General features: G+C 37.3%; 37 protein-coding genes and 1 pseudogene (1 of these 38 running past the window's edge). 16 read left to right on the top strand and 22 right to left on the bottom strand.

Annotated features, from left to right (window positions below; translation table 11 throughout):
• Positions 1–3,900 carry the 5' portion of a type I polyketide synthase gene (locus A0J48_RS04555; protein WP_200320777.1) on the bottom strand. It extends 1,524 nt beyond the left edge of the window, so the window shows 3,900 of its 5,424 coding nt (coding positions 1–3,900); its start codon is at positions 3,898–3,900; its stop codon lies beyond the left edge, outside the window.
• A gap of 2,153 nt (positions 3,901–6,053) precedes the next feature.
• Between A0J48_RS04555 and A0J48_RS04550 the strand changes: the two genes are divergently transcribed.
• The 12 genes from A0J48_RS04550 (at position 6,054) to A0J48_RS04495 (ending at position 26,478) form a co-directional block, all read left to right on the top strand.
• Positions 6,054–7,262 carry an ABC exporter membrane fusion protein gene (locus A0J48_RS04550; RefSeq protein ID WP_200320750.1) on the top strand — a complete coding sequence of 403 codons (1,209 nt, stop codon included), beginning with the start codon at positions 6,054–6,056 and terminating at the stop codon, positions 7,260–7,262.
• Between the two features lie 78 nt (positions 7,263–7,340).
• Positions 7,341–8,519, top strand: a complete 1,179-nt coding sequence (devC, locus tag A0J48_RS04545; protein ID WP_200320749.1) for an ABC transporter permease DevC — start codon at positions 7,341–7,343, stop codon at positions 8,517–8,519.
• 58 nt (positions 8,520–8,577) lie between these two features.
• Positions 8,578–9,582, top strand: coding sequence for an NAD-dependent epimerase/dehydratase family protein (locus A0J48_RS04540; RefSeq protein ID WP_200320747.1), 1,005 nt, complete (start codon positions 8,578–8,580; stop codon positions 9,580–9,582).
• 120 nt (positions 9,583–9,702) lie between these two features.
• Entirely contained in the window at positions 9,703–10,695 is a 993-nt protein-coding gene (locus tag A0J48_RS04535; protein WP_200320745.1) for a glycosyltransferase family 2 protein, read from the top strand.
• 17 nt (positions 10,696–10,712) lie between these two features.
• Positions 10,713–11,180, top strand: a complete 468-nt coding sequence (locus A0J48_RS04530; protein ID WP_200320743.1) for a DUF2141 domain-containing protein — start codon at positions 10,713–10,715, stop codon at positions 11,178–11,180.
• A 71-nt stretch (positions 11,181–11,251) separates the two neighbouring features.
• Entirely contained in the window at positions 11,252–12,511 is a 1,260-nt protein-coding gene (locus A0J48_RS04525) for a glycosyltransferase family 2 protein (protein ID WP_200320741.1), read from the top strand.
• A 235-nt stretch (positions 12,512–12,746) separates the two neighbouring features.
• Positions 12,747–14,009: a glycosyltransferase gene (locus A0J48_RS04520; protein ID WP_200320740.1), complete on the top strand. Its 1,263-nt coding sequence runs from the start codon at positions 12,747–12,749 to the stop codon at positions 14,007–14,009.
• A gap of 1,428 nt (positions 14,010–15,437) precedes the next feature.
• Positions 15,438–16,649: a response regulator gene (locus A0J48_RS04515; protein WP_200320738.1), complete on the top strand. Its 1,212-nt coding sequence runs from the start codon at positions 15,438–15,440 to the stop codon at positions 16,647–16,649.
• Between the two features lie 296 nt (positions 16,650–16,945).
• Complete coding sequence (locus A0J48_RS04510) at positions 16,946–17,311, top strand: response regulator transcription factor (protein WP_200320736.1); 366 nt, start codon at positions 16,946–16,948, stop codon at positions 17,309–17,311.
• A 103-nt stretch (positions 17,312–17,414) separates the two neighbouring features.
• Positions 17,415–17,888: a chemotaxis protein CheW gene (locus tag A0J48_RS04505; protein WP_200320734.1), complete on the top strand. Its 474-nt coding sequence runs from the start codon at positions 17,415–17,417 to the stop codon at positions 17,886–17,888.
• A gap of 208 nt (positions 17,889–18,096) precedes the next feature.
• Positions 18,097–22,500, top strand: a complete 4,404-nt coding sequence (locus A0J48_RS04500; RefSeq protein WP_200320732.1) for a GAF domain-containing protein — start codon at positions 18,097–18,099, stop codon at positions 22,498–22,500.
• A 240-nt stretch (positions 22,501–22,740) separates the two neighbouring features.
• On the top strand, positions 22,741–26,478 hold the full coding sequence (locus A0J48_RS04495) for a hybrid sensor histidine kinase/response regulator (RefSeq protein ID WP_200320730.1): 3,738 nt from the start codon (positions 22,741–22,743) through the stop codon (positions 26,476–26,478).
• A 60-nt stretch (positions 26,479–26,538) separates the two neighbouring features.
• Here the strand turns inward: A0J48_RS04495 and cax are convergent, their stop codons facing one another.
• Positions 26,539–27,633: a calcium/proton exchanger gene (gene cax, locus A0J48_RS04490; RefSeq protein WP_200320728.1), complete on the bottom strand. Its 1,095-nt coding sequence runs from the start codon at positions 27,631–27,633 to the stop codon at positions 26,539–26,541.
• Between the two features lie 558 nt (positions 27,634–28,191).
• Here cax and A0J48_RS04485 point away from each other — a divergent pair.
• A complete protein-coding gene (locus A0J48_RS04485) occupies positions 28,192–30,891 on the top strand; it encodes a DUF3536 domain-containing protein (protein ID WP_200320726.1) in 2,700 nt (899 codons plus the stop codon).
• Positions 30,892–31,219: 328 nt separating this feature from the next.
• On the opposite strand, the gene A0J48_RS04480 is transcribed toward A0J48_RS04485, so the two are convergent.
• The 7 genes and pseudogenes from A0J48_RS04480 to A0J48_RS04450 all read right to left on the bottom strand — a co-directional run bounded on the left by A0J48_RS04480 (position 31,220) and on the right by A0J48_RS04450 (position 34,671).
• Positions 31,220–31,831: a class I SAM-dependent methyltransferase gene (locus tag A0J48_RS04480; protein WP_200320724.1), complete on the bottom strand. Its 612-nt coding sequence runs from the start codon at positions 31,829–31,831 to the stop codon at positions 31,220–31,222.
• 294 nt (positions 31,832–32,125) lie between these two features.
• Positions 32,126–32,497 (bottom strand): hypothetical protein, encoded by a 372-nt coding sequence (locus tag A0J48_RS04475; RefSeq protein WP_200320722.1) that lies wholly within the window; start codon positions 32,495–32,497, stop codon positions 32,126–32,128.
• Positions 32,490–32,925 (bottom strand): annotated as a pseudogene (locus tag A0J48_RS04470) (LLM class flavin-dependent oxidoreductase); the annotation flags it as partial. The gene A0J48_RS04475 and the pseudogene A0J48_RS04470, both read right to left, overlap by 8 nt.
• A gap of 79 nt (positions 32,926–33,004) precedes the next feature.
• Positions 33,005–33,346, bottom strand: a complete 342-nt coding sequence (locus A0J48_RS04465; RefSeq protein WP_200320720.1) for a hypothetical protein — start codon at positions 33,344–33,346, stop codon at positions 33,005–33,007.
• 282 nt (positions 33,347–33,628) lie between these two features.
• Entirely contained in the window at positions 33,629–33,940 is a 312-nt protein-coding gene (locus A0J48_RS04460; RefSeq protein ID WP_200320718.1) for a hypothetical protein, read from the bottom strand.
• 2 nt (positions 33,941–33,942) lie between these two features.
• The gene (locus A0J48_RS04455) at positions 33,943–34,206 is read right to left on the bottom strand and encodes a hypothetical protein (protein WP_200320716.1); all 264 of its coding nucleotides are present in this window, start codon (positions 34,204–34,206) and stop codon (positions 33,943–33,945) included.
• A gap of 36 nt (positions 34,207–34,242) precedes the next feature.
• A complete protein-coding gene (locus A0J48_RS04450) occupies positions 34,243–34,671 on the bottom strand; it encodes a hypothetical protein (protein WP_200320714.1) in 429 nt (142 codons plus the stop codon).
• Positions 34,672–35,527: 856 nt separating this feature from the next.
• Between A0J48_RS04450 and cysK the strand changes: the two genes are divergently transcribed.
• Complete coding sequence (gene cysK / locus A0J48_RS04445; protein ID WP_200320712.1) at positions 35,528–36,469, top strand: cysteine synthase A; 942 nt, start codon at positions 35,528–35,530, stop codon at positions 36,467–36,469.
• Positions 36,470–36,839: 370 nt separating this feature from the next.
• On the opposite strand, the gene chrA is transcribed toward cysK, so the two are convergent.
• The 12 genes from chrA to A0J48_RS04385 all read right to left on the bottom strand — a co-directional run bounded on the left by chrA (position 36,840) and on the right by A0J48_RS04385 (position 49,357).
• The gene (gene chrA / locus A0J48_RS04440) at positions 36,840–38,021 is read right to left on the bottom strand and encodes a chromate efflux transporter (protein WP_200320710.1); all 1,182 of its coding nucleotides are present in this window, start codon (positions 38,019–38,021) and stop codon (positions 36,840–36,842) included.
• 213 nt (positions 38,022–38,234) lie between these two features.
• Positions 38,235–39,221 (bottom strand): glycerophosphodiester phosphodiesterase, encoded by a 987-nt coding sequence (locus A0J48_RS04435; RefSeq protein ID WP_200320708.1) that lies wholly within the window; start codon positions 39,219–39,221, stop codon positions 38,235–38,237.
• Positions 39,222–39,433: 212 nt separating this feature from the next.
• Positions 39,434–40,486, bottom strand: a complete 1,053-nt coding sequence (locus tag A0J48_RS04430; RefSeq protein WP_200320706.1) for a HesA/MoeB/ThiF family protein — start codon at positions 40,484–40,486, stop codon at positions 39,434–39,436.
• A gap of 15 nt (positions 40,487–40,501) precedes the next feature.
• Complete coding sequence (locus tag A0J48_RS04425; protein WP_200320704.1) at positions 40,502–41,140, bottom strand: putative zinc-binding metallopeptidase; 639 nt, start codon at positions 41,138–41,140, stop codon at positions 40,502–40,504.
• 11 nt (positions 41,141–41,151) lie between these two features.
• Complete coding sequence (locus A0J48_RS04420) at positions 41,152–41,469, bottom strand: hypothetical protein (protein WP_200320703.1); 318 nt, start codon at positions 41,467–41,469, stop codon at positions 41,152–41,154.
• Positions 41,470–41,488: 19 nt separating this feature from the next.
• Positions 41,489–42,082, bottom strand: coding sequence for a hypothetical protein (locus A0J48_RS04415; protein WP_200320701.1), 594 nt, complete (start codon positions 42,080–42,082; stop codon positions 41,489–41,491).
• Positions 42,083–42,164: 82 nt separating this feature from the next.
• A complete protein-coding gene (locus tag A0J48_RS04410; protein WP_200320699.1) occupies positions 42,165–42,533 on the bottom strand; it encodes a hypothetical protein in 369 nt (122 codons plus the stop codon).
• Positions 42,534–42,614: 81 nt separating this feature from the next.
• Entirely contained in the window at positions 42,615–45,341 is a 2,727-nt protein-coding gene (locus A0J48_RS04405; RefSeq protein ID WP_200320697.1) for an ATP-binding protein, read from the bottom strand.
• Between the two features lie 35 nt (positions 45,342–45,376).
• Positions 45,377–47,122 (bottom strand): Hsp70 family protein, encoded by a 1,746-nt coding sequence (locus A0J48_RS04400; protein WP_200320695.1) that lies wholly within the window; start codon positions 47,120–47,122, stop codon positions 45,377–45,379.
• Between the two features lie 370 nt (positions 47,123–47,492).
• The gene (locus A0J48_RS04395; RefSeq protein ID WP_200320693.1) at positions 47,493–48,050 is read right to left on the bottom strand and encodes a hypothetical protein; all 558 of its coding nucleotides are present in this window, start codon (positions 48,048–48,050) and stop codon (positions 47,493–47,495) included.
• Positions 48,051–48,091: 41 nt separating this feature from the next.
• A complete protein-coding gene (locus A0J48_RS04390; protein ID WP_200320691.1) occupies positions 48,092–48,997 on the bottom strand; it encodes a glycine zipper family protein in 906 nt (301 codons plus the stop codon).
• A gap of 66 nt (positions 48,998–49,063) precedes the next feature.
• Positions 49,064–49,357, bottom strand: coding sequence for a hypothetical protein (locus A0J48_RS04385; protein WP_200320689.1), 294 nt, complete (start codon positions 49,355–49,357; stop codon positions 49,064–49,066).
• A gap of 1,452 nt (positions 49,358–50,809) precedes the next feature.
• On the opposite strand from A0J48_RS04385, the gene ligA reads away from it, so the two are divergent.
• The gene (ligA, locus tag A0J48_RS04380) at positions 50,810–52,855 is read left to right on the top strand and encodes an NAD-dependent DNA ligase LigA (protein WP_200320688.1); all 2,046 of its coding nucleotides are present in this window, start codon (positions 50,810–50,812) and stop codon (positions 52,853–52,855) included.
• A 91-nt stretch (positions 52,856–52,946) separates the two neighbouring features.
• Here ligA and priA read toward each other — a convergent pair whose 3' ends face one another.
• Entirely contained in the window at positions 52,947–55,649 is a 2,703-nt protein-coding gene (gene priA, locus A0J48_RS04375) for a primosomal protein N' (RefSeq protein WP_200320686.1), read from the bottom strand.
• Positions 55,650–56,390: 741 nt separating this feature from the next.
• On the opposite strand from priA, the gene A0J48_RS04370 reads away from it, so the two are divergent.
• On the top strand, positions 56,391–57,560 hold the full coding sequence (locus tag A0J48_RS04370; RefSeq protein ID WP_200320684.1) for an RpoD/SigA family RNA polymerase sigma factor: 1,170 nt from the start codon (positions 56,391–56,393) through the stop codon (positions 57,558–57,560).
• Positions 57,561–57,671 lie beyond the last annotated feature (111 nt).

Genomic DNA, 57,671 nt, shown 5'->3' with positions numbered 1-57,671 from the left:
AGGTTCTGCAATTTTAGGCAGGGTAACTGCTTCTATTACAGGTGCAGTTTGGATAATTACAGGTTCTTGAGTTTCTACTATTTTGGCAGTAGGAGGAACAACTGTTTCTGTAATGGTTGGTTCTGGGCTTGGGGACATCAATTCCCGCAAACTGTTGGTGTGTGTCTCGGTAAATTGAGGCGGAATTACGGGTTGAATTGTTTCTGTACCGTCAATTAGTAGAGAATATTCTTGTTGAATCAGTTGGAAAAAGTTTTTGGTGTATTCTACTTGTTCCCGCAGATATTGTTCATGTATGCGGAGGGTTTCAGCTTGTTGGCTGTGAAACTGCATCATGCTGCGCTCGAAGCTTTCCATCACTACTTGTTTGATTTGGGCAGCTTCTGAAGATTTACTATTAATAAACAGGGCGTTTTGCTGTTGCATCAGTTGGAAAAATGTTCTGGCATATTCCATTTGATGGTTCAGGTATGTCCCGTGTATTTCTAAGTTATCGCTTTGGTTGTTTTGAAACTGGTTCAGGAGGTTTTCTAAACTTTCTAGAACCTGTTGGAAGTTGATATTTTTATGGTGTGTTTCCATTTTCCCTCCGAGACGCTCTGCAAGCGCATAGGGTACTGTAGGTAATAACTCTTTGGTGGCTTGATTTGAAGGGTTAACAGGATTCATCTGGGACTGTTGCAAAGAAGTAATTACTGGGGTTTTCTTGTGTCCGTTACCGTTACCGTTACCATTTCCGTTGGTGGAAGAAGTTACAGGAGTTGCAGAATTCTTAACTTCTAATTTCTTAGGGTCTTGAATTTCTAATTGCTTAGAATTTTGAACTTCTGTTAGTGAAGTTTCTATTCCTGAACTACTGAACTCCTGAACTCCTTGAACTCCTTTGATTTTGAATCCATCGTTTAATGCTTCAGCAAAGGCATTTTTGGTTTTTTCGGAAACGTAGTTAATACCTCTTAATTTGACGTTTAAGACTTTTTTGGTTTCGGCTGGGGGTAATGTTGGAGGTAGTTGGTAGGGGTCGAGATTATTCAAAGCCATACCAATGACGCGCAGTTGTATTGCTGCTTCTCTGAGGGTGCGATCGCTGTTTTTCTGGGTGCTAGGATTGAGTGAAACTGTAATATGTGGACGCTCACCCAAAATATCTTTTACCAAGTTGGTCAGAATGCGTTTTGGTCCAAATTCTACGAAGCAATAACCACCAGCAGCATAGATATTTTCTATCTCTTGCTTGAACATAACCGAGCTAGAAAGATGACTTTCTAATACTCTTTGAATGCTGGCAGGTTCTTGAGGATATTGTTTACCAGTGACGTTGCTGAAAATGGTAACTTTGGGATTTTGGAAAGCTACAGATTTTGTTGCAATTGCAAAGGACTTTTGAGCAAATGCAATTAAAGGTGTGTGGAAAGCAGCGGAAACTGGTAACAATACCGCCCCATATCCTAACTCTTGGAACTTCTGCTGAATTTTCTTAATTTCACCAGTTGGCCCAGCTAAAACAACTTGAGTGGGAGAATTAAAGTTAGCGATCGCAATTTGGGGATAATTCCGCAATACTGCTTCTACTTTGGTGATATCTTCCTTCACCGCTAACATACTACCTGCATCATGGTCAGGATCTTTTGGTGCAGCCATCGCTTGACCTCTAGACTTAACCAAGTACAAATAATCTTCTTCACTCAGCACTCCCGCAGCCCACAATGCGGTTAATTCACCAAAACTATGTCCGGCAGCAAAATCTGATTTAAACCCAGCTTGTTGGAAAATAGAATACAAACCAGCACTAAAAACACCAATTGCAGGTTGAGCATATTCGGTTCTTTGCAAAGCTGCAATTTGAGCGTTTTTCTCAGCTTCATTAAAAGTTGGATGGGGGAAAACAATTTCTGAAATAGGCTGCAAATTATCTTTAATTAACAACCCATCCATCAACCCATACAACCGTCGTAAAGCTGGGAAATTCATTACTGCTTCTCTACCCATTTCTAGGTATTGAGAACCTTGACCAGAGAATAAAGCAACTACTTTACCAGCCAATTCTATGCCAGAAGAACGGTAATAAATACCTTGTGGATGTTCCCAAGAAACTGCTGATTGTTTATTTTTTAGTAAATCAATACTAACTTTTAGTAACTTGCAAGCCTCTTGTAGATTCTCAGCTACAAAACCAATTCTGGCAGCAGTTTTGGGAATAGTTAAAGACTTGGATTCTTGGACTAATTGGGAGTAATGTCTTTCTCCTTCGTTAGATTGCAAATTATTGAAAGTTGCTTCTAACTTAGTAATTAATTCTGCCGGAGTAGAACCAAATAATAACACTTCACTGGGTGCATTATGTAAACGGTAAGCTTGTTGTTGTTCGGCTTCGTATTCTTCCAAAACAACGTGATAATTAGTGCCACCAAAACCAAAGGAACTTACACCTGCGCGTCTTGGTGCTTCACCTTCTGCGCGTATCCAAGGTCTAGTTTCAGTGTTCAAATAAAAGGATGAATTTTCAATATCCAGCTTAGGATTTGGCTCAGTAATATTGATAGTTGGTGGTAAAATCTTATGATGTAATGCCAAAGCAGTTTTAACTAAACTAGCTGCACCTGCGGCGGCTTTGGTATGTCCAATTTGTGATTTTACACTACCTAAAGCAATGTGCTGTTTTTTGTTGTCATATTGACTAAAGAAATCGCGCAAAGAACCAAATTCTGTGGGATCTCCAGCCATTGTTCCTGTACCGTGCGCTTCCATCAAACCTACAGTTGCCGGAGAAAAACCAGCATCATTGTAAGCACGTTCTAAAGCTTTAACTTGTCCTTCTTTTCGTGGTGCATAAATACTCTTGTAGCGGCCATCGCTAGAAGTGCCAATTCCTTTAATAACTGCATAGATTTTATCCCCGTCTCTGACCGCATCTTCTAAGCGTTTGAGAACGAGCATAGCGATACCTTCACCTAACATCATTCCATCTGATTTAGCATCAAAAGGCTTAACGTTGTCGCTAGGAGAAACAGCGGGAGTTTTACTAAAAGAAATGTAAGCCATGATGGTGTTATCGGTATCCACACCACCAGTCAGCATCATATCGCTGCGATGTTCCACCAGTTCACTAATGGCCATTTTTAAAGCACCAAAGGAACTAGCACAAGCCGCATCTACTACACAGTTCATACCGCCAAAATTGAGGCGGTTAGCAATACGTCCAGCGACAACGTTTGCTAACATTCCAGGGAATGCGTTTTCATCCCATTTGATGTATGCACTTTTGATTTTTTCGACGATTTTCTGAGTATCTTCGTCAGATAAACCGCTACTTTTGAGAACTTTTTCCCACACAGGATATTCTAATCTGGCAGATAATGGCATACCCAATTGTTTAGCCATTGCCACACCTAAAATTACCCCCACATTCTCGCGGCTAAATTCACGAGATTCACCATAACCAGCATCTTCCATTGCTTCTTTGGCAACTACTAAACTTAAGAGTTGCGATACATCAGTAACTTCTAAAATGCTGGGAGGAATCCCAAATTCCATTGGGTTAAAATCAACTTCCGGAATAAAACCACCGCGTTTACAATAGGTTTTATCTTCTGGTGTTCTAGGATTAGGATCGTAGTAATCTTTGACGCTCCAATGGCTTTCAGGAACATCAGTGATACAATCAGTTTTATTAACAATATTTGCCCAGTATTGCCGTAAGTTTCTTGCTTGTGGTAGTAAAGAAGCCATGCCGACAATAGCAATAGGATTTTGTTGCAGTTGTCTGTTAATTTTGTTAGTTGAGATTTGGTTATCCGATTTCATCTTTTTTTCCTCTATAAACCTCATCAAATCTTTTTCACAACTGTTAACAAGCTTCTCTAACTCTGCCAAGGCAGTATTAATTGAATCAGCAGACATCATGGCATAGAGTAATCTTGAGGACTGTGGATGATATAGCTACAGAAATTTCTGTTGCTTACAAGTAGTGAAACTATCTCTGATTAAAAGCATTAGTTCACTTATCTGCATAAGGACTAAGGCTGTTTCCACATCAACACCACACGGTAAATACTGCCTTGCTTAAGTATCTAAATAATTGACATTTTTGGTGTTTTCGGAAAATTTGGTAACACTGAAATGGTGAAAAAATACTATACGATGTACGACCATTGAGATTTTGGTAACTGATCGCTCAAATTACAAAAACTGGTAAGATATTTTGGGAGTTTCTTCGTCACTAGATTGGTGAATAGTAGTAAGTATTCAGTTATTAGTATCAGACTACACCAAGCTACACAAATCGCTTTCGAGTACAACATAGTCGCAGCCTCAATTAGAAGAGTTGAATAGGAAAATTTACACTTTTGTAGTTTATTTTCAAACCTCTTACCCTGGGCTGACGCTTGATACCTAACTGATTACAGACTTTCAAGAATTGCATCCCAATTAAAGAATAAAAACTGAAGCTTAGACATGAAATCAGAAATGTTTTTTTCTTGCACCTTTTGCATTATCACTGGTGTTAATTACAACGTTTTGTATTTTGAACGATACCATGTCCAATTTCACCACCCAGGATAATATATTTTATGAGATTCAACCAATAAAAGCTGCCAAGCTCGTTACAGAAGGAACATCACCTTGAACCTAAGTTCATGCAATATGAAAAAATACTTAACCTGTTCTAATTTGATCATCATCTGCCTAGTTTTTCGTATTTTTTCCTTTTTACTCTCAAATGGTTTGACTGTTTGCCTTGCTGCTTTTAAATATTGAATTAATACAAAGACTAGCACAGCTTAGAGAAATTGAATAGTTCATTGCAAGTAAGTTTAGAAAAAAGATATTTGGTTAATGAACTTACTTTTACAGACATCATCAATATCATCGTATAATCTTTGACTAGAATTGAGGAATCAAGGGTTTTAGTGCGGAAGTATGACTGAGTAGATTTTCCCTAATTTATTCAGCTTTGTAGATATTTTGTGGCAACAGTTACAAATCATTAAATACACATTAGATGGTTTTGAACATAAATATCTTTTTTTCAGAGAAACATCATAATTCAGGCTTTGTTTTTGATGAATTTATAAGATAACTCACCTTATTCATCAAAGTAGTTATTTATAAAGCAAATATTAATTTCTAGGATGTAATTACTTCAACACTTGTGGCATAAATTGTGAGGAAATATATATATTTTGAGTTGCCAAAGCCTGATTTGATAAGAGAATTACAGATTTAATCGTTAATTTATGAGCTTCTAATGTAATACCCCAGAGCAAGTAGAGGAGTTGAGTTAGGTTGATGATTACAAATTTGATTTTTATGAACGTCAGCATTAGTACAATTTAATCGCTTGACAAAATCAAATATTTTTGGCAAGATTGAACTTAAGTTTATCCGGTTTTTTTCAGTTAATTACATCAGCAATTTCTAAGATCGAGAAATTGATATTGTGGATTAGCACTATGGTATTTACCACTACTTAATGAAATTTCCCTTCACGAAAAAACTGAGGATAATTGCCAGTAATATTCAGTGTTGATTGTGCCGTCCATCTGATTATCAATAGCGACTACAAAGTCTCAGAACAATTCATACAAAACTAAATAGGCTTATCCACTGCCTCAAAGTAACACCATAGAGGATAAGTTCTCGGAGGTAATATGCGGATAAGTCTAGGAATTTGAACTGATATAGCTTTGACGACTCTCCCTAAGCAGAAAATATAGCATCTATCAGCTATCAGCAGTAAAACTTATTGCTGCAAGGCTTTGTAATTAAATTTTCTATCTCATTCACCTGCAATCTGCTCTAACTGGAATAAAAACATAGCAATCCTAAATTATTTATGACAAATCTATTACCTCAGTTCACCAGTAATTTGACGTAAGTATTCAGCAGTCAGCAGTAAAACCCTTTTGGTGCAAGGCTTTGTCATAAAAATTTGTACCTTATTGATCTGCAATATGCTGTAATTATCAATCTTTGCTCTTGCTTTTATTAGCTGATTACTGATTACTGATAGCTGAATGATGATAATTTGACAAATCAAATAGGACTAATATATGGCATTAAACAAAGAACGCCGATTATTAAAAAATGCTGCTATGAAATGGAAAATAATTTTAGCAGCTTCTATTGCTTTAGCAACAGGTTGGATATCTTTCTACAGTTTTTCTCAGTTAAAATTAAAACCGAATTCTCAGGTTCAATCTTCTTCACTCAACTCCTCCACGGCAACTCCTGTAAAAATTGCTGTCACTGCTTTGGGACGGTTGCAACCAAAGGGTAAAATTACTCATTTATCTGCTCCTAATTCCATCAACGGTGTGCGTGTGGAAAAACTGTTGGTCGCTGAAGGAGACGAAGTAAACAAAGGGCAAATTTTAGCTTATTTAGAGGATTACGAACGTTCTAAAGCTGCCATCAAACAAGCCTTTGATAAATTGTTAGTTGCTAAAGCCAAATTAGCACAGGTAAAAGCTGGAGCGAAACCCGGAGATATCAATGCTCAACAAGCAACAATTACCCGTTTAGATTCGCAATTAAAAGGAGAAATTGCTGCACAAACAGCAACAATTAACCGTATTCAAGCTGAAGTAGATAATGCTCAAAAAGAGAGCGATCGCTATCAGCAATTATATAAAGATGGTGCTATTTCTGCTTCCATTGCAGATACTAAAAATTTGCAACTCAAGACATCACAACAACAGTTAACAGAAGCTCAAGCCACTCTTGCACGTACTAAAAATACACTGCAAGATCAAACTAAAGAAGCAAAAGCTAGACTCAACAGCATTAAAGAAGTACGTAATGTAGATGTGGCCTTAGCAGAAAGTGAAGTCAAGAGTGCAGAAACTGCTATTCAACAAGCAAAAGCAGACCATAATTTAACTTACATTAAATCCCCCATAGATGGCAGAATTTTGAAAATTCATGCTAAAAATGGCGAAGTCATCTCTACATCTGGCTTTGCTGAAGTTGGTCAAACATCAGAAATGAATGTAGTTGCTGAAGTTTATCAAACCGATATTCAAAAAGTGCGTGTTGGTCAAAAAGCAATCATCACTAGTGCCACCTTTCCTGGCAAAATACAGGGAACTGTGAAAGAAATCGGTTGGCAAATTGACAAACAAAGTATCTTCAGCATTAACCCCAATTCTGATACAGACCGCAGAATAGTTGAAGTCAAAATATCTATTGATCAGCCTGCTGATAGTCAAAAGGTTTCTCGTTTAACCAACTTGCAGGTAGATGTTGCCATTCAAATTTAGGAAATAGTGAATAGGGAATAGGGGAAATAAATAACCCAATGACTAATGACTAATGACTAATGACTAATAACAAAATATATGAATGTGAAAATTCCTTTAGCATGGCTACAGCTTGCCCAGCAAAAAGTGCGTTTTATCGTAGCTGTAGCAGGAATTGCTTTTATTGTGCTGCTGATGTTTATTCAACTTGGTTTCCAAGATGCACTCTATTCTAGTGCGACAGCAGTACATCAAAATCTCAAAGGTGATTTATTTTTAGTCAGTTCTCAATATAAATCTTTGACCTCAAATCAAAGTTTTTCCCGGACTCGATTATACCAAACATTAGGGTTTAATGGTGTCGAATCAGTTAGCCCCATGTATCTGCAATTTGCGAAATTAAAAAATCCGGCTACTGGTGAAAAATATTCAATTTATGTCATCGGTTTTGACCCAGGAGAATCGGTGATGAATATCCCCGATGTTGAGAAAAATTTAGATATCCTCAAAATTCCTGATGTCATGTTATTTGACAGAAATTCTCGACCAGAATTCGGTCCAATTGCAGAAAAATTTGTGCGTGGAGACACTGACCAAACAATTGAAATATTTCCCTTTGATTCTCTTCAAGGTTATCGAGTCAGAGTTGGTGGTTTATTCGGTTTAGGGCCTTCCTTTGGTGTTGATGGCAATTTAATTGTTAGTGACTCAACTTTTTTAAGAATTAATCCTAACATTCGTCCCGCAGAAAAGATAGATGTAGGTATTATTAAGATTAAACCAGGTGTTGACCCCAATCAGATTTTAGAAACTTTGAAAGCGAGTTTACCTAATGATGTGCAGATTTTTACACGCAAACAATTTATTAATTTTGAAAAAGAATACTGGGCAGCTAGAACACCAATTGGTTTCATCCTGAATTTAATGCTAACTATGGCTTCTGTGGTGGGTGTAGTCATTGTTTATCAAATTCTTTACAGCAATATTGCCACTCAATTTATTGCCTATGCCACTTTAAAAGCTATTGGTTATGCCAATGGATATTTATTAAATGTAGTTTTCCAACAGGCATTAATATTAGCTCTATTAGCTTATATACCAGGGTTTATTGTTTCCGTAGCTTTATATGATTTTGCCATGCAAGCTACTAAATTACCCATCATGATGACTTCTAATAATGCCTTGATTGTCTTAACTTCTACAGTTTTAATTTGCATCACTTCTGGAGCATTAGCAATTAATAAACTTCGCTCCGCCGATCCGGCTGATATTTTCTAAACTATTTGGATCAAAATCAGCAATTCAAACCAAATTATTTACCAATCAATAACACACTATGAACCTCAACAACCAAACTATTCTCATCACCGGAATTGACGAATTTATCGGGTTACGTGCTGCCGAGTTAGCTATAGCACAAGGAATGAAAGTCAAGGGACTACAAACTTCTTCTGTCCAAGATAAAAACCTGCAAAATTTAGGAGTGGAAATTATTGTTGGTAACATCACCGACGAGAAAATTGCTCACAAGGCTTGTCAGGGAGTAGACATTATTTTACACACTGCTCAACTGGCAGAAGAAGCAGGAGACATTAAACAGTTTCGAGAAATCAATGTTAATGGCACTCTCAACATAGCCAAAGCCGCAAAACAAGCTGGTGTCAAAACATTTTTACATCTTTCCACTGTCCTAGTTTATGGCTTTAACTATGCCGATAATATTACAGAAACAGGAACATTAGCTAGTGATAACAATCCCTACTGTCAAACAAAAATTGAAGCAGAAACAGAAGTTTTAAAACTGAATTCACCACCAGATTTTGGCGTAATCATCATTCGTGCTGGAGATGTTTATGGGCCAGGAAGTCTCCCTTGGATAGTACGACCAGTGCTGATGATGCGACAAAAATTATTTGCCTATGCCAATGATGGTAAAGGTGTGATGAATCATTTATATGTAGACAACTTGATTGATGCCATTTTTTTAGCAATTGAAAAGGAAACTTACGGCGAAATTTTCAATATTACAGATGGAGAAGAAACTTCCTGGAAAGACTATTTTATCCACTTAGCGGCAATGGAAGGTTTACCTGCACCAATGTCTCTGCCTAAAGAGGAGATGAAATTATTTTTACGAGTGCGAAATCAGGGACAAAAATTATTTCGCAAAAAAGCCGATATTCTCCCTGAATCTGTTGATTTTATGAGTCGTCCATATCCTTATTCGATTGCTAAATCTACAAACATATTAAATTATAAACCGAAAATTGATTTGGAAGAAGGAATGAAGCGTACTCATCAATGGTTGCAAAAAACTGATATTCAAAAATTGATGAAGTAAGCAATTAGCAGTCAGCTTTCAAAATCTATATATCTCTGTTTGGTCATCTACCGACCCTATATTCTGACTTTTGAATCTTGAATTTTTACTTATTCAGTGTAAGTTATTGGGGGATAGCGTATGTACACATCTCAGCCAAAATTAAGTATTGGAATGCCTGTATACAATGGCGAAAAATTTCTCCAAGAGTCTTTAGATTCTCTGTTAAATCAGACTTTTGGTGATTTTGAGCTAATTATTTCAGATAATGCTTCTACAGATAATACTGAAGAGATTTGTAGAAATTATGCTGCCCAAGACCAGCGTATTCGTTACTATCGCAATGCTAGTAATATCGGTTGCGCTCGTAATTTTCATCGTGTGTTGGAATTGTCTAAAAGCGAATACTTTAAATGGGCAGCTTATGACGATTTACACGCTCCTGATTTTCTCAGTAAATGTATACAGCTACTGGAGGAAAACTCCAATTATATCTTGTGCCATTCCCAAACTTACTTTATTGATGAACATGGAGAGTTTCTGCAAAATTATGACATTAAGCTGAATACTAATTCAGCAAAACCACAAGTCAGGTTTGAAGAATTACTCACCAAACATCTGTGTTATCAAATGTATGGTGTAATTCGCCAAAGTGCTTTGAAAAAAATCCCTCCTATGGGTGGTTATGGCAATGCGGATGGGATTTTATTATTAAGACTGGGTTTGATTGGACAATTTTATGAAATCCCGGAATACTTATTTTTTGCTAGGAGTCATCCCCAGCAATCTTTGAGTATGTTTTTTCCCAACTACTTGTCATTTAATCACAACAATCCTCAATACTCATTAGATATGTTACCGAATTTTTATGAGTATTCAGTGTGGTTTGATTCTAGTAATAATGGCAAGCTTTTATTTCCTCATTGGCGAATTCTGAAGGAATATTTAATTTCACTTAGTCAGAGTTCACTAAATTGGTATGAACAAATATTGTGTTATTGGAGTATTGTTAAAAAACTGTCGGGAACAGAATCTTTATTAATTAAAGATTTGTTCATGGCTGTAAAAATATGGCGTTCACAGCAAAAACTAGTAAGCCATAAGTCTAAAAAATATCCAGCTTTATCCAACTAATTTGGTATTCATTAATTATGTTGAAACATTTTCGCTTTTCCTATCTATTGTTGGCAACATTATTAAGTCTCAGTTGTGCTAACACTGTTCATGCAGAACCTGCTACAACACTAACTGTAGTAGTGAATGGTATTCGTAACAAAACAGGTGAGATTTGCTTTAGAGTTTATAACTCTGAAAAAGGATTTCCGATGAGTAGTTCTAGTGAAGTTCAAAGTGGTTGCACAAAAATTACTGGGAGTTCTGTCAAGAAAGTATTTTCCGGATTAAAACCCGGTACTTATGCTGTTGCAGTTGTTGATGATCAAAACCGTGATCGTAAACTCAACAAAGACTTTTTTGGTATTCCTACAGAAGGTTTTGGAATTTCCCAAAATCCTATTGTCTCAGTCCAAACTGGTACACCCAAATTCTCAAAAGCCAGTTTCAAAATGACAAAAAATACCACTATTAATATCAACATGAAATATTCTCTTGATCCATAGAGAACAGGGAAAAGGTAAAGAAATTTCACCCCATCCCCCCATTTCCCCAGTCCCCAACCCTTAATTATTCTATGGAAGATTTGACCACATTTTTGTCGAAGTCTTTGATAGGTTGGCTGGTTATTCAGGTGTGTTTAACGTTGATATTTTTATGGTATCTGCGTTCATACAAACAACCCTTAGTATCAGATGAGCAGTTACCTAAAACAGCAGTAATTCTGTGTTTACGAGGTGCTGATCCGTTCTTACCGAATTGTGTGCGATCACTCTTAAAGCAAAACTACCCACAGTACGATTTAAAGCTGATCATTGATAGTCCAGAAGATCCGGCTTTTAAAATTGTCAAAGAAGCAATCTCTGAAATTGGTGCAACTAACTTTGAAATTAGCACCTTGAGAACAGTACGGCATAATTGCAGTCTCAAATGCAGTTCTTTAGTGCAAGCTGTTGCAGACTTGGATGATTCTTATCAAGTAGTTGCTCTAGTAGATGGAGATACAATTGTTCACCCCAATTGGTTAAGAGAATTAGTTATTCCCCTGACAGATGAAAAAGTAGGACTAACAACAGGAAACCGCTGGTATGTACCCACAGGAAAATATTGGGGTTCATTGGTACGCTATGCCGGTAATGTCTCCACTGTCGTGCAAATGTTCTTATTTCAAGTTCCTTGGGGCGGTAGTTTAGCAATTAAAAAAGAAGTTCTGCACCAAACAGAACTACTGGAAAAATGGGGAGAAGCTTTTGGTGATGATATGCTCATGCACAAAGTCATCAAAAAACATGGGTTTAAAATTAAATTTGTTCCTTCTTTGTTAATGGTTAACCGAGAAGAAAGCGATTTACCCAGTTTCTTTGCATCTGTCAAACGTTTAATTCTGTGTTCACGACTGTATCACCCCAATTGGTTGGCCTTAGTAAGTGATGCCGTTTCTAGCATTCTCTTTCCTACTCTAGCAATTGTATTAACTTTTGGATTGTTGTTAGCGACAGAATGGAATACAGCAGCTTCTTTATTCAAATCCTACACCATCTACACCATCGGATTACTATTGTTAATGCTGGTGATGGAACTAGGAGTACAAGAAGTAATTCGCTCTCAAGGTCAAACTACTCCTCAAGTTTCACTAACCACAATCATCAAAATGTTAATTGCTATTCCCCTCACACAATGGGTTTATGGATTAGCAATGATATCTTCTCTTTGGATGTCAACAGTTACATGGCGCGGACTTACCTATCGCATTCAAGGACCTTGGAATATTCGTTTAGTTGAATATCATCCCTATCAATGGTTAGATCAACCAATTGATGGCAAACTTTCATTGTAGTTTCATTGTCAGTATTCAGCCGTCAGCCGTCAGCTATCAGCTTTGAAGGCTGAAATACAAAGAATGAGAACAAATGAGGAGCGTGTAACTTTCCTGAAATTAATGCTTCTAAATCTTTGCTCTTGCTGTTATTAGCTGTAAAACCCTGCGGGCATAGCTGAATGTTGACAATTTTCATGAAAGAGTAGCTGCGTAAATCCTAACCCAGCCATTTCATGAAACCGTTAATTTCCAAATGAAAAAACCTCTCCGCATTGCCTTATTTACAGGATTGTTTGCTCCTTTCTTAACAGGAGTTTCCGTTGCAGTACATCAACGAGTTCGTTGGTTACTTGAACAAGGACATGAAGTTTTTCTCATTCACCCAGAAATCAATAATAAGTATCCTAAACAAGTAGGTAATCGTCCCATGCCGGGACTAGATCAACTACAATCTTTTCCTAACTTTTCATCTTATGCCTTCCCCACAGAACCTCTAATCTTTTATAAATCTCTACCTCAACCACTCAACCATCGCCATTGGAGCGATAGTAAATTATTAGAGAAATTCCAGCCTGATATCATCATTGTGGAAGAAGCAGCACAAATGAGAGGGTTATATTCTGTGTTCTTGCAAGGTTATGGTCGCCCTCTAGGAGTTGACTACGCCAAACGCACCAAAACCCCTATCATCTCCATTTTTCATACTGATATCGTGGCTTATATCCGATATTATTTAGGAGATGTACTCTTCACCTTACTGCGTCCCCTAATTCCTCTGTTAGTCAAGCAGTTTAGTGAGGCTTATAATCTCAATTTATTTTCTTCTAGAGAACAACTATCTAAGTACCAAAAACTACAATGTCAGCGGGGTGAATATGTTCCCTATCAGGGGATTAATTGCGAAAAATTTCACCCCCGTAACATCTGTTATGACCCAATACCCGATGATCAACGCCCGACTATTATCTTCGTGGGACGCATTACCGCCGAGAAAAATGTCACTCAAATTTTAGATGCCTATCCATTAATTGCTGCTAAAATTCCTAACGTGCATTTAGTAATTATTGGCAGTGGACCTTTAGATCAAGAAATTCGTCGCCGCGCTCAAGCTTTCCCCTTGGGTGTAACAGTTTGGGGTGAATCTCATGGTACAGAACTTTTAGGCTGGTTCGCCAGAGCAGATGTTTTTATTAACCCTTCAGTTACAGAAAACTTCTGCACAACCAATAACGAAGCTTTAGCTTCTGGAACACCTGTAGTTGCCGCTATTGCTCCTTCTACTGCTGAACAAGTAATACCTGGTTACAACGGTTTTCTTGCTCAACCTAATAACCCTCAAGATTTTGCCGCAAAAATCATTACAATTCTCACCAATCCTGACCTCAAAGCCCAGTTATCTCAACAAGCCCGCCCCTCAATCTTAGAATTTGATTGGTCAGTATGTAGCCAAAAGTTTGAAGACAAACTCTATCAGTTAGTACAAACACCAACAAAAGTTGAGTTGTCTAATCATTAAATATTGTCCACAAGTCTAGAAAAATAGCCAATCTGGCTACATATCTTTGATTATCTCTGGTAGAGTGGGGGAGTAATTGACCTGTGGGCTTTTAGGCTCTATGTTTGAGATATTCATAAACTTTACCAGATTTTTATTAGTGGAGAAATGACCTGCTTCAACTAATAATTATTGGTAATGTACTCAACTGTGCCTAAAAATCTTTTGACCTCATAATTAATCAATTATGGGGTCTTTTGTAAATTTGAGAAATCTTCTGACATAAATCCTTTAATTATTTCTGATTTTTTGTGCATTGATCATAAAACTTAGGACTTACGCAAAATATCTCTCAAACCCTCTTTCCTTTGTGTCCTTCGTTCCTACCCTTCGGGAACACCTGAGCGCAGAGCGCACGCTACGCCAATGGTGAACGTGCTTCATTCTTCCATGACTTGTGCATGAGTCCTAACCTAAAACTTATACACCAACAGGCTGTTAGCACTGTCATCTTTCACCTGCAATGAACTTAATTCCTGGTGTTATGTCCTAACAGTTACACTTATAAACTTGATTTTTTACATTCTGTCAGCAAAAATACAAATAAGTCTAACATCTTGTAGGCTCTCTTGGTGACAACTTAACCTTATCCAATGTCCATAGTCCGCAAATGCGGACTTTTTTATATGCTTAAAATTTATTTATTACTGTTATTATTCAAATGCAATATACTAACACAAAGTGGCTGGTTACTAGCAGTTTAGTTGACATATAACCACTAACTATGAACGAAAGACACAGTTTTTTCCCTACAGCCTTACTCTTTATTTCTTCAAAACCACCCCATCATATTAATAAGTTTAAAATTTAGTTAAGTTAAGATACACTAATGGGTATTTTTATAAAAATTTCTGTTTTCGAGTTAAATTAATATACCAGACTCTTAATAATTAATTTCTGGTTGTAGTGTGACAATTTTTTCAGTAAAAAATCCCCGCTTATCCAGTATTTTGTGATTTTTTATAACAATTAGGCTTAACAATGTCACTATATTCTTTGGTAAAAATTGGGAAAATACAAATTTGGACGAATTTAAAATCAGTAATTCCACGGATATAATATAAGTGAATAATGATTAAAATGGAGTATAAGTAAAATATAAGTTTAAATACTTAAGCATTGCTGTATGGTTACTACTGGGAATCAAAATGTACTCAAAAATATCGACAGGGTGTACAGTAATAAATGAATCCTCTCCTAAAGTATCTTTATAGTTGCTTTTAAATCGAAACTAAGCAACTGTTATACAGCAATACTATCAGAAAAGCCTGGTTGCCACTTGTAGCGTTTCCACACATATTTTTGTAAATGTTCAGACGATCACTTTCTATTACGTAGCTGGTATTAGACTCCCTAGAGGCTGATTTATTGAAACAATAGGAATAAAGTATGACCAACTCAGAACTTCTAGAATCGCATAACATACTACATGAGTTTAAAACCTGTACTCAATTCCAATACAATGGCAAGTTAAATATTAAGAGTTCCAAAGGACGTGAATGGACTTTTTACTATCGCCTAGGGAGAATTGTCTGGGCAACAGGTGGAACTCATCCCTTCAGACGTTGGCGTAGACATATCGCTCAATATTGTCCGCAGATTGAATTAGATAAAATTCGCTGTCGATCTGACGATTTTGCTGTAGACTACTGGGATTATAACCTGTTGGATATTTTATACAAAAGACAAAAAATCCAACGAGAACAAATACAAGCTATTGTCGAAAACACAATTGCTGAACTATTTTTTGATCTAGCCCAGGAACTAGACTTTGCTTCTGTAACTTGTAATCTCAGCCAAGACGTGATCTTAGAAATGCCTATGAGCTTTACAAGTGCAGATATGTCGATTAAACAGATGCAAGACTCATGGGCTATTTGGTCACAGGTTGGTTTGGCAAATGTTTCGCCTAATTTATCACCCATCCTGCGAAGAACAGAACAACTTCAGCAGATGGTTAGTCCTTCTGTATACAAAAACTTTGTCAATTTAATTAATGGTAAGTATACTCTGCGAGAGTTGGCACTGAAAATGAAGCAGGATGTTATGCCTGTTTCTCGTTCCTTACTTCCCTATATACTCAAAGGAATCATTGAGTTAGTAGAAGTACCTGACTTACCTTTACAAGTTACTGAAGGTGAAAGCTCTACCCCTAAACAAGCTAAAAGTCAAATCAATCGCAGGGCCGCACCACTTATAGCTTGTGTGGATGATAGTCCTCTTGTCTGTAAAATGTTAGAGGATATTATTGTTGGTCATGGGTTGAGGTTTACTAAAGTTCAAGATGCTGTGCAAGCTTTGCCTGTTTTGATTCAGGAAAAACCAGATTTAATTTTCTTGGATTTAATTATGCCAGTAGCCAGTGGTTACGAAATTTGTACTCAATTACGGCGCATTCCTGCCTTTGCTCATACACCAGTAATTATCTTAACTGGCAATGATGGTCTTTTGGATCGGGTTCGTGCTAAGGTTGTAGGCTCAACAGATTTTATCTCTAAACCCATAGTGGCTGATCGGGTGATGGGTGTAATACGCAAATATTTACCTGTACAAGCTAATTCAACAGCTAGAAATACACCTCATTTAGAAGTTTCCAGTTAAATAAATGTTAATTTGGCCAACTGGATCTAAACAGTTGCTAAACTATTCCACTGGTTAATAAATACTTGTTGTGAAAGAAGTTTATTGAAGTCAAATAAACTTTTTGATGAGTTTTTAATAGCAGCTAAATCAGTAATATACATCATGTAAACTTATGTTGAATACGTAAATCTTCGGTCGGAAATATCTATACAATGAGTGAGAATAGAATCACAATACAGACTAGTAATATTTTAATCTGTCTGATTGCATATCTCAGTATTTCCATAGTGAACATAATTTCATAGGTAGTTCCCATGAGTACGGTATTAGTTGTTGAAGATGGCTTGGCTGATATGGAAGTGATCAGTCGTTACTTACAACAGGCAGGTTATTCTGTAATTTCTGCCACAAGTAGTGAAGAAGCGCAAGTAAAAATAGATGCGAGTAAACCTGATGTGATATTGCTGGATGTAATTCTACCGGGTAAAAGTGGTTATGAAATTTGTCGAGAATTACAAAATAATCCTCATACTAGCCAGATACCTGTAGTTTTCTGCTCCACTAAAAATAGTGAAGTAGATAAAATTTGGGGGAATATGCTGGGGGCTAAAGCTTATCTTTCAAAACCAGTAGATAGAGAAGAGTTAGAAATCACTTTGAGAAAATTGATTAATAAGTAAAAAATTTCTCAGGGTTGATCACAATCATAGTCACTATTGGAAATTGAGATTTCGTTTTCAAATAGTGGCGTAGAAAATCAACTAGTACAAAGGAAAATTAACTTTGGACACGAAACATAAATTTTTGAGTTTTAATTTGGGAGTAAGAGATAAAGCAGTAATTTCATTAGATCACATCACCGAAGTATTACGAGTCTCATTGACAGAAGTCTGTGGAGTTCCACAGATGCCCAATAGTGTCTTGGGTATTTATAGCTGGCGTGGCGAAATGCTGTGGTTAGTTGATTTAGAAGAAATGTTGGGTTATCCACCTCTTTTACAAAGTTCCAATCTCCTCTCAAAAATGATGGCAATTGTACTAGAAACAGAGGGTAAATATTTGGGTCTTTTAGTGCGCCAATTGATGGATATTGAGTGGTTAGATATTCAGCAAATGAAGACTCCATCGGCTGATCTATTTTATCCAGCCATGTCACCATTTTTACAAGGGTACTTTACTAATGGTGCAGAGGAGATGGTTTTTAGTTTAGATGCGTTATCTATTATACAATCACCAATGTGGAGCAGTCATAACTAAGCAAGGATTTAATAGTGTAGAAATAGAAGGGTGTAGGGGTGTGGGTGAGGAAAAATAGTGAGTCCATAACTAACAACTTCAGTTAGTTATTAAAGAGGAAAGAATTGTTTTAAACCTAAGAAACCAGTAATTTACATCTTAATCATTTAAGATTGTTAGCTCAAAATTTCCAATTATTACTAACTGAAATAGTATCGAGGAAAAACAGATGACAACTGTATATCAAAGTAATGAAGATAGAAGCAATATCTTTGCAGAAGTAGAAAAAGTAGAACACAAAAATGGTGGGACACTAACAAATGATACCCATAAAGAATCGAATGCAATTACTCAGGAATTTAAACTTTGGCGGCAACGTTTCCAATACATAACAGCACAAATGCGCCAAGTTCCAGATATGGATACCTTGTTAAAGGTAACAGCATCACAAATCAGGAACAAAATTGATGGCGATCGCGCTTTAATTTATCAATTTACTAACTCTGATTCTGGAGTTGTTTTAGCAGAATCAAGAACTACAGGTTGGACACCATCTTTAGGGGAGAATCTACCAGCTATTTTATTTGGCTTATATACCGATCAAGATTATCTTGAAGCCGTAGTAATTGACGACATTAATCAAATTCAAGCTACTCCTTATCAAAAACAATTACTGGATAAATTTCAAGTCAAAGCTAGTTTAAGTGTACCCATATTTGTTGATGGTAAAGTATGGGGTTTGTTAGTAGTCCATAGTTGTGGTTCAGAACGTCAATGGCAAGAGGCAGAAATTACTTTAGTCTCGCAAATAACTACAGAAATTACTTACAGATTGCAGAGCTTTAAATTGCAGAAAGAATTGCAACAGTCTGCCTTAGCTAAGAAATCCGCAGCTAAAGTCATCAGCAAAATTTTACAACAGCCAGATGTAGATAAAATCTTTCAAACTACTACTCAAGAAGTCAGACAATTATTAAAATGCGACCGTGTTGGTGTTTATCGTTTTAACCCAGATTGGAGTGGACAATTTGTTTCCGAATCAGTGGGTAAAAATTGGACAAAAATAGTCACCCCTGATTTTAAAATGGTTTGGGAAGATACCCACTTACAGGAAACCAAAGGTGGCCGATACGCTCATGGAGAAACTTTTATTGTCAATGACACCTATAAAATCGGTTTGGCTCAGTGCCACATTGATATATTAGAACAATTTGAAGCCAAAGCCTATATCATTGCTCCCATCTTCTCTGGAGAAAAACTGTGGGGTTTATTAGCAGCCTATCAGAATACTGGACCACGGGAATGGCAAGACTGGGAAGTAAGTTTTTTAAATCAGATTGGCTTGCAATTTGGTGTGGCTATTTCCCAAGGAGAATATCTGGAACAAGTGCAGAAACAATCTGACCAACTGGCGCAGATTACTAAACAGGAAAAAGCCTTAACCAAGATAGTTAACAGAATTCGACAATCCTTAGATTTAGAAGAAATCTTCAAAACCACAACTCAAGAAGCACGGCAGGCACTAAAATGCGATCGCGTTGCTATCTATCAATTTCATCCAGATTGGAGTGGCAATTTTATCGCTGAATCAGTAGGAACTGGCTGGGTCAAACTAGTTGGTAATGATATCAATGCCTTGGTTGAAGATACATACTTGCAAGAAACCAAAGGAGCGAGATTTACTAAAGGTGAAAACCTGTGGGTAAATGATATTTATCAAGAAAATCTGGCTTTATGTTACTTAGAACTGTTAGAGACATTTGAAGCCAAAGCTTATATTAATGTCCCCATTTTCTTTGGAGATAAATTGTGGGGATTGTTAGCAGCTTACCAAAATTCTGACACCCGTGAATGGCAAAGTTCAGAAGTTAACTTTCTGAGTCAAATAGCCTTACAGTTCAATCTGGCCAAATCACAAATAGATTATCTAGAAACAGTCAAATTAAAAACTGATGAACTAGCGCAAATAGCAGAACAAGAGAAAACTATCAACAGGATTGTCAACCGCATCCGTCAATCCTTAGATGTAGAAGAAATCTTCAGAACAACTACTCAAGAAGTTCGCCTAGCCCTGAAATGCGATCGCGTTGCCGTCTATCAATTTAAACCAGATTGGGGTGGAGAATTTGTAGCCGAATCAGTTAGTACTGGTTGGACAAAATTAGTCGGGCCAGGTATCAAAACCGTAGTGGATGACACTTATTTACAAGACACCAAGGGCGGTAGATATGCCAAAGGTGAAACTTTTGTAGTTAATGACACATACAAAATAGGTCTAGCCCCTTGTCATATCGCCATACTAGAACAGTTTGAAGCTAAAGCTTATGTGATAGTGCCGATATTCTTTGGTGAACAACTGTGGGGCTTACTCGCAGCTTATCAAAACAGCGGAACTCGTGAATGGAAAGCATCAGAAATCAACTTTTTACAACAAATTGGACTGCAATTTAGCCTAGCCAAATCACAGCTAGATTATCTAGAACAAGTGCGGTTACAATCTCAGGAAATCAGTCAGTTAGCGGAACAAGAAAAAGCCCTCAACAAAATAGTCAACCGCATCCGTCAATCCTTCGATTTAGAAGAAATCTTAAAAACTGCAACTCAAGAAGTTCGTCAACTAATCAGATGCGATCGCGTCGCTGTTTATCAATTTAATCCTGATTGGGGTGGAAAATTCATCGCTGAATCAGTAGCTAGTGGCTGGATGAAAGTTGCTACGTCAGACTTCAACATGGTCTGGGAAGATAGCCACCTTCAAGAAACCCAAGGTGGTAGATATGCCAAAGGTGAAAGCTTCATCGTCAATGACATTTACAAAGCAGGTCATGCTCAATGTCATCTGGAGATTTTAGAGCAAGTTGAAGCCAAAGCTTACATGATAGTTCCCATTTTTTATGGCGAAAAACTATGGGGATTATTGGCAGCATATCAAAATACAGGTACTCGTGAATGGCAATCCAGAGAAATCAACTTCTTAGAACAAATTGGTTTGCAAATTAGTCTGGCAAAATCTCAGATAGATTACATAGAACAAGTACAATCCAAATCTGAGAAACTAGCGCAAATCGCTGAACAAGAAAAAACTATTACCAAAATAGTCAACCGCATTCGTCAATCCTTAGACGTAGAAGAAATCTTCAAAACCACCACACAAGAAGTCAGACAACAACTCAAATGCGATCGCGCCGCTGTTTATCAATTCACATCCGATTGGGGTGGCGAATTTGTAGCAGAATCTGTAGCTAGTGGTTGGGTGAAACTAGTTGCGCCAGGCATCAAAACTGTTTTAAACGACCCTTGTCTACAAAGCAACGAAGGTGGGCGCTATCAAAAAGGTGACACCTTGGTAGTTGCAGACATATATAAAGCTACCCTTGATCCTTGCTACATAGAAATCATTGAAAAATATGAAGCCAGAGGATATATCATTACTCCCATCTTATTTGGAGAAAAACTCTGGGGATTACTGGCAGCTTATCAAAACTCTGCACCCCGTGAATGGGAAGAATCAGAAATTAACTTGTTAGCACGGATAGGCGACCAGTTAGGACTGGCCTTACAACAAACCGAATACTTGAAACAACTGCAAACTCAATCATCCCAACTTGCAGAAGCAGCCCAACGGGAAAAAGCCGCCAAAGAATTATTGCAACAACGCTCTATTCAACTACTTAGAGCCATCAGTCCTGCACTCAGTGGGGATCTAACCGTCCGCGCTCCCATCACAGAGGACGAATTAGGGACAATAGCGGATGCTTATAATGGCACTCTGCAAGCATTACAACAAATAGTTATTCAGGTACAAACCGCCTCTCAACAAGTTGCCCAAACCTCTATCCATAGTAGTTCTTCCCTCGTCGGATTGACTGACTTAGCAAAAGCACAGTCTGACGAAATTACCCAAGCCTTACGCGATATTCAACAGATGGTAGATTCTACCCAAGCGGTAGTAGCTAACGCTCAACAAGTGCAAGTTGCAGTTCAACAGGCCAACAAAACTGTAGATTCTGGTGATACAGCCATGAACCAAACAGTTAATGCTATTCAGGCCATTCGGGAAACCGTAGCCCAAACCAGTAAAAAGATTAAACGCCTGAGTGAATCATCACAAAAAATCTCCAAAGTGGTGAATTTGATTAGTAACTTTGCCACCCAAACCAACGTACTCGCTTTGAATGCGGCTATTGAAGCCACTCGCGCTGGTGAATATGGAAAAGGCTTTGCAGTGGTAGCCGATGAAGTACGTTCTTTATCACGTCAGTCAGCAGCAGCCACCATCGAAATTGAAAAATTAGTCCAAGAAATTCAAGCAGAAACTGGTGAAGTTGCTGTCGCAATGGAAACTGGGATTAAGCAAGTAGTAGAAGGGACAAACTTAGTCAATGAAACCCGTCAAAACTTGAATGATATTGTTTCTGCAACTGCGGAAATTAGTCAACTAATTGAGCGTATTACTGAAGCTACTCAAAAACAAATGCATCAATCAGCAACAGTAACAACTTCAATGAATGACGTAGCGGCCATAGCTAACAAAACCTTTGGCGAATCTCAGGAAATTGCTACCGTGTTCCAGAACTTATCAGAAATGGCACAAGCTTTGTTAACCACTGCTGGTAAGTTCAAAGTGAAATAATTTTGGTTCTTCAGTTATCAGTTATCAGTCAGGACTTATACCAAATTTATCTCGTTATCTTGTTCCCAGTTGGAAACTGAGAATGCCATCAGAGAGGCTCTGCCTCTGCTGTCACTGATAAGCTGTTATGCAGAGCCTTCAATTCATTCCCATACAGGTATCGGAACGAGAAATTAACCAATTATCAATTGTCAATTATCAATTGTCCATTGATAATTCCTAAATCTAAACTCAAAAATTATGATTACAGACAATGAAATTCGCCAACAAGGCTATGCTTATTTCTTGGCAGAAGCCCCTGAACTATTACAAACAATAGAACAAGATTTATTTAGTTTATCAGAAGATCATAGTACCGCTAAAATCCATAACTTAATGCGGGCAACTCACACTATTAAGGGTGGTGCGGCTACCGTTGGGCTAGACACCATCAAAATGATTGCCCATTCTTTAGAAGATATATTCAAAGCTTTATATAGTCCTGATTTAGTTATAGATGGAGAATTGTACACACTATTATTAGAAGGTTATGAATGTCTTCAGTTAGCTGTCACAGCGGAATTGACATCAAGTAATATTGATAGTGAAGAAATTCTCCAAAGAGCAACCACAGCATTTGCACAATTACAAACCAAATTAGGAGATCATTTTGGTGCAGAATCTCATATTCCTACATCGGAAGAATTGGGATTTGATATTGTTCAGTCTATCTTTGAAGTGGGAGTTACCCAACGATTAGAAAGTATTGCTGAAGCAATTCATAATTCCCTAAATAATCAGGAATTAGTCGAGTTTTTAAACTTACAGGTTGAGGTATTTTTAGGTTTAGCTGAATCTCTAAATTTACCAGGTTTTGGTGAATTGTCTCGGACAATTACCGCAGCACTAGCAGCTAATCCTCAGCAAGTACGTCAAATAGCAGAAATTGCTTTAACTGATTTGCAAGCAGCGCAAAAAGCTGTTTTAGCTGGCGATCGCACTTGTGGTGGTTCACCTTCTCTGGCTTTGCAAGCAATGACAGGAGTCGTCACAGATTACATAGCCACACAACCCACCACTAGCTCATTAGCTACACTCCCCAAACAAGAGACAGCTATTATTCATATCAATAACTCTTTTGCCGAAAAGTTTTTTAGTTTGACTACAGAATTTTACCATTTTTTAACTACATCAGGTGACATCAATAACGAACCTTTAAAACCAGCCAATGCCAAATTTTATTTAAAAGTAATTCGTTACATTTTTGGTTGGTTTAATCACAAACGAGATATACCAGAAGCAGCATTAAGTTTAGAACTGTTAATTTCTTCAGATGATGAAGAGAAAGCAGTAGAATATATAGAAACTTGGCTGAATGAATTTCTAGATTTTATTGAAGAAGAACAGGATCACCAAAACCTTTGCCTTTATCGTCGGGGTGTGATTTTAATTATTCTTCTATCCCTGGCCAAATTTCAGTATTTAGTTTTCAACAGAAATAGTGCTATCTCCATCATCAGTACACTCAGAAAGCAAATCCGCGAATTAGGAAAAGAATATAAACATTATCCTGCTGTCACAGAAGCAGAAAAAAAATGGTTGGACAATCCTAAATTACAAGAATTGCTAGTTATCAAATCCATACCTACCCCTGTAGCTTCCACTACTGACTATAATTTATTAGAGGAAATCTGGGGAGGAGAAACTATTCCAGAAACAGGAGAACATCATTTTCCAACCCACACCGCAGAAAATGTTAAAAATGATGATTATTTAGGAAGTGTCACTTCATCAGTTATCAGTGATCAAGTAGTGACAAATCCCCCTGAATCCAACTTAGAATTTATTACTGAGGATCAGGAGATAAATCAAACAGAAATAGAAGATAAATCTCAATCTTCCCCAAATAAAAATACCCGACAGCCTTCATTTGTGCGTGTAGATGTAGAGGGGTTGCAACGTCTCAATTATCTGGCAGGAGAATTGTTAATTTATCAAAAACGACGCAGTTTATATGATGAACAAGTTCTAGAATTAATTGAGCGATTAAGTCAGCAACTGAGCAAACATCAATCTATTTTAAATCAATTGCGTGATTTACCTTTACAGGGAAATAATGTTGCTATAGAACCTAGACAAAATGTTTCTAATGTGCAGTTTGATACTTTAGAAATGGATGTATATACAGAATTTAATTTAACATTACATGAAGCCTTAGAGGAAACATTACAAATCCAAGAAACGGCTGATTCTCTGGACTTACTAATGAGACAATCTACTCAAATTAGTGAGCAACAATCTAACCTCACTCTCAACATTATAGATAATCTCGTAGAGGCAAGAATGTTGCCTTTAGGAACTATCTTAAATCGCTTTCCGCAAATGGTCAACAAGCTAGGAAATGTTTATGCCAAGCTTGTAGAATTAAAACTCACCGGCACACAAGTTTTGATAGATAAAGCTATTGCCGAAAAGCTGTATGATCCTTTAGTACAGTTAGTGCGTAATGCTTTTGATCATGGTATTGAATCTCCAGAAATGCGCCGTCAGCTTGGCAAAAATGAACAAGGTTTAATAGAAATATGTGCCTATCATCAAGGCAGTCAGACTATTATTGAAGTGCGGGATGATGGTCAAGGGTTAAATTTAGGAAAAATTCGTAATCGAGCAATCGAACTTAATGTGATCCCAGATGATCATCATGGTCAAGACTATGAGCGTAACCTGACTGAATCCGAACTTATCAACCTCATGTTTACACCTGGATTTTCCACCGCTGGTAAAGTGAGTGAAATATCTGGACGTGGGATGGGATTAGATATTGTCCGTACTCAACTTCAAGCTCTTAATGGCGTGATTTCCGTCCAATCATCTCCCCATCAAGGAACAACATTCATCCTCAAAATCCCCTTTTCTATGACCACAGATAAACTCATGTTAGTCCAAGCAGGGGGTGTTGTTTATGCCTTACTGCTAGACAGTATCGAAAAAATACTTATTCCGTCTGAACAGCAAATTAAAGATTTTGAAGGCAAACAAATTTTATATTGGAATTCTGGTGAGGAAGAAATGATGGTGAACCTCATCAAGCTTTCCAATTTAATGTATTACAACGGTTCATTGGTCGGCAGTAATTATTTAAATAATATACCCCATAATCCTGATACAGAAATCATGAAAAATCCCGTGCTGTTACTACGGCGCAATCAAGGAATATTGGGTTTAGAAATTGATCATATTATCGGTGAACAAGAATTAGTAATTAGACCTTTAGGCAGTGCCATTACTCCACCAAAATATATTTATGGTTGTAGTAGTTTGGCTAATGGTAATTTGATTTTAGTAATTGACGGTACTTTGCTGATCGACGCTCAACAGATGCAAGCCACACTTGATGTCAGGACTTTACCAACTACTGCTAAGTCTCAGAAACAAGCCTTACCAATGTCGGAAAATAGGATTGAATCTACTCCGTTACTCGCTGCATCAAATACCGTCAAAATTCAGGAATCTCCAGCAACTTCCATTGAATCTACTCCGTTACTCGCTGCATCAACTCCGGCAAATACTAGAGAATCTCAACCAAGTTCTTATGTAGGGATAACACCAAAATTACCACCCATAGTATTAGTTATAGATGATGCAATTAGTGTGCGTCAAACTCTGGTGATGACTTTACAAAAGTCTGGCTATCAAGTATTCTCAGCCCAAAATGGGGTAGAAGCTCTCGAACAATTGCAGTTACATCCTGAAGTTGAGGTGATAATTTCTGATTTAGAAATGCCCAGGATGAATGGATTTGAATTATTAAGTCATATCCGTCAAAATCCTACTTTGGCTCAAAAACCTGTCGTAGTTCTCACTTCTCGTAGTTCTGAAAAACATCGTCAGTTGGCTCAAGAATTGGGTGCAACTGCTTATTTAACTAAACCTTATTTAGAACATGAGTTTCTCTCTACTGTTGATAGTTTAGTGAACAGAGATAGGGTGGAAAATTAGTGAGGGGTGGCTGTGAATTTTTCTCCCCTGCTCACCCACACCCTACACCCTACACCCTTTCTATACTGGATGGAAATAGAAAGCAAAACCCAAAACTATATAAGCTGCTAAGAGTAAAGTTCCTTCCAACCAATTAGATTTACCATCAGAACTAATGCTATTAGCAATTAAAACTGCTACTGCTACTGCTACTAATTCAAAGGGATTGAAATCTAAATCCATTGGCTGATTTAATATTCGTCCAGCAATGACTAAAACGGGGGCAACAAATAGGGCTATCTGCATACTTGATCCCACAGCCACAGATAAAGACAGATCCATTTTATCTTTCATGGCTACGGTGACTGCTGTGGCGTGTTCTGCGGCGTTACCAACTATGGGCAACAAAATTACCCCTGTAAATAGTGCTGTCAAACCTAACTTAGATGTGGCTACTTCTAAGGTATCAACTAGGAATTCTGACTCTAAGGCTACCAGTAAGGTGCAAACTAACAATACACCAGTCCAAAGCCAAAGATTTGGTTTTTCTGCTTTGATTTCCTCGTTTTTTTCTTCTGCTTCTAGTTCTATATCTGCTACACCTACGTCATATAAATAGGCATGAGTTTTCATAGAAAATAGCAGTGTGAGGGCATAAACCAAAATTAAGACTACCGCAACAGCAAGGGAGAGATTTTGCAATGTTCTCTCATTGATGCCGATAGATGTATAGTTCATTGCTGTTGGTAACAAAATCGCAATTACCGCCAGGTTCATTGAGGAAGCATTTACTCGCGCCACGACAGATTGAAATGTTTGTTCCTTATAGCGCAGTCCGCCCAAAAGCATCGAAAGTCCCATGACCAATAGTAAGTTGCCAATAATTGAGCCGGTGATACTGGCTTTAACAACATCTATTAGTCCTGCGTTGAGAGCTACTAAAGCAATAATCAGTTCTGTCGCATTGCCAAAGGTGGCATTTAATAACCCTCCTAATGAGGGACCGACGACAACGGCAATTTCTTCTGTAGCCTCACCCATCCAAGCTGCTAGGGGTAAAATTGCCAACCCAGCGGTGATGAAAACTACCAATTCTCCCCACTCTAAAAAGTGCGCTGCTAGGGAGATGGGGATAAACACTAATAAGCCAAGAAAAATGATGTTTTTAGTTGACATTTGTATAATCTCGAATTTTCGGTACTTAGTTAATTATGCCTATGAAGAATTGAAACATCAGGCTGTAACTAACTTTAATCAAGATACAAGATACTCCCATATAAATCCTGTTGGGCAGTTGAGGAAGAAGAACTAATTTTCTTTCTCTGTTAAGAGTTCCCTGTTCCCTGCCCCTATCAGTCAATTTACCCTGAAATAGTTGATAATAAAGTAAAGTTGCGATTTAATGAGCTATTGTCATGTTTCGTTGCAAAAGTATGAGTTAAATTCTGGGTTTTATCAAAAAAATAGGTTTTAATAAATTAAAAGACTATTAATTTTTTTGGCTGATTAAACCTGCTGGTGATAAAATCTCATATAGGTTGTTTCTTTCCTGATGACAAATATTCGCGTGATAATGCAGATTTCCAGCAGGATTAAGACTATTTCGTCAAAGTCGTTATTAAGCTTTATTCCCCAGATGTCGTTTATACCGGATATTCTGCATAAATAACTGTAAAAATGTACATATAACAAGATTTTCGCCACAACTAAAATTTTACCTTGGATAAAAATATTATGACTTCTGCTGCTGAATTGCCGGTTAGCTCTGGTTCAACATCTTGGTTAAACCAAGATTCCCAAGAGATGCCTGATCATGATCCCCTGAAAAAATCTCAGGGTGTATATGTGACTGTGCATGGCCATTTTTACCAGCCACCTAGAGAAAATCCTTATTTGGATGCGATTGAACGTCAACCAAGTGCAACACCTTTTCATGATTGGAATGAACGCATTCATTGGGAATGCTATCGCCCCAATGCCTTTGCTAGAGTGCTAAATGACCGGGGTGAGTTGTTGGGGATCGTCAATAATTATGAGTACATGAGCTTTAATATCGGTCCGACCCTGATGTCGTGGTTGGAACGTTACGATGTGGAAGTTTACCAACGAATTTTGGAGGCTGATACTAAGAGTAGTCAACGGTTGCATGGTCATGGTAATGCGATCGCGCAAGTATACAATCACATCATCATGCCTTTGGCTAATGAACGGGATAAATATACGCAGATTCGTTGGGGTAAAGCAGACTTCAAATCTCGATTTGGTCGTGATCCCGAAGGGATCTGGTTAGCAGAAACTGCTGTTGATTATGCAACATTAGAAGCGTTGGTGGCTGAAGATATCCGCTTTATTGTTCTCGCACCATCACAGGCACAGCGTTGTCGTCCTTTCCCTACGGAAAATGATCCCCACCCAGAATGGCATGAGGTTGGTGGTAGTCAGATTGATCCCACTCGTCCCTATCGTTGTTATTTAAAGCCTAGCCTGAGCAACGCAACTTCACCGCTGAGTAAAACTAACGCAACTACCAAAGAAATTACAGAAGGCTTACCTTATATTGATATTTTCTTTTATGACGGACCAATTTCCCGGGACATGGGTTTTAGTGATGTCGTCTATAGTTCCAGTCACTTTGCCGGTAGGGTGGGTGCAGCAATACGTGGGGATCATCGTCCCGCACAGCTAATTTCTGTGGCTACAGATGGGGAAACCTTTGGACATCACAAGAAAGGTACGGAGAAAACTTTAGCCTATGCTTTTGTGGGTGAGTTTCCCCGTCATGGTTGGACGGTAACAAATTTTGCTCATTACTTGAGTTTAAATCCTCCCAGTTGGGAAGTGGAGTTAAAGTCTATTACAGCCTGGAGTTGCGCTCACGGTGTGGATAGATGGCAAGATGATTGTGGTTGCGGTGGAGAAGGAGGTGTCTGGCATCAAAAATGGCGAAGACCATTGCGGAATGCTTTGAACTGGTTGCGGGATCAATTGATTGAGGTGTATGAAGAATATGGAAGTAAGTTATTTCGTGATCCCTGGTTAGCAAGGGATGAATATATTCAAGTTTTGCGCGATCGCTCCCCTGCTAGTGTCAGCAATTTTCTCTCCCGTCATCAAAAAAGCAAACTCCAAGCCGCAGAACAAATAGATGCTTTGCGGTTGTTGGAAATGCAGCGTCACGCTTTGTTTATGTTTACCAGTTGTGGCTGGTTTTTTGAAGAACTTTCCCGCCCAGAAGGAACACAAATTCTCCGTTATGCTGCCCGTGCTTTAGAATTAGCAGGAGATGTGGCAGGTGTGCAGTTAGAAAAAGGCTTCCTCAAACGCTTGGGTTTAGCCCCTAGTAATGTGGAACACTTCAAGCATGGCGCTGAAATTTATCGTCAATTAGTGCTAACTGCCCAAATTGGGTTTAAACAAGTTGCTGCCCACTATGCCATTACTTCTTTATTCAACAATCACAACAATACTCTCTCTGCACAGGATATTTCTGAACATTTTCACAGTTATCAAAAGCAGGTTTACTGCTACACCGCCCATGAGTTAGATTACCAGATGCAACGGATGGGCGCGTTAAGTATGGCGGTCGGACATTTGAAGCTAGTATCAGATATTACTTGGGAAAGTGAAAATTTGGTATTTGCCGTTTTACATTTAGGAGGTTGGGATTTCCATTGCTGTATTCAACCATTTACCGGCAGACGTGATTATAGTCACTTAAAGGAAAAGCTATTTGCATCGCTGCAACAGGCCAGCGCGGCTCAAGTTATCCTGGTAATGACACAGATTTTTGGTGGTGAAGCCTTTAGTTTACAAAATCTATTTGCAGAAGAACGCCACCGCATCATGCGGCTGTTAAGCCAGGAAACACTGACAAGATTAGACCAGCTATATACCCAGACATACCGGGATAATTACGGTGTGATTATGGCTTTTCATCGGGATGAGTTAGCAGTTCCCCAAGAATTGCAGGTAGCAGCGGAGATTGCTTTGGGTTATCGCTGTATGGTCAGTTTGCGATCGCTAGAACAGGATATTAGCGAAGCCCAAATCAGTTGGAATCATATAGCAGAATTAGAAGCGATCGCAATTGAAGCAAAACATCTGCGTTGTCGTCTCAATATACCTGAAGGTAAGCAAATATTAGAACAGCTAATTGTACGATTACTTTGGCAATTGTTATACGATGTTAATGGTAATTTTGCTACAGATATCCAAAGATTAGAAAAATTGATTGATGTGGGATATCAGTTAAATTTGGGCATTTCTTTAGAAAAGTCCCAAGAACTTTACTATAGCTGTTTGCATAATCAAATACTTCCCCTATGTCTGACTAATTTGGATAATCAAGCAGATACTTCTCAATGTCGTCAATTACTAAAATTGGGACAAAAATTAGCAGTTGATGTCAGCATGATTTTGAAAAATTTAACTTAGAAAAGGGAACAGGGAAGAAAATTTTAGATTTTAGATTTTAGATTGAAGTCGCTCAAAACAATCCAAAATCCTTTCATCCAAAATCCAAAATTAAGCACACCCTACACCCTCTTAAATGTTAATCCTGAAATGGATGTTTGCTAGTAAGCATTCAGCTATCAGTAATCAGCCAATAACCAAGAGCAAAGATTTAAAAGCATTAGTTTCCGGAAAGTTACACGCTCCTCATTTGTTCTCATTCTTTGTATTTCAGTCTTCAAAGCTGTTAGCGTAGCGTGCCGGCATTAGCTGACGGCTGACGGCTGAATACTTACGTTTGCTACCAGCATCATCCAGGTTTAGCAAAAATCGTCAATAAAACTGGCCCCAATAAATAATAATGACCTAAACACAAAAGTCCAGCATCAGTACCTAACTGTTGACGCTGTTCTCGACTGTAGAATTTAATTCCAGCGGGGGAATTAGCCATGAGTTTAATCACTGGTTTATTAGCAGTAATGTCAACTAAATAAAAGCGTCCACCAGGAGAAAGTACCCGTTTTACTTCACTTAAAACCTGTGCTGGGTGGGGATAATGCAAAAAACTGATAGTGTTAAATACAGCATTAAATTGACCCTCAGCAAAGGGAAGAGATTCCGCATTACCTTCGACATAAATTAATCGGGGACGATGGCGGTTTTTTTGTCTAGCTACCCGCAACATCTGGGGAGACAAATCCAATCCTGTACCACGTATTTCCGGAAACTGACTTGCTAATCTATCTAATAACCTTCCAGTTCCACAACCTAAATCAAGTACATTAGCCTGCGGTGCTAATTCAACGTAAGAAAGCAATCTTTTATGAATGGCTTGATAGATAAAAGAAGGAAAAGTCCAATCATAACTGTTTGCCCAACGGTCAAAGATTTGCTTTTTATTATTTATAAACTGATTAATCATAGTTTGTATAGATAAAAGGGAATAGGGAATAGGGAATAGGGAATAGGGAATAGTTTAAAATCCTTTTCTTAGGACTTATGCAAAAAATCTGGATAAGCTCTTATTACTTTGTGTCCTTTGCGGTTTATTTTTTCAGACTTTTGTGTAATTCCTGTTCCATTATAGTGCATCAGGTTTGAGAAAAGGTTAAAAGGAAAAGGGTAAAGGTTTTTCTTTTCCCTTTTTCCCTTCTCCCTTAACCAACAAGTATTGCTTGCACCACTATTCCCTATTCCTTGTTCCCTGCGCTAAAACTTATAACCAATCTCGATAAGCAGAGATTTCATTGACACCAATTTCAAAGGGTCTACCCTTACCAAAAGGCGGGTAAACACGAATTTTTGCATCCTTTGTCCATCTTTCCAATCTATTGCCCAATTGAGGAATATTGCTGACTATATGCCAGTAAGATACTATGTCAGGACAGTCTATAATTAACATTAAAGTCGTGGCATTTTTGGTCATATACCACTGACAGTTAGATAGCAAAACTTGGGTAATGCCATCGCACCCATAATAAAAACATCTGCCAATAGACTGCTCTAGTTCCATTTGTAGCATCCCGTCCTGTTTTGTCACCTCTACAGGAGGTAAATCATCAGGTGGAAGCAAGGGAAGTTTAGACATAATTTCGCACCTCTTGATTGTAACGCTCCAAACTCTCTCGATTTTTTGCAGAGAAGAAAATGCGAGTTTGAGCGCCAGTGTGCCGAGATTTAATTCGTCCTGAAATTTCTTGATCTTGCTGTGACAGGTTTCGACATCACCAATAATGGAATTTTCAATCAGAAAGTCTTCTTCAACACAGATATTTGTCTGGTTGTAAGCTTTCTGGAGAAAAGGACTATTCTGCTGAATTTTCGCCGCATTAGCAGTCATTTTTTGGCTAAATTTGTGGATGAAAGGTAAGGTTTCACTCACCGCTTCAGAGGATGTTTTAGCAACAAAAAATTATCTGCACCGCTGGAATTTAATTGTCGATATTTGCTGACGGTATTTTTCAATCTGACGAGAGAAAAGGGGGGACTACCCATTAAACCGAAAGGATTTTCCGCTTCAAGGATAGCGCGACGAGCATCTTGGTGATGATTTTCGTAATTGCAGAAAAGTCCTGTTTTCATTATTGGCGATACTCTAAGCTGCCGCTGCTACTAATTGCAACTCCAACCACAAGCGTGGTTGAGAATGTTGAAGTTTGGACATCGGGTCGCGCAGCAATCGCTTGGCATTCACACAAACTACTTGAATGAGTCCCATATTGTCTGCTACTTCCCGCAGTATTTCCTTTTGCGCTTTGATATAGGGCATTATTTCTTCTGAACAATAAATCCCTATATATTGAAAGCGTTTAGCAGGTCGTCCCCAGAAACTGGTGATAACTTTCACATGACACCTTGCCAACACTTCCCCAGTGCTGGGGTAATAATGGTTGACAATTCTGGTAAATTCTTGAGCTAGGATATCTTCAGCAATCATTTGACTGATATTTCTGTAGCGTCCATAACTACGATCTAGTATAACATAATTTTGTTAATTAAACCTGACAAATCGCCAATTTAATTTGAATAAAAAATTAAAATAATTGGTAATTATTAATTGGTAATTTGTAATTATAAAAAGGGGTGAGACTTTATTCAAGTACACCCCTAAATAATGACCATATATATCAGTTAAATGCAGTAGCAAAAAGACTACAAAATTAATTATGCACCAAGAAGATTTTCCTGCTGACCGCTGATGACTGACTGCTGCTTTATTTCATCGAGAATTGCGTTCAGCAACTAAAACATGGGCAATGATATCTGGAATATTCTTTAAATCCAAATATCCTTCAGAACCAGAGATAGGAGAATTAAATGTATAGTTTGGGTCACAGGCTCCTGTATCGTAAACTTGAATAAACCACTTATCAGGAAAACCTTCAACACCCAATTCTACAATGTACCAAAACTCACCCATTAATCGGGAATTGAAGATAGTAAACCAATCTCGATAATCTTCTGGGATGTTCCAGTCTGCTAAGAGGAACTCTAAAGCTATGTGTCCAGCATCAGTTGAAGTCAATAGCATTATTACTCCTGATGTGCAACCTCGGAGGAAACTTCAGGATATAAACCCAATTGTTTAGCTAATTCCTTGGCTATAAAAAATAAAAACTGAGCGCCATCTTGATTACCTTCATGGGCAAACATAGTGGCAACTTGTAGCATTGTATGTATTAAACCAGAATCAATTAATTCGGGTTGAGCTTCCAAAACTTCTGGTTCTTGACCATTAGGACATCTGAGCAGTTCATCAATTAAATTAAAATACTGAGTTTGGCGTTCGTCTGTCATGGTAAATTAGTTTATGGTGAATAAGAAAACTGAAAATTATTGCTCAATGCTCTGCTGCCAAAGTCTTTCTAACATTTCGATTTGTGCTTTTAAGACAGCAGCACGATACACAACATACCTGTCGTAACCAAGAATCCCGAAGCCAATACAAATAGGTGTACCCAAAACCAACCATTGCCAAATTGTAGCCAGTTTATACTGTTCAGCTAGAATTTGCAGTTGCATAAAAAAATTAGGTTGAGATAATTTTATGTTAGTTGGAGACTCAGGTTTATTTATGCTTTTTGGCTGAAGAGATAAAGGATCATAACCTTTATTTATATTGGAGAATTGACAGGATAAATTCTGTGTCTTAACTAACTCTATATGTCGTCCCCAGATTAAATTAAAGACGATTATCCCTGGAGATAGCACCGCTAAAGTAACTAAACTAACTGTCAGCACCTTTAAAATTTTTAATTTCATTTTTGCTCTCCCTTGCTAGGTGACAATTACCCAGTAAGAAAATATATTTTATGGTCTATTTCTGCACCGGGGAAATCTAAACTCTCACATACCTAGCAAATTTTATATCTTGATTTAGTAATTTTAGATTCTCCTTATCTATCTGGTAGATGATACCTAATGATTTAATTTTGATCTGAATCTAAAATTTAAAATCTCAACTTTACAGGTTTATGAGTGAGAAATTAATATGAAGAATTTTCATAAAGTATGACCAAGCCAGTCAAAATTAAAAATTTGAAATATACTCCATTTAGTATTGACTAATACTGACAGATTTTAGCTGGTCTTTACACAAAGATGATAACTTTATTAGAGTTAAGAAGTCCCCCCTAGTTCTCTAGACTTGCATCTAGGAATTTCGGGGGGTAGAGGGGAATCTCTGCGTAAATCCTATAAATGTTTATATCAGCCCCTCTCTACAACAGAGTTTATTTCACAGGAATTAGGATTATTAAGATCATTAAATTAGCACTCAAAGTCTGCAATACTTATCTAGTAAGACTTATAAAATTTCTATGGGGTAGAGGTACTAGTATTTTTTGCAGGGGGTACTAGCATTTTTCAAATGGGGTGCGGGAAGTTTTGTACTCAACCTCCAGGCTTTAGCCGTTAATGATTGAGCATATTGAAGAGTAATTATTAGCTGTCAAAACTTGTACTCAAATAACAATATATCATGACAAAATAGACCTGAAATTAAAAATAAACTAAATAACTACAAAAAGATATTAAAATTTTGTTAGTGGTCAACGGATGTAGACAACTGTGTTTTCTCTCCTTTACCCCTATACCCATGTTTATTAACAGCTAATAAATGCGAATTGCTAAAGACGTAACAGAACTTATTGGTAAAACCCCCTTAATTCAGCTAAACAAAATTCCTCAAGCTGAAGGAGTAGTAGCCAGAATAGTTGTCAAATTAGAAAGTATGAATCCGGCGGCTTCGGTCAAAGATAGAATTGGCGTAAGCATGATTCTGACCGCAGAAGCAGAGGGTTTAATTTCTCCAGGAAAAACCGTTTTAGTAGAACCAACTTCCGGTAACACAGGTATTGCTTTAGCAATGGTAGCAGCAGCCCGTGGTTACAAATTAATCTTAACTATGCCAGAAACCATGAGCCAGGAAAGACGGGCTATGCTGCGGGCTTATGGTGCTACTTTGGAGTTAACTCCAGGACCCCAAGGAATGCGGGGAGCAATTAATAAAGCTGAGGAAATAGTTGCTAACACTCCTAATGCTGTGATTTTGCAACAATTTAGAAATCCAGCCAACCCGAAAATTCACCGAGAAACAACGGCTGAGGAAATTTGGGCGGATACTGATGGGGAAGTAGATATATTAATTGCTGGTGTAGGAACTGGGGGAACAATTACTGGAATTGCAGAGGTAATTAAACAACGGAAACCGAGTTTTCAGGTAATAGCTGTAGAACCTAGTAATAGCCCTGTTCTTTCTGGTGGTCAACCAGGTTCTCATAAAATTCAAGGTATTGGTGCGGGATTTATTCCTGATATTTTACGTCCAGATTTGATTGATGAAGTGTTTCAAGTTAATGATGACCAAGCAATGAACTATGGACGCAGATTAGCAAGAGAAGAGGGTTTATTATCAGGTATATCTTCCGGTGCAGCTTTATGTGCGGCTATTGAAGTAGGTAAACGCCCAGAAAATGCTGGTAAATTAATTGTGATGATTCAGCCTTCTTTTGGAGAACGTTATTTGAGTACAGTCATGTTTCAAGAATTGATGAGTTAACAACAGGACTTACGCACAGAAGTTATCTGTGACGACTGGGTGTAGGGGTGTAAGGGTGTAGGGGTGTAGGGGTTTTCCTCTCCTCGACCTTGATTTTTCCATCACTTTACCCCTTTGTCAAAACCCTTGATTTTTCGTTTTTTTGCGTAAGTCCTAAACAATTGACAATTGTTTCCTTCAAGGTTTAAAACCTCCTCCTGGCAGGGGAAAAAAAAGAAAAAATTTTGATTTTTCTAGGACTTATGTCAACTCCGGACACAGAGAACTAAGGGTTTGAGAGATATTTTGCGTAAGTCCTGTTTTCAATCCTTTTCCTGAAAGGGAGAGGTAATTGTCTATTATTAATTTTCCATTTTTGAAGTAGGAATACCTAAGCTAAAAAAACTGAAATACCCAAACCAATTAAACCACCACCCAAAACTAACCATGCAGGATTGATACGATAAAAAATAGCTAAAATTGCAGAAATTAAGCAAATAACTAAACCCAAAAAATCTACATCAGGCACTTTTTCTAAAGTGAAAATTGTGATTCCTAACTGCAATGTCGTCACTACCATCAACGCTACAGCACTAACATTAACAGCATCTAAAAAATACCTTGTCCAAGATGAGGCACGTAACCAAGGAATGAAAGGATTTAAAATAGCAACAAATAAAAATGAAGGTAGAAAAATTCCCACCGTAGATACAATTGCACCAGGTAAACCAGCGATGATATATCCTATAAATGTAGCAGTAGAAAGGACTGGCCCAGGAGTAAATTGACCGATAGCAATGGCATCTAATAATTGTTGTTGTGTCAACCAGCCATATTCATTTACTAACCCACCTTGTAAAAATGCAATTAGTAAATAGCCACCACCAAATAACACACTACCAACTTTGAGAAAAAATAAACTCAATTTCCACAAAGAAACAACGGGAGTTATAGTTATTGTTGGCAAAGTGGTACTCAGAGTTAAAGCCGCAATCATTAAATTAGTTCGATTACCGTTGTGATTTTGATTACTATTGTGTAACCAAATCATTCCTAATATTCCACCTAATAACAAAGCCATAACTTCATTCACTTTACCTAACCAAGTGATTAAGCCCACTGCTACAGCAATTATAAGTAATTGTCGGGTTTTTATGGCTTTTTTAGATAAACCCCAAAGGGCATTGATAATGATTCCTAAAACTGCTGGTTTAATCCCATACAGTAAAGGCGTAAGTTGGGGTAAAGTACCATAATCAACATAAATAAAAGCAAATATACCTGTAATTAACACCGCAGGTAAGATAAAACAAATACCTGCAACTATTAACCCTAACCATCCGGCATAAATATAACCAATATGAATAGCCATTTCTGTAGAATTGGGACCAGGAATCAAGTTAGTTGCACCCAACAAATCCAAAAAATGCTCTTTTGTTAACCACTGACGACGCTGGACGACTTCATCTTCTATCATGGCAATATGGGCAACTGGCCCACCAAAACCAATCACACCTAGTTTCAAAAAGAGTTTAGCGATTTCCCCTAAACGATTTAATTGCAAATTACTCATTTTATTGATCAATATGTTGATAATCTAAAATACAGCTTAGAGATGAGAAACAGGTTTTGAATTCCCTAAAAAGTATTCAAGTATACTAAATTGATAGATTTAGTGTAGTATAATAGATATTTCGATCAAAAATCTAGTGGTTCTTTTTGCAGTAGCACTTGGTAAATTGTGCGAAATTGACTGTTAGCATTAATGGTTAACAGTCAATTTACTCTAAAATTGTAACCAATAATTTCGCATAGTTACAGCCGTATCAGTAAAGTCACTAAATACGCCATCTATACCTAAATCAAAAAAGAGTCTATATTCATCTTGGGGATGGTCTTGCAAATTTAAAGGTAAGAATAAATTTTCATTCCGAAATGTCCAAGCATGAACTAGTAACCCTGCTTGATGAGCATGACTAATTAAAGGTGTTGGTGATTGTAATTTACCATTTTTATCTCTGGGAATTAATAAATTTTTATTCACTCCTATTGCTGTTGCATATTCAGCAATTTCTTTTAAACCTGCTGGTTTGATTAAGTCTTGATATGTACGATTATCATCACTAATAACAAAATCATAGGGTTTACCACTATCATTGATTAATTGCACCAAAGGAAATTCAGTCTTTTTCGCTAATGCTTGCAGGTTGCTAACTTCAAAGGATTGAATAAATACAGGTAAATTAGTTGTGTGTAAGGTTGCTAATAAAGTTGCTTCTAATGGTAAACCAATAGATTGAAAATATGTGGGATGTTTAGTTTCTGGATAAATGCCAATCACACGACTAATTTTTGAACTTTGACTTTGTGCTAAATCAATGATTTCTTGAAGTGTAGGAACTTCTAAACTGCCATTATAATCTGTATTTTGAGGACGGATTTCGGGAATACGTTCTTTAGCTGTTAATGTTTTTAATTCTGATAAAGTTAAATCTTCTGTAAACCAACCTGTTTTCACTTCACCATCAATAATCTTTGTGGTTTTGAGATGGGAAAATTCAGGATGATTTGCTATATCCGTAGTTTCAGAAATTTCATTTTCATGTCGAGCGATTAAAACACCATCTTTGGTAATAACTAAATCTGGTTCGATGTAGTCAGCACCTAAATCTATTGCTAATTGATATGCTGTTAATGTGTGTTCCGGGCGGTATCCGCTTGCACCTCGATGAGCAATAATGATAGGGGGTTGCTGGGTAATTTTTTTATTCATAATCTGATGTAATAGTGAGTTATATTATAGCAATTACCATTCAAGTGAAGTACAATCAGTAATAATTGAACGCAGATGGACGCAGATGGACGCAGATGATTTTGTACTTCACCAAACTGGGAAAAGCTATAGTATTGATAACTAAAAAAATTTTTATATTACAGCAATGACATGAGAATGAGAAGTTGATGAAGATAATTTAGTTGGTTAATTTAAATTAAGCTACTACAAAAGCATTTTTCATGTTTTTGATATTCAACAAATGATATACTATAATCGTTAGATTTAATCAACATTTGTTGGCCAAGAGTTTTGATATCCAAGGTGAAAAAATATCTGATAATTTCATTTACAGCTATACTGGAAACTAGGGCATTAAGAGAACCATAGGATGCTGTTTGAAAATTATGATTTAACTCTCTATAATTTTTTAAAGATTGTTTTTGATTCATAAGATGACAATTATAGCACCCAGTGACACCAGGAATAATAAAAGGACCAATTGAACCAAAAATTTCTATATATCCCACACTAATATAAGGCATTTGTAATTCAATTGCGGCTGTATTGACCCAATTATGTATATCTGAAGGATGATCAGCAGATAAAACTAAAACATCACAGTTAGCAAAATTTTCTTTAACAAAATTAACTCCATTACACATCTTTTGTATAGGAATAACCGTAGTTTGATGATTTCTAGCTTGTAATTTTGTTTTAGCTGCTACTACCTTACTTGTGCCAATATCAGATTCATCAAAAAGAATTGTACGAGTGAGATTACTTTCTTCAAGATCATCATTATCTGATACTATCAAAGTACCTACACCAGCAGTTGCTAATAATAAAGCCACAGTTGATCCAATTCCTCCAGAACCAATTAACCCTACGGTTTTTGTAGAAACAATTTGCTCATAATTCTCTGGTAAAACATCGAAAAAATCAAAATACAATTGATGACGGTGGTATCTTCCTTCTGTTAATTGAGGATGAATAACTCCTAACTCTAAAAGATCATTGAAATATTTTTCCACATCACTGAAAATAGCTTGAGGATATTGGATGTTAATTTTTTGCCATATTTCCGCAAAAGTATAAGGTATAGACAATGTTTCTAACATCATTGCTAGATATAATGGAGGATGTTCAATTTTAATAGCATTGGGAGGTAAATTTCCAATCCAAATAACTGGACGATCCTGATCAAGTTTAATTGATAAAGACCTTTTAATTTGAAATTTAGTGTTTGTTGTTAATAAATTCATGGAATTTTTTCTTGTTTAATTACTAACTTCACACAATAATACATTACCCACTTGAATAAGTGAACTATAGGTTGTTCCTGAAAAAACTTCATTTCTCATAAATTCATATTTTTCAGGATTATAAAACAATAACTTTTCAGGATCTCTAACATAAGTCATGTAGCTTTCAGCAAAGTCTTCATAAACATTAGTGCGGGCATAATCAGAGACAAAACCTGTGCCATCTGTGGAAAATGTTTCCCAACTTTGTTGATTTAATTGACTCCATTTTTCAGCAAGTGCTGGACGCTCTGCTAACATATTTTCATGAACATTATGACCAACTTCATGAGTTACTGTGTCCAGTATTTCTCCTGCACCCGCAAACCGTTCTACAGGTCCCCAAATACAAATTTCATGAGTTCCACAATTAAAAGTTCCTAAAGCATGAGGATATTTTTCACTACTTTCAGATTGATATTGAATAGAAGGACAATTTTCTAAATGAGATGGGGGTAAAGTGTCCCGTAAATAATTCCCTAATTCTTGATTAGTAAATATTCCAGAATCTTCAAATTTGCCTATTTCTGTATAATTAACTAATTTTACAGATTCTAAACCAGTGTCAGAATTAGTTTTCATTCCTTCCTGATCAAATGATTCAAAAATATTCATTTTCCCTACTCCTATTGTTCTTTGAGCAAACCAAAAACTCGTTGACCATCAAAAGTATAACGACTAACTGCATCAGTCATAGCTGCTAAGAATTTTTCATCTTCTGGTTTAACTGTAATTCGCTCATCTACAATCATAGAATTACCTGATTCTTGTACTTTTTTGCCAGTTCGCAGTGGAAAACCATCCCTTTTTCCTATTTCTATGAGATTGTGTAATTTGGCCTCAAATCGAGCATCTACAACTTCTAAAGTGAGCTTATCTGGTGCTTCCCATAAGATTCGACCTAATGGTTGTCTTTGCAGGTTGACAATTTCTAAAACTTTCATATATTCACCTCATTCTTTATTAATTTTGATCACTATTAGTTCTAATTTTCTGACTAATTTTTCGCAATTTTTGAGTATAAACTGCAAGTTTTTGAGCATCTGCATTTACTAAAGATTTTTCCATGTCTTGAGTAATATTTTCAAGTTTTAGCATCATCTCTACTAGATGTTTGGAAACATTTTGTAGTTTGGAAATGCCCATATTATCTAGTTTTCTGCCTACTATTGGTAAGGTAGTTACTAGAGGTACAACCATATCTGTAGTTTTATCTAATGCTTTGATATGACTGATGGTAAATGATTCCATAAGATTAACAGTTTTTGTTAATTCAATAGCAGTCTCCTGAGCTAAATCAATAGAGGTTTTATTTTTTTCAATTAGTCGAGATATTTCCTGAAAACCTTGGATTTGAGCGTAGATAAAGAAGCCTAAACAGCCAATAATTAAGCAAATACCAAGACTAAATAACCAATCATTAACAAAGTGTCCAACTATTGTAACAATAACGCCTCCAAGCATGAACACTAAACTCAAGTTACCGATACGATAGATATCAGTTAATGAATTAGTCAAATTATCAGAAAATTTCTTAAACTTCAAGTTTGATGTCATAAATTTGCCTTCCTTTGTAAATGGGAAGTTGTCAGTTTTCATCAGTATTGTAAATTTAGAGAGCGATTTTCGACTATTGAACTTACTCCCTGTCTCTATTAGACTGATTAGCAAAATCATTCGCTATTGCCCAACCCATTGCTTCAATAACTCCGGCTGCTGTTCCTGCATTTATAGCATTACCAAATAAAGGTATCCAACCAACAAGAGCTTGAGATACTCCTCTACCAGCTATGGTAGCAATCTGGGCAAGGACTATAGATTTGGCAGCAGATTCAGTCAGACTAATTCCAAATACTGATCCTAATGATATGGTCATTGTAATTTCGATACCCATTAAAAGCGGAACATCGGCACCTGGTACTTGTGCCATTCCAGCAGCTAATCCTGCTCCTGAAAGTGCTGCTCCATGAATAATCTGATGACACTTTGTTTTCTGATGTTCATTCATAAGTAATTTCTCCTTTTTATTTTGAAGAATTTTAGAACCTAGATATCTATCTCTTTGTAGATGTGAGGTATTAAGTGATGACTATTTCAAAATTTGTACCCAAGCGGCCATATCATCTTGTTCTCCACAGACAATAGCTTGTCCAGGACGCAAGCGATTAATAATCATACTTTGGTCTGTTGTTAGTGCCATACAAGCACTCATGGCATCTCGATCATCGGCAGCAACTAAGCGATGAACAATCTTTAAATTAGTATTTTTGATAGCATCAGGTACTAAGCGATTTGGTACTTGATCTACAATCATTAAACCTTGACCATAGGCGCGGATTTCTGAGAGAATGTTAGCGAACATTTCAGCTACTTTAGCCTGGGGATTTGCTTGTTCTATTGAACCTGATGAAACTTTTAGTAAAATACGATGGGCTTCTTCAATCACTGTTACATGACGTAAGCTATTATTTTTATGCTGTTCTAGTGTCAGTAATTCATTTTGAGCTTGACGATATTCATAAAGAAATTGCAGCAGTATTGCCATTGCAAAGGCTTTGTCTGCATCGTCCCCCAAATGTGCTAAGTTGATAACGGCTGGACGGTCAAATATTTGTGGACAATTTGTAGACTGGGGTTGATCAAATAGCTGTTTTTTCCAGCCTCGTCTGAGACTTTGAACACGAGTAGTTAATGCTGCTGTTAAGTTGGCTGTAATTCTATCTTCATATCCTTTGCCTTTAATTACTAATGAAATTTGATCAAGTAACTGACTCAGTGTAGGCCGAGGTGTACCGTAAGGAGGCGGATCATCACCTAACCAATTTTGCGGACGAGTATAGGCATAAAATAGGACATCTTCGAGCAAGATGGGTAGAATTTCCTGCATGGGGAAAGCAGCAGTAAGAATGGATTTGAGACGGTCTATATGGGATAAAATTTGTGGTGTGGTTTCTTGAGACAGCCAAACAATATCAAAGGGGTTAAGAGTGAGTTTATTTTCTAATTTGTTACCTCGCCAAGTTTGTATTCCAGGCATATAAATAGCAATGCGGTTTGGGCTATTTGGAGGTAAGGATTGGTTGTATTCCATTGCCCATTCTACATATTCTTCTTTCGCTGGTTCAATAATTAGGAAGGGTATTTGTTGCTGATTTAATTCAGTTAACATTTTCCGACAGGTGGTAGATTTACCTGAGCCGGTGATTCCTGTGACTAAGCAGTGTTTGGCTAGAGTTGATAGAGCGATACTATATTTTAGGGGTGTGGGTTCACCTCCTTCTAAGACGTTACCCAATAGGATAGCTTTACCTTCTACCACAGGGGGATTAAGACTAAAAGTTGCTGTGGGCATAACTTTTACCCCTGGTACTTCATGGCGGGGTAAATTGACTAATAATGCTAATTCCTGAGTATTTAGAGGTGTGGTTAAACCGTTAAATGCTTTTCCTAGTGGATGATCTAGTTTTTGCTGTTGGTTGTTAGGATTAACCAGTGCTAAATCTGGGTGATCAAAGTTCTGTAAAGAATTTTTAGTTTTATTCCAGACTCGTTTTAAATCGTGAATGCGAATCGGTTCAAAAACACTGTTTTCTCCACTGAGAAGCGATCGCAATTGGGTACTAGCTTGTTGGAGAATATCGGGTTTTTCTGCTAATAAATAAGCTCCTACATTCCAGCAACCTAAAGCGCGGGATTGTTCAAAACGTTCCAGATATTTTTTAATCTGTGCTTCTGCTGCTTGAGCATGAGCATTAATATATTCTTCTCCAAAAGCCTGTGCTGAACTTAAATTAAAACCCTGATTTTCAGAAATACTCACTCCTGTTGTTTTAGTGGTGGTTTTTCCTTGAGTTTGTTGATAGGTTCTGCTGAGTAAAGGAGCAATATCTAAAGCTACATCAGCCACCAAAAGGGACATCAAAGCCATTGGGGGAAATACTATTCCTAAACCTAAACTTCTCATTGCTGTAAGTACAGCCATATTTAAGCCTGAGTTATCTACTTCCTCATAACTTGTACTGAATGTCTCAGCAATAGATTCACTTGTGCTATCAGTGCGTCCTCTATTTAGAGAAATGCCTTGAGTAAAAGTCTCATTAAAGTTAATCTTACTGAAGGAATGGACACGCCCCATGAGTTCCCTAAGTCCATAGATAATACCATTAACCTGAGCTTCACTCATGGGTTCAGCAATTACCATATACATGAAAGGCGATCCTCGCATCCCACTTAAAAGACGATCTAAACTTTGGGGATATCCAGGATGATCACCAGGTTTAAGAGAGGGTATTCCGGTTATTGCTTGAGCGTAATGAAATTTATTCAGAGGTTGAACAATATGACTTTTTACTTCTTGAGTATCAGTATCAAGACACCGAAATTTTGTTCCTTGCCAATTTCCCTGTAAGAATTTGCCAATATTACCAATAAAATCTTCTGATGAACTATCTAAACTATCCTTACTACAAATTCCTAGATAAACCTGATTTTGAGTACCATCACTAGAGATAATAAAAACTAGATGATATTTTTCAGGATTATGACAAGCGGAAAGAGCAGTTTGTAAAGCTGTGAAAGGTTGAGACAGTGAAGTTGTTAGAGAACTTCCCACTTGTTCTACTTTGAGAAAATAGGGATCTCCCATTAAAATACCTTTAGGGGGCAGGGGTTGAATGTATTTAGCATCTGTTAACTGAACGTCCAGATATTGTCTTCCTAAACTAAAGAGAAGAGACTGGGACATTACATTAGCAGCAGCGATTTTGATATCTAGCTGTTTTAAATCTTGAGGACGAACAATATCTGATGATTCCATATAAATTATCTCCTATTACTATGGTTGAGATTAAATTAAGAGATTAGGATTTTTACAGAGTCTGCTTGTTTTCTCACTTCCTTGCTCAACCAATCTTTAACTGGATTAAGAATTTTATTCATAAATTCCTGATCTTCAGCGATATTTTTGGCAACTTCTTCTTGCAATTTTCCTTTGATTTCAATGGTCATTTCTGAAATTTTATTATCAGAAACCCTGTCACGCGCTAATTTAGGTATATCCCAAGCTCTAATCTTCTCTTCAGCCCATCCTTGCAGTCCAAACATAATAAATAAGCCAATGATTAAACCGATTACTGTTGTAGCTAGAAATAATGTTATTACTGTGACAATAATACCAATAATCCAGTTGACTATTGCTGTAATTAAAGTAGGATCAGCAATATTGAGATTTTCTGAATTTATGTTAGCATTGGGATTGTAGGTTAATGCAGAAGGTACAAGTTGATCGAGAGCTAAACCATATTTTCTACAGATAGGATCTGTTTTTTGTTGTATAGGTGGAACAATATCATTCTTAATCCAAGTATTAATTGATTGTTTGATAATTTCTCGTCCTCCAGTTCCTTCTAGCCAAGTTTTTGTTCTTGAGATAATTTCTGATTCGAGATCATTAATAGTGTAAATACCCCGGCGATCACGCCAACCCAACAAGGTTGATCTAATTATTTGGGAAGATAACCCTTCTACTAAGTTTTCCGTTAATGTACTACGCAAAGAATCTACTTTATCTTTGAAAATTTTTGGTAGTTCATTCTGCAAAAATTGCTCAACTTCCTCTGTAAAGTGAATTGTATTAATACTACGTTTTCCCCAACGGGCAAGACCCATCGCAATACAAATACCGGGTTCAGTATCTTTTATACACTTGCAATTAGTAAAAATTTTATGGACAATTTCAGGAATAAAGTCCATTTTGGTAGCACTTCCAGTGAGGATAATTGTATTTACCTTAACTCCTTTGTTTTCTAATTTTTGTTTTGTGTCAGTTAAAAAATCATGGAAATTATCTCGCCAGCTTTTTTGCAAGTCAACACCTTTTAAAGCAGGTATAATATCTTTAGATTTTTGCAGCCAATTATTCAAAGGTTCTGTAACAATTATCTCGATAATTTCCTTATATACAATTGGCTCAAAAATACCCACTTTCTGGATTTTTATATTCCCGTCTACTTTAGAATCGTAATCTAGATAATTTCCTGGAATACAAAAATATTCTTCTTTAGCCTGACGACACTTAAATTCACAGCTATGTCTGAAAAAAGGGAATTGTTGAAAGACAATCTCAATATCTTTTCCGTCTTCATTTTCACTAAGACTATAATTGAGAATAGCTTTATCAATTAAAGTAGCACCTAAGTCAATGCCAAAATCACCATCTTTTTCATGAGTTCCTACTTTCACAAGCGTACAATCTGTAGTTGATGATCCTACATCAATAACTAATACATTACCTTTGATCTCTGCACCTGTGACAAGATTACTCATTCTTGCCTGCATTAGTGCAGCAAAAGATTCTTTGATTACGCTAACTTTAGGTAAATCAGAAGATTCTAACAGTTTTTGGTATTGAGCTATTTCTGTATCAGTCCACTCTGACGGGCAGCCTATAAAAAAATGATTTTGGTCATCTTTTTGAAGTTGCTCAGTTTGTAAGAGATGCTCATAAATTGCCTTAACATAATCTTTCATAACTTTCTGATAATTGGGGTCAGAAGTTGGACGTTTTTTGAAAGCAATTTGAAAATTAGTAGCTTTCAAATTTAAAGCTGGTTTACCAAATAAAACTCCCTGTTCAGGATGATAAGCTATCATTGTCGGTTGACATTCTATTTTATGAAGTAGTAGTTTCTTTGGTGACTCATCTACCTTTTCTCCTACTATTTTGGCCAAGGCCGTTTCTCCATGTCCTAAATCAAATCCGATAATTTCAACCTTGTTATTACTCATAGTAATGTCCTCTACTTTTTTGGTGTGTTGATTGTTTTGTGTATCATTTACCAGTTAACAATCAGGTAGCAATGTGATACTGAAGGTTAACTGGTATAGAGATCCAACCATTGGTTATGACAAATATGATAAAAATCGAAATGTTGATAAATGTCATAACTTGCTTTCATAGAAGTATTAATCACCGATTTTTAGCAACTTCTTTTCCCTCTGCATAGGCTTTTTCCACAAAATCTTTGTCTTTTGATATCTGCTCGGCGGCCATCTTAATATTCTCCTCAGTAAGCGGCTTATCACTATGAATCAATATTTCTAATGATTTGAGATATACATTTCCTGCCACATACATTACAGCGACATTTGCCGCAGCAGCAACTACAATTCCGCCTGCGGTTCCGATTCCAGGAATAAATTTCAGCAAACTTCCAGTTCCAATAGCTAATGCAATTCCAGGAATTAATGATGCTAAGTTGGCGATAATTCCACTAGCAATAGATTTCAGCACATTGTCACCAAAGGATACACCAACTACATTGTTAATACGAACATACATAGTCCAAGTATTAGCTACTAAGGCGGCAATATCAGCACCTGGTACTGGAATTATACCTGCTGCTGTACCAAGCAGAGCGTGTTGCTTAATTACGTTAGATAATTCCCTTGCTTTAGGTTCATCACCGAATAACTGTAGATTTTCGTAGCCTTCTTTTGCTGCGTGGAAAATTATATGGTTACTCATCTTTTTGCTCCTTTAAAGAGGTATATTGAATTAGTAAATCTTTATGTTTGAGGTTCAATTACTCGCCCTTGTAAAATTACTTCATCACCTTTAATAAAAGCTGGTTTCATGGTGACATACTCTTGTAAATCAGGCTCTAAACTTGGCTCAAACTCAAACAGTTCGTAATCCCGACTAGATGGTTCACCTTTTGGTTCATAAACCCGTGCTTCCATACCATAATGTCTCAAGACAGAGGGAATACGTTTTAATTGTTTACTGACTAAAGTAGGGATTTTATTTTGTTCATCTAATTCTTCTCCCATTAAATCTTGTAAAACTTCTAAAACGTCAGTCAATTTATCTAAACTTGGTTTATCAGGTTGTTTTCTGCGTTCTTCTAAACAACGAGTAACTGCCTGATCAATCTCTTGAAAACCCTGATATAAATTAGATAGTATGACATCAAGATTTATCCGTAATAATGGTACTTTATTTTCCACTGTTGACTCAGTTTTTTCTGTTTTGTCATCTTTTGGCATTAAGTTAGAAGCCAAACCTACTCCAGCACCCACAGCAATACCTACAGCAGTGCCAACAATAGGAATTCCTGCAACAGTTCCTGCAACAGCCCCACTAACGGCACCAATGGCAATATTATTCATATCCTGATGGTTTTTACCAGAATGGCGTTTTTGCCCATGTCTTTGATAATTTTCCTCTCCATCAATTGGAGATACTTTAATTGCTGTCAACATATTAAAAGACTTGCTTAAAGATTCTAATCTTTCCCATGCTAACGTTCTTTGAGAATCAGTTAAACTAAGAATATAGTCACTATCATGATGGGCAATTATTCTGATTTCCTTCTGAATAATTTGTACAATTTCTTCCGATGTATTTGCTTTTTTTATTTCTTGACGAAGCCTCGTTTCCATTTCTGGATAGTGGTCAATAAGTGATTTCATTGTGTTACCTCTAATTCTTATTTAATTGCTGTAATTTTTGATTGAGTAAAGAAAGTGGGTTACTATTTAAGACAGGGAACTTATAAATCTTACTGCTTTCCTTACTACTGCCCTTTCTTCTTCAGAAAGATTGCAATACTGTTGTCCAGCTGTTGCTAGTAAACGACAGGCCATTGCTGTACTAATAGGAATTCCAAGAGCATTAAGACCAGGAATCCAAGAAGTGAGAATAGTATATCCAAATATACCTAGACCCACAATTCCACCAAGCTCTGCAAGTAACTTGAATCCTGCTTTTATATCGTGATGATTCCAGGCTTCATTTGCATATTTTTCTAAATCTTCATCTAGGGTTGACATTTTATCCTCCTTTGGAATCAGCCAATTAATGTGAAATTGCTGCGACTTCAGAAATCTGTCCCAAAATGATAAAACCACTAATCCCGATGTCTCTAACGACAAAATTATGAAATTTTCCATACTAAAGTTACAGTAATTTTTCTGTAAACACTATAGAGAAACACAATTAATATTTCTGACGACGATAGATTACCCTAAACCTAATGATTTTTGGTATTTAGGGCTTGCCGAATAAGGGAAAAATCTAGATAAATCAAAGGTTGGAGGCTGATAAACAGGAAAGTAGGTGCAAGGTTTTTGAAGGGTGTACCATCAAAAGAGTGGATTTTGGTACTGAGAAATCAAAAAATTTAGGGATGACAGACAGCTAAAACTATTCCCTATTCCCTACCTCAACGGAAAGACTTTTTCAGCAAACCTTATTTAGATTCAGATTTCTCTGAATAGCACTTTCCTATACCTGATCATGCTAAATCACAATTGTGAGGAACTTGTGAGGATATTAAGTAATATTATTTGAATTTCTATTTCTTGATGTTAAAATTTTTACTAAAAACTTGACGTTTTATCTACATTAGATTATAAGTACCCATGCAAAATTATTTATACATTATAATAATAAATTGGTAAAATAAATTATTGATAGTAACTAAGCTCACATCTTGCACCAATAAAAATTGATGGAATTTTATTACTCCGTATAATACCAAAACCTTTGATTTAGCGATAAAATACCATAATAATCAGGTATCTTTATCGCACATATTTTGATATTCTATGTGTTTATACGTAGAGTCGCAAGACATTGAGTAAGAGAAAAAGAGGCGATTTATTAGAGATTTGAACTTTGACACAGCCAAATTACTAGAGAAAATATATAGGACTCCTATTTGATTTTTGAACAAAACTCCGTACACCTTAATCCTCTCAAACCCTATTCCCTATTCCCTATTCCCTGCCTTAACAAATAAATTCAGAAACCAAACCGGATTCCTATATAAAGAAAGTGTACATTATCAAGTTAGACAAAGAGCGCATTGTATTTTATTAAGCTATGAAGAAGTGACAATTCCTGAATTGATATAGCATTTCCCAAGCTAGTGAGGTACAGAGTTTTTTAGTGTTAGGGAACAAGGAACACTTCGGCAAGCTCAGTGCATCGCAGGGAACAGGGAACAGTAAATAAATTAGGGTTTACCTCGTGAGACTGAGAAAAGCTATAGAAATTTTTCAAGTGAGCAGGGTGACTATATATAACTGGATGAACGATTGGGAAGATAAAAGATTGTTATTATTATATAATCAAAAAGGAAGGGGAAGAAAACCAAATTTTAATGAGGAACAATAGCAAAAACTAAAGTCATGAGTAAAACTTTATCCTAAAGATTAAAAAAAGTCTACTATATTAGACCTCTTGCATTATTTTTTTGATTATCTTTTGTCATATTTCTCATGATCCAACTTCATCCTGAAGCAAAGCGTGTAGAAGAATTACGGCGTTTATTGCAGCAAGCCAGCTATGCTTATTATGTATTAGACGCACCAATAATGGAAGATACAGTTTATGATAGGCTGTATCGTGAATTACAAGAATTAGAAATTAAATATCCAGAATTAATTACTCCTGATAGTCCAACTCAGCGCGTAGGTGAACGACCTGCAACCCATTTTACTTCGGTAAGACACAACATACCTCTGTATAGTTTGGAAAACGCTTTTAATGTGGAGGAGTTGCAAAGTTGGGATCAACGTTGGCAGCGACACTTGCCATCTCAGTATTTTCCAGCAGAAGTAGACTATGTGGCAGAGTTGAAAATTGATGGTGCGGCTTTGGCGCTAACTTACCAAAATGGTATTCTGGTCAGGGGTGCGACTAGGGGTGATGGGGTGATGGGTGAAGATATTACCCAAAATGTGCGGACTATTCGCTCTATTCCTCTACGTTTGAATTTTGACGGGTTGGCAGAAATTGAAAAGGTGGAAGTACGGGGAGAGGTATTTTTACCTTTAGAAGTATTTAAACAAATTAATGAGAAAAGGCAACAAGCTGGTGAACAGTTATTTGCTAATCCTCGGAATGCGGTAGCTGGTACACTCAGACAATTAGACCCACGCATTGTGGCACAACGTCAGTTAGATTTTTTTGCTTATACTTTGCATATTCCGGGTTTAGATGATGCGAGTATTGCTAATACCCAATGGGAAGCTTTAGAGTTGTTGCAAAGGCTTGGTTTCCGCGTTGATACCAACCATAAACTCTGCCATTCTCTTGATGAAGTTGCCGAATATTACCAATATTGGGATACTGAACGGTTGAATTCTCCCTATATGACGGATGGGGTAGTAGTAAAATTAAATACGTTTAAACTGCAAGAACAACTGGGGTTTACACAGAAGTTTCCAAGATGGGCGATCGCTCTCAAATATGCAGCCGAGGAAGCACCAACCCGTGTAGAAAATATCACTGTCAATGTGGGCAGAACAGGAGCTTTAACGCCGTTGGCAGAAATGCGCCCCGTACAATTAGCAGGTACTACGGTTTCTAGAGCTACCTTACATAACAGCGATCGCATTCAGCAATTAGATATTCGCATTGGTGATACCGTTATTGTTCGCAAAGCTGGAGAAATTATACCGGAAGTAGTAAGAGTAATAAAAGAACTCCGTCCTGCTGACACTGAACCTTTTATTATGCCTACCCATTGTCCCGTATGTGGTCAACCGGTGGTGAGAGAATCAGGAGAAGCGGTTACTAGATGTGTAAATGCCTCCTGTCCAGCTATTCTCAAAGGAGGAATTGAACACTGGGTAAGTCGAGATGCGCTGGATATTAAAGGCATGGGTGAAAAACTGGTGCATCAATTGGTAGATAAAGGTTTGGTGCATTCTGTTGGCGATTTATACGACTTGACAGAAGCAAAGTTATGTGAATTAGAACGCATGGGACAAAAATCTGCACAAAAGTTAGTAAGTGCGATCGCTCAATCAAAAAATCAACCTTGGTCTAGGGTATTATACGGTTTAGGAATTCGTCATGTGGGCAGCGTGAACGCTCAATTATTAACAGAGAAATTTACCACAGTGGAAAAATTAGCAGCTGCAAAACAATCCGATATTGAAGGTGTTTATGGTATCGGTGCGGAAATTGCTCAATCAGTTTATCAGTGGTTTCATATTGATGCCAATCAAACTTTGATTTCTCGTTTGCAAGTCATTGGCATCCAATTAGCTAACACTGAAACACCAAAATCAGTAAGTGAAATTAATCCTAAAATTGCTGGTAAAACTTTCGTTGTCACAGGTACATTACCCAGTTTAAAACGCGACGAAGCAAAAGCACTAATTCAAAAAGCTGGTGGTAAAGTCACAGATTCTGTGAGTAAGAAAACAGATTTTTTGGTTGTCGGTGCAGATGCGGGTTCTAAGTTAGAAAAGGCGCAATCTTTGGGAATTACGCAGTTAAGTGAAGCACAGTTGTTAGAAATGCTACAGGGCTAAAGTTTTTTGGAACTATTAGAAATCTGGTGAAAAAGATTGGAGAGAAGTTCCATGAAACGTCTCTACAAGGGTTTCAAGCATGACTACTCAATCACATAATATTGATGGGATCAACATCAATTGTTAAGCTAACCGAGTAAGGACAAAGTTTTCTGATTTCTTCCCAATCTGGTAAATTTGGCAGTGCATCAGCAGTAAATTTCAGTAATATTTGCCAACGATAACGATTAGCTACTCGTAAAATACTAGCTGGTGCTGGTCCTAATATTTCCAATCCTTCTTGATCACTAAAATTTGTAGCAATAATTTGGGCTGTATTCTGAACTTGAATCGGATCTAAACAACTCAACCGCAATAAAATTAATCTGCCATAAGGGGGATAATTCAGTGCTTGACGTTGTGCTAATTCTGCATCACAGAAAGAGTGATAATCATGGGTTTTAACTGCTTCAATCACTGGATGTTCTGGGGTGTAAGTTTGCATAATTACCCTTCCCGGATCTTCACCTCTTCCCGCACGGCCAGCAACTTGGGTTAAGGTTTGAAAAGCTCGTTCACTAGCACGATAATCTGATAAATGCAGTAACCCATCCGCCGCAACTACACCCACAAGGGTAACTTGGGGTAAGTCTAAACCTTTGGTGAGCATTTGTGTACCCACTAATAAATCTGCTTCACCGTTTGCAAATTGAGTGAGTAAATTACGGTGTGCGCCTTTGTTGCGGGTGGTGTCGCTATCAAAACGAATTAATTTAAGGTGAGGAAATTGGCGGTTTAGTTCTTGCGCTACTCTTTGCGTTCCACTCCCAAAAAATTTCAGGTAAGGGGAACTGCATTGAGGACAGTATTTCGGGTGTGCTTGACCATAATTACAATAATGACATCTTAATAACTGTGGTGCGCCTTCTTCTACATGGTGATAGGCTAGGGAAACATCACAGTTTGGACATTCCAGCACATAACCACAACTGCGACAAGAAACAAAGGTGCTATGTCCACGACGATGGATAAATAAAATTCCCTGTTGTTTTCTCTCTTTTAGCTGTTCTAGGGCTTCTTGAAGGGATCTACTAAACATAGAACGATTTCCCTCCTGTAACTCTCGCCGCATATCTACAATTTCTACTGGTGGTAAGGGACGGGAGTTGATGCGTTCGGGAAGGGAAAGATATTGGAAGGTGGGGAGTTGGGGAGTTGGGGAGGTGTTCTCTACTTTTACAGAAACCCAGCTTTCTAAGGAAGGAGTAGCAGAACCTAAAATTAAAGGACAATTTTCTAATTCTGCACGCCATTGGGCGACTGTGCGGGCGTGGTAGGTGGGGATGGGTGAGTCTTGTTTAAAGCTGCTGTCGTGTTCTTCGTCGAGGATAATTAAACCCAGGTGCGGTAATGGGGAAAAAATGGCGCTGCGTGTCCCGATGACTACTTGGGGTTCGCCTGTGAACATCTGTCGCCAGGTGTCGTAACGTTCACCGTCGGAAAGGGCGCTGTGATAAACTTGGACTTTGTTACCAAAGCGGGCGCGAAATCTATCTGTGAGTTGGGGTGTAAGTCCAATTTCAGGAACTAAAACGAGGGCTGATTTACCTTGGTTAAGTAAGGGTGCGATCGCTTGTAAGTAAACTTCGGTTTTTCCTGAACCTGTCACCCCATGTAATAAAATTTGAGCAAATCCATTTAATGATTTGATGGTTTCTAGGGCATGAGTTTGGGCTTGAGTTAAGGATTTGGCTTGATCCCCTGCTACCAAGGGATTCTGTTCTCTCCGTAATATTTCCCGTTCTTCAATAACAATGCAACCTTTTTGTTCTAAGGCTTTTAAAACAGAGGTACTGGTGCTACAAGTTTGTAATAATTCACTTTGCCACATTTCACCCCCTTGTCGTCGTAAAACATCAATAATTTCTTGTTGTTTCTTTCCTAAGTTAAGTTCATAACTTTGCCCAATCAGTGTAACTACTTTTTCTAATTTCGGTTTAACTAAACGTGGCGGTTCTAAATAGCTTTCTACTAAACCTTGCTGAATTAGTTCACGTATTCTATAGTTAAATTGTTGGGATTGACGTAATTGACTACGTAGGTAAAAAAAACTATAGTCACCATTTATCTGCTGTTGCAGTAATTGTAAAATCTTATTACTATCTTTGTGTTTTACTTTTCCTACCGAATTTTGAAAGCTTAATAAGGTCAGAGTTTTAATTAATCTATCTTTTGGTATTGAATTGAATAGATAAAATTTAACACGGTAAGAATCTGGATGTTTGTATGCACGCATCAGTGGCGTACCAAACATCGGGTCAATTAACATTAAGTTAGTATTTTGAGTAGGAACAGCAGCACCAGCTAACGTTAGGCGGATACGACGCTGTGATTGCCTCAGTAAGCCTGGTGGTAAAGCAGTACGTACCACTTGAATCAGTTTCGTATAATAGTAATGGGACACCTTTTCCATCAACTTCCAGTAAGTTTCTGGGAAAAAACCTCTCTGGATTACATCTTCTACATCCCGAATTTTTTCTTGTGACAATTTTTCTGGAGGTTGCGCTAACAAACGAATAACTATCCCTCCAAACAAATTAGCGCCAAATGGAACAGTCACAATATCCCCTGGTTTTACTTCTAACCCTTCTGGTAAGTGATATACATATAGGTTTTCTTCTGATTCATATTCTGTAGGGTTGATGGGAAAATCTGCTAATACTTCAATCCAGCGATAAAAAGTAGTTTTCAACTGGTATGATCCACCAGGTTCAGCTACAGCCACAGCAGATAAATTTACGTCCTTAATATACATAACTTTTGTCTTTTTTAATAGATATTCGCTCACCTAGCTGGAGAAAATTCATGCCAACTTACTTAAGGTTAAATTCTTACTTTACTACAGGTAAACTGTATTTAGCAATACTTTTATTACTTCTCATACTTGATAAGTTTTTATTTGTGTAATCTACTAGACAAAATATTTTCCACAATACGTGCAATAAATATTTGATGCTAACTACACAAATGAAAGTATATTCAATGTTGATCAATGGATTTTTTATCTACTAAATAGGGAGTAGTCTTTTTCCACCCATTGATAGATATTCAATAGTTTTTCAATGTGAGATGCTTTTATACAATAAATATTATCCGGATTTTAAGTTAACATTTTTGTAATTTGTATTATTTGGCGAGCATTTACTTTTATCCTCAAAATCAAACAAAAATTCAGGAAAATATATGAAGATTTAAAATTGAGACAGTCTAGATAGAATTTTTATATTTGTTAATGTGGAGAAGGTTGGAAGGGGTTTGACATATTTGGTGATTAAGAAAAAAATAAGGAATATGTCTGCTAGTAGCGGGAAAAGATGGTATTTTGGGTGCAAAGACCATATAAGTTGTATCTAAAAGTAACCAAAATATGACAAGCAGATACAAATTTTTATTCCGACTCAGGAATTTTCAGAAAGATTGTATTTTGCTAAGTAAATGGGTGTATTTGTCTCTTACGGAAACTACCAATCCTCAAGCGAGCAGCTATCACTAAATTATGTACCAAACAAAGCAATTATCCCGAAAGGAAACTATGAATCTTGCTGAATTGGGAACAATGGAAATACTAGAGACTGCTGCTGACCATGAAGAACCATCACTTGATAGTTTGGATGCAGTAGTATTTGAAGACTCTTCTATCATAGAAAATGTGGAGTCAGAGGAACGAGATGGGGATGAAATGGCAGCGGCTCGTCCTTCGGGATACAATAAAACCGAACATGACGATGCTGTAGGCGCGTTTTTTAAAGAAATGGCGCGTTATCCTCTCCTCAAACCAGATGAAGAAGTAGAGTTAGCACGGCGGGTTAGATTTTTAGAAGAAGTAAAAGACTTACAAGCAGCTTTAGCAGCAGAACTGGGACAGCAACCGAGCAAAAGCGAAGTAGCAGCCAAGTTTGACATGACAGAAAAACAACTGGAAAGTCGCTTGTATCAAGGAAGAGTAGCGAAGCGGAAAATGATTCGCTCCAATTTACGGTTAGTAGTTTCTATTGCTAAACGATATCTTAATCGGGGAGTTCCTTTTCTGGATTTAATTCAGGAAGGAGCAATGGGTTTAAACCGAGCAACAGAAAAGTTTGACCCAGATAAAGGATATAAGTTCTCAACCTATGCTTATTGGTGGATTCGACAGGCAATTACACGAGCGATCGCTAATGATGCCCGCACTATTCGCTTACCAATACATATTGTTGAAAAACTTAACAAACTTAAAAAAGCTCAACGGGAACTCAAGCAAAAATTAGCTCGCAACCCCTCGGAAGCCGAAATGGCCGCTAGTTTAGAAATAAGCGTCCAACAACTGCGTCAACTCCAACAACTGCGTCGTCAAGCACTTTCACTCAACCACCGTGTTGGTAAAGAAGAAGACACCGAATTGATGGACTTACTAGAAGACGAAGATAACCAATCTCCAGAAGCAAAAATGAACGAAAACATGATGCGTCAGGAGATTTGGGAAGTCCTAGGTGATGTCCTCACCCCACGGGAAAAAGATGTAATTTCTTTGCGCTATGGACTGACAACCAGCGAACCCTGCACCCTGGAAGAAGTTGGTAATATGTTTAACCTTTCCCGTGAACGAGTACGTCAAATTCAAAGTAAAGCCATGCGAAAATTACGCCGTCCCCACATCGCAAAACGTTTAAAAGGTTGGTTAATTTAAGGCAGGAGGCAGAAGGCAGAAGGCAGGAGGCAGGAGGCAGGAGGCAGGAGGCAGGAGGCAGGAGGCAGGAGGCAGAAGAAAAATATCTGTTCCCTGTTCCCTGTTCCCTGT

The organism is Sphaerospermopsis aphanizomenoides BCCUSP55, from assembly GCF_001586785.1.
GTDB classification, from domain to species: Bacteria; Cyanobacteriota; Cyanobacteriia; order Cyanobacteriales; family Nostocaceae; genus Sphaerospermopsis_A; species Sphaerospermopsis_A aphanizomenoides_A.
Note: the sequence above shows the minus strand (reverse complement) of the source record. Positions and strands in the feature narration are given on the sequence as shown.

Excerpts from the sequence above, each read along its gene's own strand:
- A0J48_RS04425 (WP_200320704.1), bottom strand. The coding sequence starts at position 41,140 with ATGAATATTTTTGAATCATTTGATCAGGAAGGAATGAAAACTAATTCT.
- A0J48_RS04510 (WP_200320736.1), top strand. The coding sequence starts at position 16,946 with ATGAGTACGGTATTAGTTGTTGAAGATGGCTTGGCTGATATGGAAGTG.
- A0J48_RS04450 (WP_200320714.1), bottom strand. The coding sequence starts at position 34,671 with ATGAAATTAAAAATTTTAAAGGTGCTGACAGTTAGTTTAGTTACTTTA.
- A0J48_RS04540 (WP_200320747.1), top strand. The coding sequence starts at position 8,578 with ATGAACCTCAACAACCAAACTATTCTCATCACCGGAATTGACGAATTT.
- ligA (WP_200320688.1), top strand. The coding sequence starts at position 50,810 with ATGATCCAACTTCATCCTGAAGCAAAGCGTGTAGAAGAATTACGGCGT.
- devC (WP_200320749.1), top strand. The coding sequence starts at position 7,341 with ATGAATGTGAAAATTCCTTTAGCATGGCTACAGCTTGCCCAGCAAAAA.
- A0J48_RS04460 (WP_200320718.1), bottom strand. The coding sequence starts at position 33,940 with ATGCTATTGACTTCAACTGATGCTGGACACATAGCTTTAGAGTTCCTC.
- A0J48_RS04495 (WP_200320730.1), top strand. The coding sequence starts at position 22,741 with ATGATTACAGACAATGAAATTCGCCAACAAGGCTATGCTTATTTCTTG.
- A0J48_RS04405 (WP_200320697.1), bottom strand. The coding sequence starts at position 45,341 with ATGGAATCATCAGATATTGTTCGTCCTCAAGATTTAAAACAGCTAGAT.
- cax (WP_200320728.1), bottom strand. The coding sequence starts at position 27,633 with ATGTCAACTAAAAACATCATTTTTCTTGGCTTATTAGTGTTTATCCCC.
- A0J48_RS04385 (WP_200320689.1), bottom strand. The coding sequence starts at position 49,357 with ATGTCAACCCTAGATGAAGATTTAGAAAAATATGCAAATGAAGCCTGG.
- A0J48_RS04390 (WP_200320691.1), bottom strand. The coding sequence starts at position 48,997 with ATGAAATCACTTATTGACCACTATCCAGAAATGGAAACGAGGCTTCGT.
- cysK (WP_200320712.1), top strand. The coding sequence starts at position 35,528 with ATGCGAATTGCTAAAGACGTAACAGAACTTATTGGTAAAACCCCCTTA.
- A0J48_RS04535 (WP_200320745.1), top strand. The coding sequence starts at position 9,703 with ATGTACACATCTCAGCCAAAATTAAGTATTGGAATGCCTGTATACAAT.
- A0J48_RS04550 (WP_200320750.1), top strand. The coding sequence starts at position 6,054 with ATGGCATTAAACAAAGAACGCCGATTATTAAAAAATGCTGCTATGAAA.
- A0J48_RS04420 (WP_200320703.1), bottom strand. The coding sequence starts at position 41,469 with ATGAAAGTTTTAGAAATTGTCAACCTGCAAAGACAACCATTAGGTCGA.
- A0J48_RS04525 (WP_200320741.1), top strand. The coding sequence starts at position 11,252 with ATGGAAGATTTGACCACATTTTTGTCGAAGTCTTTGATAGGTTGGCTG.
- A0J48_RS04475 (WP_200320722.1), bottom strand. The coding sequence starts at position 32,497 with ATGTCTAAACTTCCCTTGCTTCCACCTGATGATTTACCTCCTGTAGAG.
- A0J48_RS04435 (WP_200320708.1), bottom strand. The coding sequence starts at position 39,221 with ATGAATAAAAAAATTACCCAGCAACCCCCTATCATTATTGCTCATCGA.
- A0J48_RS04530 (WP_200320743.1), top strand. The coding sequence starts at position 10,713 with ATGTTGAAACATTTTCGCTTTTCCTATCTATTGTTGGCAACATTATTA.
- A0J48_RS04430 (WP_200320706.1), bottom strand. The coding sequence starts at position 40,486 with ATGAATTTATTAACAACAAACACTAAATTTCAAATTAAAAGGTCTTTA.
- priA (WP_200320686.1), bottom strand. The coding sequence starts at position 55,649 with ATGTATATTAAGGACGTAAATTTATCTGCTGTGGCTGTAGCTGAACCT.
- chrA (WP_200320710.1), bottom strand. The coding sequence starts at position 38,021 with ATGAGTAATTTGCAATTAAATCGTTTAGGGGAAATCGCTAAACTCTTT.
- A0J48_RS04500 (WP_200320732.1), top strand. The coding sequence starts at position 18,097 with ATGACAACTGTATATCAAAGTAATGAAGATAGAAGCAATATCTTTGCA.
- A0J48_RS04465 (WP_200320720.1), bottom strand. The coding sequence starts at position 33,346 with ATGATTGCTGAAGATATCCTAGCTCAAGAATTTACCAGAATTGTCAAC.
- A0J48_RS04485 (WP_200320726.1), top strand. The coding sequence starts at position 28,192 with ATGACTTCTGCTGCTGAATTGCCGGTTAGCTCTGGTTCAACATCTTGG.
- A0J48_RS04455 (WP_200320716.1), bottom strand. The coding sequence starts at position 34,206 with ATGACAGACGAACGCCAAACTCAGTATTTTAATTTAATTGATGAACTG.
- A0J48_RS04480 (WP_200320724.1), bottom strand. The coding sequence starts at position 31,831 with ATGATTAATCAGTTTATAAATAATAAAAAGCAAATCTTTGACCGTTGG.
- A0J48_RS04520 (WP_200320740.1), top strand. The coding sequence starts at position 12,747 with ATGAAAAAACCTCTCCGCATTGCCTTATTTACAGGATTGTTTGCTCCT.
- A0J48_RS04395 (WP_200320693.1), bottom strand. The coding sequence starts at position 48,050 with ATGAGTAACCATATAATTTTCCACGCAGCAAAAGAAGGCTACGAAAAT.
- A0J48_RS04410 (WP_200320699.1), bottom strand. The coding sequence starts at position 42,533 with ATGAATGAACATCAGAAAACAAAGTGTCATCAGATTATTCATGGAGCA.
- A0J48_RS04415 (WP_200320701.1), bottom strand. The coding sequence starts at position 42,082 with ATGACATCAAACTTGAAGTTTAAGAAATTTTCTGATAATTTGACTAAT.
- A0J48_RS04515 (WP_200320738.1), top strand. The coding sequence starts at position 15,438 with ATGACCAACTCAGAACTTCTAGAATCGCATAACATACTACATGAGTTT.
- A0J48_RS04370 (WP_200320684.1), top strand. The coding sequence starts at position 56,391 with ATGTACCAAACAAAGCAATTATCCCGAAAGGAAACTATGAATCTTGCT.